Here is a 56405-nt window from a genome sequence, read left to right on the forward strand (position 1 = left end):
GTATCTTTCTGCTCACGGACGGCGGTCATGCAGCCTGATAACCATCATGGGCCTGAAAGCCCGTTAATGAGCATTCGGCGCATGACCGCTACCGTTCTTCGATAAGCCCGAACAGTTGCTTGAATTCAAATTCGCATTCACAAGAATGGGATCCGGGGAACCATGTCTGAAAAAATCGCTGTCGGAATTGATGTGGCAAAAGCCACCCTTGATGTCGCCTTCGGAGTTGCAGGAAGCGTCACGACCTATCCCAACACGCCAGCAGGCCACGAAGAGCTGCTCACCGCCCTTGCTGAATGCCAGGTTGATCTTGTGGTACTGGAAGCCACAGCCACAGGAAGCTACGAGGTGGCGGCTGGTTGTGCGTTGCAAAGCGCCGGCTACGCAGTTGCTATCGTGAATCCCCGGCAAGCCCGCGACTTCGCAAAGGCAATGGGAAATCTCGCGAAAACCGACCGGATTGACGCGCGTGCTCTGGCTCAGCTTGCCCAGGTGCTTGCGCAGCGAAGCGACAGGGACAAGATAGTCAAAATCCTGCCTTCGCCGCTGCAGCAGGAGCTTCAAGCCCTCGTTGCCCGTCGTCGTCAGATCGTCACATTGTTGACGTCAGAGCGACAACGACTTGGAATCAGCCACGAAGCCGTGCGCGGGAGTCTAACCGCCGTCATTGAGGTTCTTCAAAGTCAGCTCAAGGCTGTTGAAGCTGCCCTGGCGAAGCACGTCAAGGCGCATCACACCGGCCTGGTCGAACTGCTATCCAGTGTTCGCGGAGTAGGACCCGCTACCGTCGCCACGCTGATCGCCGACGTGCCAGAACTCGGCAAGCTGACGCGGCGTGAGGTCAGTGCGCTGATCGGGGTAGCGCCCTTCAACCGCGACTCGGGAGCGTTTCGCGGCAAACGAATGATCTTCGGCGGACGTGCCGCTGTCAGGCGCATGTTGTACATGGCGACTTTAGCGGCCGTACGCTTCAACCCGGTAATTGGGGCCTTCTATCATCGGCTCGTCGCCACCGGCAAGCCGAACAAGGTTGTTCTGGTTGCCTGCATGAGAAAGCTGCTGACTATCCTCAACGCCATCGCAAAAACAGGAAAGCCGTGGGATGAATCCATCCACACGGCTTGACTGGTAAGACAGTTGCTCATTAACGCCGCCCAGGCAATTCGGGCCGGCGGCGTTTTTTCTTTTTGTGCCTGCTTGCGCGTCTAAGCGCCGAAGCGCTGGCGCACGACTTCCGCGACGGCCTTGCCGAGCCGATGGTGTTGTGAGGCTTCGTAGTGAATGCCGTCGGTGGGGCTGACCGTCGCGAACTCGCCGGCATCGAGAAACGCCGAGCCGTACTTCACAGCCACGCGCTCGTAGAGCGGGGCGAGCAGGCGCGATTTCACTGTGCCGCCCGTGAAGATCTCGCCGAGGAAACCGATCTCTTCGATCGGCACCGGCGACATCAGCAGGACGTGCGGCGTCGCGCCGCCCGGACCCGCACGGCACGCGACGAGCGTTTCGAGCAGCACGTCGACCGAGTTCGCGATGTCGGCCGGCGTGACGGAAAAGCGCATCTTGAGGTCGTTGGTGCCGAGCATCAGCGCGACCACGTCCACCGGCAACTGGCTTTCGAGGCAAGGACGCAGGTAGGCGTGCCCGTTCTTGTGCCGGCCTTCGATGGGATCGTCGTGAACCGTGGTGCGCGCGGGCAGGCCTTCCTCGATGATCGTCCAGCCCGGCCCGAGTGCCTCGCGCAGCACGCCTGGCCAGCGGTCGGCAGGGCCGAATCGCTCGGACACGCCGGGCACGGTGACCGGCTTCGTGCCGTGCGTATTGGAATCCCCGTAACAGAGCAGGGTGCGTGACGTCATGGGTTGCCTCTCGCAGATGGTTGCCGTGATTGGGGGCGGACTGCAATGCCACTACTCAGCATCGGAGATTACTAGACGACTGGTCTAATTCCTCTGTAACATGCCGTCTCATGAATGCAGCGGCAGCCGTCGAAGTGCGGCAACACATCCTCGATACCGCCATGCCCATCTTGCTGGGCAAGGGCTTTTCCGCAGTCGGTCTCAATGAGATCCTGGCGGCCGCCGGTGTGCCCAAGGGTTCGTTCTATCACTATTTCGGCTCGAAAGAGGCGTTCGGCGAAGCGTTGCTGACGTCGTATTTCGCCGAATATGCGGAGCGCCTCGACGATCTGCTCGTGCGGCAGCCCGGCACGGCGGCCGAGAAGCTGATGCGCTACTGGGACGACTGGCGCATGATCCAGTGCGCCGACGATCCCGTAGGCAAGTGTCTCGCGGTGAAGCTGGGCGCCGAGGTGAGCGACCTTTCCGAGGCGATGCGCGAGGCGCTGCGACTCGGCACGGACGCGACGATCTCGCGCATTGCCGCGTGCATCGAAGCAGGGCGCGCGGACGGCTCGCTCGTCACCGTGAACGACGCCGCGACGATGGCGGTGACGCTCTACGAACTGTGGCTGGGCGCGACGCTGCTCGAAAAAATTCACCGCGACCGCAAGCCGCTCGATGCGGCCATGGCGACCACGCGAATCCTGTTGAACCTGCCTCCAGGCAACTAATCGAACGCAAAGCAGCGGCGGGCGCGGCGCGTGAACCGCGCGCGATTGTCGCGCATTGTGCCGATGATCTAGACGACCGGTCTAATAGCGCATACAGATCATGCCAATGAGGCTGGTTCCCAAGGGACGCGCAAGCGTCCAAACCTTACCGATAAAGGAATGCCGATGAAGGTACTGATCGTTTTGACCTCGCACGAGGACCTCGGCAATACGGGCAAGAAGACGGGCTTCTGGCTCGAGGAGTTCGCCGCGCCGTACTACGCGCTGCGCGACGCCGGTGTGGCGCTGACGCTCGCTTCGCCCAAAGGCGGCCAGCCGCCGCTCGACCCGAAGAGCAGCGATCCTTCCGCGCAGACCGATGCGACGCGGCGTTTCGCCTCCGACACCGAGGCGCAAGCGGCGCTTGCCAATACGAAACGGCTCGCCGATGTCGATGCGAGCGCGTTCGACGCCGTGTTCTATCCGGGCGGCCATGGCCCGCTCTGGGATCTCGCCGAAGATCCCGTGTCGATCGCATTGATCGAAAAGACGATCGCCGCAGGCAAGCCCGTCGCCGCGGTCTGTCACGCGCCCGGCGTGCTGCGTCATGTGAAGGGCGCGGACGGCAAGCCGCTCGTGGCCGGCAAGTCGGTCACCGGTTTTTCGAACGACGAAGAGGCGGCCGTGCAGTTGACCGACGTCGTGCCGTTCCTCGTCGAGGACATGCTGAAAGCCAACGGCGGCCAGTACTCGAAGGCCGCCGACTGGCAGCCGCACGTTGCGACCGCAGGCCTGCTCATCACGGGGCAGAACCCGGCGTCGTCCGAGCCGGTTGCCGAGGCCTTGCTCGCGGCGCTTCGTCGTGCCTGAGCGCGCCTGATCGTTCGCGTTCGCGCGCTTCGCTGCCGGGCGCGCCGCGAACGTCTCTCCCTGTTTCCTTTTCCTTCAGGCAACGCTGCGAGCGCCGCTCGCAGCGGCTGCCCGGCTGCGTGTTGCCGCAAGGAAATCCCGTTTTTGCCAACCGGCGCAGGCGCCGCGCGAGGCGCGACCTGTGCCCAGAAAGGAGTCGTAGATGTCCGCACTGCTCGAACCGTTCAAGCTCAAGGGCGTGTCCCTGCGCAACCGCATCGCCGTGCCGCCGATGTGCCAGTACATGGCCGTCGACGGCGTGATCAACGACTGGCACCACGTCCACTACGCGCAGATCGCGCGCGGCGGCGCGGGTCTCGTGATCGTCGAGGCGACGGCGGTTTCGCCCGAAGGGCGCATCACGCCGGCTTGCGCGGGCCTGTGGAACGACACGCAGACCGAGGCGTTCAAGCCCACCGTCGCGGCGATCAAGGCGGCGGGCGCGGTGCCCGGCATCCAGATTGCGCACGCGGGTCGCAAGGCTAGCGCGAACCGTCCGTGGGAAGGGGACGACCACATTGCCGATAGTGACGCGCGCGGCTGGCAGACCATCGCGCCATCGGCGATTGCGTTCGGCGCGCATCTGCCGAAGGTGCCCAGGGCGATGACGCTCGACGACATCGCGCGCGTACGCGAGGACTTCGTGGCCGCGGCGAAGCGCGCGCTCGAAGCGGGCTTCGAATGGCTCGAGCTGCATTTCGCGCACGGCTATCTCGGCCAGAGCTTTTTCTCGACGCATTCGAACCAGCGCGACGACGTCTATGGCGGCAGCCTCGAGAACCGCAGCCGTTTCCTGCTGGAAACGCTGGCCGCGGTGCGCAAGGTCTGGCCGGAGCACTTGCCGCTGACCGCGCGCTTTGGTGTGATCGAGTACGACGGCCGCGACGAGGAGACGCTCGCCGAGTCGATCGAACTCGCCAAGGGCTTCAAGCGCGAAGGGCTGAACATGCTGGGCGTCAGCGTCGGTTTCTCGACGCCCGCCGCGCAGATTCCGTGGGCGCCCGCGTTCCTCGCGCCGATCGCGCAGAAGGTGCGCCGCGCGGCCGGGCTGCCGGTTTCGTCGGCGTGGGGTATCGGCACGCCCGAACTGGCTGAACGCTCGGTGGCGAAGGAGCAGCTCGACGTCGTGATGGTCGGGCGCGCGCATCTCGCGAATCCGCACTGGCCGTACTTCGCGGCGCAGGATCTCGGCGTCGAGCGCGCCGCGTGGACCTTGCCCGCGCCATACGCGCACTGGCTCGAGCGCTACAAGGTCGGCTGACCCTGGCTGAAGTTTGCCGACCCCCCAAACCGTTGACGACGAGGAAATTCTAATGACCGTTTATCTGTTCGCGAGCATCACGCCCAAGCCCGAGCATGTCGCCGACGTCGAAGCGCTCATGCTCGACATGGTCGTACAGACGCGCAAGGAGCCGGGCAATGTGCGCTACGACCTGCTGCGCCGCGCCGACGGCGCACCGGGCTTCTACCTCTACGAGATCTATCTCGACGAGGCCGCAGTGCAGGCGCACCGCGAAAGCGCGCACTTCATCGCGTACCGCGCGAAGATCGGCGCCTGGGTCACGGAGCCGCCCGAGGTCAAGATCCTGACGGGCGTGGACGTCGCGGGCTGAAGCGCGCCGTTGCCGTGCTTGTCGCGTTGGCAAGCTCGCGCCGGACGTCGCCAGGCAGCGGCGTCCGGCGCCTGTTGCTCAAGCGCCACGCACCGCTCAACCAGCCATATCCAGCACGACGCGGCCTTCGATCGCGCCGCGCTCCATGCGCGAGAACACGTCGTTGATGTTTTCCAGCTTGTCGGTGGAGACGGTCGCCTTGACCTTGCCTTCCTCGGCGAACATCAGCGACTCTTCGAGATCCAGCCGCGTGCCGACGATCGAGCCGCGCACCGTCACGCCGCCCAGCACCATGTCGAAGATCGGCAGGGGGAAGTCGCCGGGCGGCAGGCCGTTGAGCGACACCGTGCCGCCCCGGCGCACCATGCCGAGCGCCTGCGAAAACGCGATTGGCGAAACCGCGGTGACCAGCACGCCGTGCGCGCCGCCGATTTCCTTCTTCAGATACGCAGCGGGGTCGGTCGTTTTCGCGTTGACGGTCACGGTCGCGCCGAGACGTTTCGCGAGTTCGAGTTTCGTATCGTCGACATCGACGGCCGCGACGTTGAGCCCCATCGCGCGCGCGTATTGCACGGCCATGTGACCGAGGCCGCCCACGCCGGAAATCACGACCCAGTTGCCGGGGCGCGTGTCGGTGACCTTCAGGCCCTTGTAGACCGTCACGCCTGCGCAAAGCACCGGTGCGATCTCGATGAAGTCGATCGACTTCGGCAGGCGGCCCACGTAGTTCGCGTCGGCTTTTGCGTATTGCGCGAAGCCCCCGTTCACTGAATAGCCGGTGTTCTTCTGCTGCTCGCAAAGCGTTTCCCAGCCCCCCAGGCAATGCTCGCAATGGCCGCAGGCGGAATAGAGCCACGGAATGCCCACACGGTCGCCTTCCTTCACATGCGTGACGCCCGCGCCCACGCCCACGACGTAGCCCACGCCCTCATGGCCAGGAATGAACGGCGGCTGGGGCTTGACGGGCCAGTCCCCATGCGCCGCATGCAGGTCCGTGTGGCAGACGCCGCATGCTTCGATCTTCACCAGCAGCTCGCCCGGACCCGGGGTTGGAACGTCCACTTCCTCGAGGACGAGGGGTTTGCCAAACGCGCGGACTACCGCAGCTTGCATCGTCTTGCTCATCGTCGTGCTCCTGAATGGCGGCGCGCGGCCGGATGCGAAGGGCATCGCGGTGTCGCCGGGCGTCCGCGTTCAACTTGAAAGTTTGAGCGAAAGGGCGTGCACGTGCGATGAGCGTGCGCAAGTGTTGGGTGACTGGGGAAATAAGAGGGAAAAGTTTTCGAACGAATCTGCCGTTAATATCGGACGAGGGGCGGCAACCGTGCCGCTGCCCCAATTCAGTCAACCCGATGCAGAACGATTCCCTCTTCGATCGCGCAAGCGAAAGTCATTTCGCCGGCGACCTCGCGCGCGCGCGTCAGTTGTACGCCGAACTGCTTGCTGTCGATGCCGCGCACGCGGGCGCGATGTTTCGTCTCGGCGTGATCGGGTTGCAGGAGGGCGCGCCCGCCGACGCGACCGGCTGGCTGGAGCGTGCGCTAGCCGTCGACCCAGGGCAGCGGCGCTACCGCGAAGCGCTGGCTCAGGCCTATGCGATGGCGGGACGCCATGCCGAAGCGGCAGCGGTCTACCGCGGTCTGCTCGCGGAAGAGGCGACGTCCGTCGATTTCCGGTGCGGCCTTGCTGCGGCATTGCAGGCGCACGGTGCGCTGGCGCAAGCCGCCGACGCGTGGCGAGCGGCGCTGCAGTCCGATGCGAACCGCGCCGATGTCTGGAACAACCTCGGCAATTGTCTTCGCCTGCTGGGCGAATCCGGCGAGGGCGAGGCGGCATATCGCCGCGCGCTCGCCATCCGACCCGGCGACGCCAACGCGTTGACGAACCTCGGCACGTTGCTTCAGGAGCAAGGGCACGACGAAGAGGCGCTCGCGCATTTGCGCGCCGCGTTGGCGGCGGCGCCGGACACGGCGGTCGCGATGATCAACGTGGGCGTGCTGCTGACGCGCCTGGGTCACCTCGATGAGGCGCTGTCCTTGCTCGAACGCGCAGTCGCGCTCGAACCGCACGTCGCGCATGCTGCTTATAACTACGGTGTCGCGCTTCAGGCGCGCGGCCAGCTGCCCGAAGCGCAAGCGCAATATCGCCGTGCGCTCGCGCTCGATCCTGCGCTTGCGGAAGCGGCAAACAATCTGGGCAACGTCTGCCGCGATCTCGGCGAGCATCGGGCCGCACACGAAGCGTACGAAACGGCCATTCGCGTTCGTCCGGGTTTCGTCGATCCGTACAACAACGCAGCGAACCTGATGCGCGCGCGAGGCCGGCTCGACGAAGCGCAGGCGCTGCTGCGCCAGGCGCTCGATCTCGATCCGTCACGTTCGGCCACGCTCAATAACCTCGGCAACGTGCTCAAGGACTGCGGGGATCTGGACGAGGGCATCGAGTGTTTCCGCCGGGCCGTGATGATCGAGCCAGGCAATCTGACCGCGCACAGCAACCTCCTGTACGCCCTGTCGTTCCAGGCTGCCGATCCGAAGGCGATTCTCGACGAGGCGCGACGTTGGTCGGCGCAACATGAAGCGCCCTTGGGCCCGGCGCGCACGCACGACGATGCCGAACCCGCGGAAGGAAGGCGACTGCGCATCGGCTATGTATCGGCCGATTTTCGTGAGCATTGCCAGGCATTGTTCATGACGCCGCTGCTCGCGCATCATGACCGCACTCGCTTCGAGATTCATGCGTATTCGAGCGTCGTGAGGCCCGACGCGACGACCGCGCGTCTGGCTTCAGACGTCGAAAACTGGCACGAAGTCCGCGGCCTGAGCGACGCGGCGCTGGCGGACACGATCCGCGCGGACGGTATCGACATCCTCGTCGATCTCACGATGCACATGTCCGATGGCCGGCCGTTGCTGTTCGCTCGCAAGCCGGCGCCGGTGCAGGTCGCCTGGCTCGCGTATCCAGGCACGACCGGGATCGGGGCGATCGACTGGCGGCTCACCGACCCCTGGCTCGACCCGCCCGGCCACGACGGTCACTACACGGAGCGCTCGTGGCGCCTGCCGCACACGTTCTGGTGCTATGATCCGCTTGCTTCGGAGCCCGAAATGAACGCGCTGCCGGCATCGAGCGCAGGGTACGTCACGCTTGGCAGTCTCAACAACCCCTGCAAGCTCACGGATACGACGTTGCGGCTATGGGCACGCGTATTCGCCCGTCTGCCTACGGCGCGCCTCGTGTTCATGGCAGCCGAAGGCGGCGCGCAGCGCCGTCTCGCGCAGCGCCTCGCGCATGCCGGAATCGATCCGTCGCGCGTGCGTTTCCTGCCATTCAGGCCGCGCGACGCTTATTTGCGCAGCTATCACGAGTTCGATCTGAGTCTCGATACGTTGCCCTACAACGGCCATACCACGTCGCTCGACGCGTTCTGGATGGGGGTGCCCGTCGTCACGCGCATCGGGCCGACGGTGGCGGGGCGTGCGGGATTGAGCCAGCTCGCGAACCTGGGCCTCACCGATCTGGCAGCCGATTCCGACGAGGCATTCGTGGAGGCGGCCGTGAGTCTCGCGACCGACCTGCCGCGCCTCGCCATGCTGCGCGCGACGCTGCGCGAGCGCATGGCGCAGTCGCCGCTCATGGACGGCGAGCGTTTTGCACGCGGTGTCGAGTCGGCGTACGAAGGCATGTGGCGGGTGGCCTCGCAATCGCGACCTGGCGCGTAAATTCGCCCAAATATTTCGATAGCAGGCGGCGACGCGGTGCCCGGCACGCCTTCAGCGTGCTGTATAAATATACAGTAGAATCTCTGCCTGACAGCCAGGGCTGCGCGCCGGTGTTTCCGCGCGCGCCCCGCTGCAAGCTGCCGGGCCGCGCCGCCACTCGCGCGCCGTCCGGCCCCATGCGTGTGATCCAGCCGGAATGCCAGCGCAAGTGAGCGAAAACCGATCCATCCGTATCCGTGGTGCCCGCCAGCACAACCTCAAGAACCTCGACCTCGACCTCCACACCGGCGAAATGACGGTCGTCACCGGGCCTTCCGGCTCGGGCAAGTCGAGCCTCGTATTCGACACGCTTTACGCCGAAGGCCAGCGCCGCTACGTCGAAACCTTCAGCGCCTACGCGCGCCAGTTCCTCGACCGCATGGACCGGCCGCAGGTCGATCGCGTCGACGGCGTGCCCCCGGCCATCGCCATCGACCAGACCAATCCGGTGCGCAGCTCGCGCTCCACGGTTGGCACGATGACCGAGCTCAATGACCACCTGAAGCTGCTTTACGCGCGCGCCGCGAACCTGTTCGACCGTGTCACGGCGCAGCCCGTGCGGCACGACACGCCCGAGACGATTTACGCGGAGCTGACGGCGCGCACGGCGGTTGGCGATCCGCGCCTCGTGGTCACGTTCCCGGTCGAGCTGCCCGATACGACTACCGAGGAAGAAGTCGCGCAATGGCTTTCCGCGAGCGGATACACACGCGTGCAGGCCCAGCGCGAGGTGAAGACCGCCGAGGGCACGCGCAAGCTGCTCGACGTGGTCGCCGACCGTTTCCGCATGCAGAACGTGGAGAAAAGCCGCGCGATCGAGGCGATCGAGGCTTCGCTCAAGCGCGGTAGCGGGCGAGTGAACGTCTATGTGCTGCCGGCGAGCGATGCGGATGACCAAGCCGAGCCGCAGATCTGGCGATTCTCGACCGGCCTCCATTGCCCCGATAGCGACTTGCGCTACGCCGACCCGCAGCCCGCGATGTTCTCGTTCAATTCAGCGTACGGCGCCTGCGATGCGTGCCGCGGTTTTGGCCGCGTGATCGGCGTCGACTGGGGACTTGTGATCCCGGACGAGCGCAAGACGCTGCGCGGCGGCGCGATCAAGCCGCTGCAAACGCCCGCGTGGAAAGAATGCCAGGACGACCTGATGCGTTATGCCGCGAAGGCGGGCATTCCGCGCGATACCGCGTGGTCGGAGCTGACCCAGGCGCAACGCGACTGGGTCATCAATGGCGCGCCCGACTGGAAGGGCAGTTGGCAAACCCAGTGGTACGGCGTGAAGCGCTTTTTCCAGTATCTGGAGTCGAAGGCTTACAAGATGCACATTCGCGTGCTGCTGTCGAAATACCGCAGCTACACGCCGTGCGATACGTGCGGCGGCGCGCGCCTTAAGACCGAGTCCCTGCAATGGCGTCTCGGCACACGGGAGAACGCCGACGACGTGCTCGCGCCATCCGCGCGTTTCCAGCCGCACGGCGTGGACTGGACGCGCGCGCAGCTCGAAGCGCTGCCGGGCCTCACCGTGCACGACATCATGCTTTTACCGATCGAGCGCATCCGCCGTTTCTTCGACCATCTTTCGCTATCCTCAGCATTGCTCGACGACGCGCTCAAGCTGCTGCTCGAGGAGGTCCGCACACGCCTGAAGTATCTCTGCGACGTGGGCCTCGGCTACCTCACGCTCGACCGCCAGAGCCGCACGCTCTCGGGCGGCGAAGTGCAGCGCATCAACCTGACCACGGCGCTCGGTACCTCGCTCACCAAGACGCTGTTCGTGCTCGACGAGCCGAGCATCGGCCTGCATCCGCGCGACCTCAACCGTATCGTCGAGGCGATGCAGCGGCTGCGCGACGCGGGCAACACGCTCGTCGTGGTCGAGCACGATCCTTCGGTGATGCTGGCGGCCGATCGTCTCATCGACATGGGCCCCGGTCCCGGCGAGCGCGGCGGCACGATCGTCTACGACGGCACGCCCGACGACATCCGTTCCTCGGGCACCTTGACGGGCGAATACCTGGGCGGCCATCGCGCCGTCGCCGACGCCTCGCACTGGGCGCGCCGCGCCGTGGATGCAGCCACGCCGAGCCTGCTGCTCGAAGGCGCGAGCGAGCACAACCTGCGCGACGTGACCGTGCAGATTCCATTGCAGCGCCTCGTTTGCGTGACGGGTGTATCGGGTTCGGGCAAGTCGACGCTCGTGCAGGACGTGCTTTATCCGGCGCTCGCGCGTCATCTCGGCAAGGCCACGGAAGCGCCGGGGGTGTTCCGCAAGCTGAGCGGCGCCGAGCTGATCAGCGACGCCGTGTTCGTCGACCAGTCGCCGATCGGCAAGACGGCGCGCTCGAATCCCGCGAGCTATGTCGGCGCGTTCGACGAGATCCGCAAGCTGTTCGCGAAGGCGACGCTCGCGAAGCAGCGCGGCTATGCCGCGGGCATGTTCAGCTTCAACTCGGGCGAAGGGCGTTGCCCGACGTGCGGCGGCTCGGGCTTCGAGCACATCGAAATGCAGTTTTTGAGCGACGTGTATCTGCGCTGCCCCGATTGCGACGGCAGCCGTTATCGCGCGGAAGTGCTCGAAGTGAAGATCGAGCGCGGCGGCCGCGCGCTTTCGGTGGCGGACGTGCTCGATCTCACGGTGAGCGAGGCGGTGCAGTGCTTCGCTGAGGATGCCGAAGTATTGCGCGTGCTGCAGCCTATCGTGGACGTGGGTCTCGAATACGTGAAGCTCGGCCAGCCGGTGCCGACGCTCTCGGGCGGCGAGGCGCAGCGTCTCAAGCTCGCGGGCTATCTCGCGGAAACCACGCAGTCGCGCGGCAAGGAGGCGGGCGGCCGTCTCTTCATGTTCGACGAGCCGACCACGGGTCTGCATTTCGACGACATCGCCAAGCTGATGCGCGCGTTCGGCAAGCTGCTCGCGGGCGGTCATTCGCTGCTCGTGATCGAGCACAACCTCGACGTGATCCGCGCGGCCGACTGGCTGATCGACCTCGGCCCCGAAGGCGGCGACGCGGGCGGCGAAGTGGTGTGCGTCGGCACGCCCGAAGACGTGATCGCGTGCCCACGCTCGCACACGGGTGCGGCGCTCGAGCGCTACGAAGCGGCGCTGGGCAGCGGCGTCGAGCTGCTGGCCGAAGAAGAGGGCGTGGCACTGCAAACCGCGTTGCGCGCCGCGCAGTCGCGCCGCGAAGTCCAGGGCGAGGATGTCGTGCGCATCGTGAATGCGCGCGAGCACAACCTCAAGTCGCTCGACGTCGATATTCCGCACGGGCGCTTCAACGTCATCACCGGCGTGTCGGGCTCGGGCAAGTCCACGCTGGCCTTCGACATCCTCTTTCACGAAGGGCAGCGGCGCTACCTCGAGTCGCTCAACGCGTACGCGCGCTCGATCGTGCAGCCCGCGGGCCGCCCCGAAGTCGATGCCGTGTACGGCATTCCGCCGACCGTCGCGATCGAGCAGCGCCTTTCGCGCGGCGGACGCAAGAGCACGGTCGCCACGACCTCCGAGGTGTGGCACTTCCTGCGCCTGCTCTATGTGAAGCTCGGGGTGCAGCACTGCGTGCACGATGGCACGCCGGTCACCTCGCAGAGCGTCGATGTGATCGTTGCCCAGCTTCTGCGCGAGCATCGGGGGCAGCATGTCGGCCTGCTCGCGCCGCTCGTCGTCAATCGCAAGGGCGTGTACACCGATCTTGCCAAGTGGGCGAAGGCACGTGGCAATACGCATCTGCGCGTGGACGGGGAATTCGTGAGCGTTGCGCCGTGGCCCAAGCTCGACCGCTTCCGCGAGCACACGATCGAGCTGCCCGTGGGCGATCTCGTGATCGAGCCGGAAAACGAGGCGCAATTGCGCGCGATGCTCGACGCGACGCTCGAAGCGGGCAAGGGCATCGTGCATTTGCTCGCGCCGCTCGATGGCCTCGATCATGCGCTCGGCAATGGCGGATCGACTTCGCGCATCGGCACCGTGAAGGTGCTGTCCACGCGGCGCGCGTGCCCGGTTTGCGGCACGAGCTACCCCGAACTGGATCCGCGCCTCTTCTCGTACAACAGCAAGCATGGCTGGTGCACGACCTGCGTGGGAACGGGCCTTGCGCTCACGCGCGAACAGCGCGCCGCCTACGACGACACGATCGTCGCCGAGGACGGCCGCGGCCGCGAGCAAACCTTGCCTTCGGAAGAGCAGGAGCCCGAAGGCCTTGCCGACGAGCCATGCCATGATTGCGGCGGCACGCGCCTGAATCCGGTCGCGCGCGCCGTGACGTTCGACGCGCATCCGATTGTCGACGTCGCCCAGTGGACCGTGGCGGATACGCGCCGCTGGATCGACGCGCTGAAGCTCAACGGCCGCGATGCGCAGATCGCGCGCGACGTGGTGAGCGAGATCCGCAGCCGTCTGCAGTTCCTCGAGGAAGTCGGGCTCGGCTATCTGAGCCTCGATCGCGCCGCGCCGAGTCTTTCGGGCGGCGAGGCGCAGCGCATTCGCCTCGCCGCACAACTGGGCAGCAATCTGCAGGGCGTGTGCTACGTGCTCGACGAGCCGACCATCGGCCTGCATCCGCGCGACAACCAGATCCTGCTCGACGCGCTGCGCAGCCTGGGCGACAAGGGCAACACGCTCGTCGTGGTCGAGCACGACGAGGACACGATCCGGCGCGCCGATCACATCATCGATATCGGTCCGAGCGCGGGCAAGCGGGGCGGCCGCGTGGTCGCGCAGGGCAGCGTGGCCGATCTCGCGGCGCAGGCCGATTCGCTCACGGGCCGCTATCTCGCGCATCCGATCCAGCACCCGCTGCAGCCGCGCCGCGAAGTGCGGCCCGCGCGCGCGGGCCGCGAGGCGGTGCCGGGCCAATGGCTCACCGTGCATGGCGGCAAGCTGCACAACCTGCGCAACGTGACCGCCCAGATTCCCCTCGGACGCCTCGTGGCGATCACGGGCGTGAGCGGCTCGGGCAAGTCCACGCTCGCGCGCGACGTGCTGCTGTCCAATCTGCTCGACGCGGTGGGGCGCTCGGTGCTTTCGTCGCCGGCCGAGCGCCGGGCGCGCAAGGCCGTCAAGGAGCGCGCGCCGAGCGCGGCCGAGCGCCGTTCGAGCGTGCTTGCGCGCACGAGTGCGAAGCCGAAGCTCCAGGTCTCGCATGTGTGGCAGGGCTGCGATTCGATCAGCGGATGGGAAAGCATCGACCGCGTGCTCGAAGTCGACCAGACGCCGATCGGAAAAACGCCGCGTTCCTGTCCCGCGACCTATATCGGCGTGTGGGATGCGATACGCCGGCTCTTTGCGGACACGCTCGAGGCGCGCGCCCGCGGCTACAGCGCCTCGCGCTTCTCGTTCAACACCGGCGACGGCCGCTGCCCCGCGTGCGAAGGGCAGGGCGTGCGCACCATCGGCATGAGCTTCCTGCCTGACGTGAAGGTGCCGTGCGACGTGTGTCACGGTCAACGCTTCAATCCGGAAACGCTGGCCGTGACGTGGCGTGGCCGCAATATCGGCGAAGTGCTGACGATGGAGATCGACGAGGCGGTGGAGTTCTTCGGGTCGATCACGAGCATTTCCCATCCTCTGCAACTCATGAAGGACGTGGGCCTCGGCTATCTCACGCTGGGCCAGCCTTCGCCCACGCTATCGGGCGGCGAAGCGCAGCGCATCAAACTCGTGACCGAGCTTTCCAAGGTGCGCGACGACGTCACGCGGCGGGGCCAGAAGGCGCCGCACACGCTCTACGTGCTCGACGAGCCCACCGTCGGCTTGCACATGGCCGACGTGGCGCGCCTCATCAGCGTGCTGCACCGGCTGGCCGATGCGGGGCACAGCGTCGTCGTGATCGAGCACGACCTCGACGTGATCGCCGAAGCCGACTGGATCATCGATCTCGGCCCCGAAGGCGGCGTCGGCGGCGGCACGATCGTCGACGCCGCCGATCCCGAAGCGCTCGCAAAGGTGGCGGCGAGTCATACCGGCGCAGCGCTCGCGCCGGTGCTCGCACGCGGCCAGGGCGGCGCGCACGTGGCTGACCGGAAACCGGCGACGGATCGGCTGGCTGCGAATTCGACGGGTTCGCGCTGATTGCGCCGATTGCGCCGATTGTGCTGATTGCGCGGAGCGGGCCGCAAACGCCCGCTCCGCCTTGAAACCGCTTGATCTGTGCCGCGCGCGCAAGGTATCATCGGTTCCGCTTGCAGCAAACGTTCGCTCACCTGTAGCGGCGCATTCTGGCGAGCGGAGCCGCGGACCACAGATCCCCTCCGAACCGGCCACGGGTTCCACATCCGGGTCACCTCATCAGTGCAGCAAGGCTTCGCAACAAGTCCGCGAAGCCTTTGTCTTTTCAGGGAAGACGATTCGATGCCGATCGTCGTATCGGCGCCTGCCCTTGACGAAGCGAGAGGAATTAATCGATGTTCGACCTCGATGGAGAGGCGCGCGAACGGCTCATCGTGTGGATTCGACGCCGCATGGAAGAGTACGGTATTACGCTCGAAGAGCTTGAAGCGTCCATTGCCGAAAGCGAAAAAATACCGAAGTACCGCGACGCATACGGGAACACGTGGAATGGCGAGGGTGACATGCCGTCCTGGCTGTTGCGCTATAAGCACGCGGGACAGGATATCGAGCATTTTCGCGTCTAGCCGTGATGGGCCGCGTGGGCGCGTAAAAGCGCGCTGGCGTTGCCGTTCGGCTGCCTTACTGTTCCCGGCGCGTTCCCCGGCGCAAGCCGCGAAGCCCGCGCATCGGCGCGGCGTCCAGTATTATTCAGCATAGTTTTAAAATCGCTTTCGGCGCGGGCCGGGTATTAACCGCGCGTCGTAATCACCGTGCCGTTTTTGCAGTGCAATGATTTACGCATTGCCTTTTTTGACGTTTTCGTTGGCAATTGGCGGCTTATGTGCGTCGCGAATTGATCAGCTTTTTTGAAAACGCCGGTTGGCCGCGCGATCAAGCTGCGCGACAATCTCGCCCATTGCGTTCTTGCTGCGGCAAGGAGGTTGTCATGGCGATACTCGTGCTGGGCCTCGCGATTTTCATCGGCGTTCATTCGATTCGCATCGTGGCGGGCCCGTGGCGCGCCGCGCAGATCGAACGCTTCGGCCCCCGTGCCTGGCGGGGCGCATTCGCGGCGCTCTCGATCGCGGGCTTCGTGCTCATCGTCTATGGCTACGGCCATTCCCGCCGCTACCCGGTGCCGATCTGGCTGCCGCCTTTCTGGACCGCACACGTCACCGCGCTCCTCACCGCTATCGCCTTCATCATGATCGTGGCGGCCTATGTGCCGGGCAACCACATCAAGCGCGCGCTCGGGCAGCCCTTCGTGAGCGGCGTCGCGCTGTGGGCGTTCGCGCATCTGCTCGCCAACGGCACGCTCAACGACATCATTCTGTTTGGGGTCTTTCTCGTCTGGGCGCTCATCGAATTGCGAAAGGAGAACCAGCGCGATCGCGAAGCCGGCGTCGTCTATCCGCCGGGGCAGGCATCGCGCGACGGGCTCGTCGTCGTGATCGGCCTCGTGGTCTGGGCCGTGTTCGCGTTCTGGCTCCATGGCATCCTGATTGGCGTGCGGCCGGTCGGCTGAACGCGCGGCCAGCTTCGAACGAGCGGCAAAAAAAGAAGCCTGCGCTGGGCAGGCTTCATAAGGCGCAAACAGGCGTTTCGCGGCCATTCGCAGCGTGGCGATGCCACGGTCCGGTCACGAAAGGCGCGTGAAAGTCGAGACCAACTTCCCGGCGCCAGCCGCGATGCACTACAGATCGAAGAACACCGTTTCCTGTTCGCCCTGCATGCGGATGTCGAACTGATAGACGATGCTGCCGGCCTGCTTGCAGCGTCGCGCGATGAGCGTGTCGCGGCGTGCCGCGGGCACGGCTGCGAGAACCGGGTCTTCGGCGTTCGCCGCGGCCTCGTCTTCGAAGTAGATGCGCGTGAAGGCGTGCGTCAGCAGACCGCGCATCATCACGATCACGTTCACGTGCGGCGCTTCCCCGGCGTTTTCGCTGCCCGGCTTCACGGTGCGGACGACGAAGCGGTGCTGCGAGTCCGTGCCCGTGCCAACCCGTGCGAAACCGCGGAAGCCGTTCTGGGCGATCGCTTCGCGCGACGCCGGATAGCGGCCGTTCGCGTCGACTTGCGAAAACTCGAGCATCGCGTCGAACACGGGGTTGCCGTCGCCGTCGATCACGCGGCCGATCAACGTGATGTGCTCGCCCGGCGTTTCGGGCCCGGCCATGTCGGGCGTGAAGAGGCTCTTCAGATCGAAATCGTATTGTTGCGGACACAGGCCGTAGGCGAAGTACGGGCCGACGGTTTGCGAAGGCGTTTCCTTGAGTGCCATGGTTCAACGCTCCGTGGGGGTTTGGTTCGGGCCGCGCAGCACGATGTCGAATTCGTAGCCGAGTGCGAAGCCTTCTTCGGTGGTATCGAGGGAGAAGCGCGAAATCAGTCGTTCGCGGGCGTTCTCGGGCGTACCCTGGTAGATCGGATCGAACGCGAGCAGCGGGTCGCCGGGGAAATACATCTGCGTGACGAGACGCGAGCCGAAGTAGTCGCCGAACAACGAGAAGTGGATGTGATTCGGACGCCACGCGTTCGGGTGATTGCCCCAGGGATAGGCGCCCGGCTTGATCGTCAGAAAGCGATAGCGGCCGTCGTTGTCGGTGATCGCGCGGCCCGCGCCGAGGAAGTTGGGGTCGAGCGGCGCTTCGTGCTGGTCCTGCTTGTGGACGTAGCGGCCCGCTGCGTTGGCCTGCCAGATCTCGACGAGCGTATTGCGCACCGGCTTGCCGCCTTCGTCGAGCACGCGGCCCGTCACGATGATGCGCTCGCCGAGCGGCGCGCCGTTTTTGGCCGCGTTGCGCGTGAGATCGTGATCGAGCGCGCCCAGGTCGTCGGTGCCGTACACGGGGGCGTGCTGGTTGCGCAGTTTCTCCTTCAGCGGAATCAGCGGCAGCGTGGGTCCGCGCTTGACCGACGAGCGGTACGGCGGATAGACGTACGCGGGATGCGAGTCGAAATCGCGCGGCGACAGGATGGACTCGTCCATGGGTGTCTCCTGGGTGGATTATTGGGGAAATGGGCTCGGCGCCAGTGGCGGTTTGCCGCGGTCAACCGATGTAGCCACTTTATCCAATGCGAAAAGTTATGCAAAATGATGTTTTTTCGCGCTTCGTATAACCAATCGTTATGCAAAACCGGCTCGCGGACGGACGCGTCAAATTCCGCCATCTGCAGTGTTTCCTCGCCGTGGCCCAGATGGGCAGCGTCCAGCAGGCCGCCGAAAGTCTTTCGGTCACGCAGCCTGCCGTGTCCAAGACGATCGCCGAACTGGAGCTGGTGCTGGGCGTGAAGCTCTTCGAGCGCGGCCGCCACGGCGCGGTGCCCACGCGCGAAGGCCAGCTCTTCATGCCGCACGCGAGCGCGTGCGTGAGCGCGCTGCGCCAGGGTGTGGCCCTGCTCGCGCGCGACGAAGGCGCGGTGGCGGCCACGCTCGATATCGGCGTGCTGCCCACGGTGGCAACGGCCTTGCTGCCCGCTGCGCTGCGCCACTTCGGCAAGGAATGGCCGCGCGTGAGCGTGCGGCTGGTGACGGGCGCCAACACCGAGCTGCTCGACCGCCTCAAGACTGGGGCAATCAGCTTTGCGGTGGGTCGCCTTGCCGACCCAGAGCGCATGGTGGGCTTGAGCTTCGAACAGCTGTACAACGAGCCGCTCGCCGTGGTGGTGCGCGCAGGGCATCCACTCGCTCACGGCGCAGGTTTGCCCGCGCAGCTCGCGACGTATCCGCTCGTGCTGCCGCCATTCGGCACGCTGATCCGCCAGGCGGCCGACAGCCTGCTCGCCGCATGGGGTGCGGCGCCGCTATCGGCGTTCGTCGAGTTGCTCTCGGTTTCGGTGGGGCGCGCGCTTGCGCTCGAGAACGATGCCGTGTGGTTCGTGCCCGCAGGCGCCGTCGAATATGATCTGCGCCGTGGCACGCTGGTGCGGCTGCCGCTGCCTTCCGCGGGCGGCGAGGAACCCGTCGGGGTGATTCAGCGCACCGATACGCAGCCCACGCTGGCAGGGCGCGCGTTGATCGAGGCCGTGCGGCGCGCGGCGCGCGAGCGCGAAGTCCCGCCGGAAGGCACCGCTGCGGCGCGGCCGCGCCGCGCCCGAGCCGCACTTGCCGGCACTCCTGCTGGCAAGCGTTCGCCCGGCGAGAAGGACTGAACCCTCACAGGCGGGAACCGACGTTGCGGGCTCAACTCGCCGGGAGCTTCCCCTTCGCGCGCGATTTCGACGTCGCCGGCGCATCGGACGCCACGCCCGGCAAGCGGGCGTTCGTGGCCATCCAAAGCACTTCGGCGTCTTGCTCGCTGGTCGAGATCGCCGCGTGGCCGGTGCGGCTGTCGAAGTAGAGGCTATCGCCGGCTTCGAGACAGGTGGGAGCATAAAGCTCCGAATACAGGCACACGCTGCCGCTGAGCACGTAAAGAAACTCTTCGCCCTCGTGGCGCCCCCAGTCGTCGAAGGCGTCGAGCGAATGGGCGGTGATCCGGATCCGGAACGGCAGCATCGCCTTGTGCGCGAGATCGGTGGCGAGCAGTTCCATCTGGTAGCCGCGGCAGGCGTGGCGCTGGCCGGAGCCGTTGCGCGTGAGTGCGCGGCGGCCGCCCGCATTGAGCCTGGGCGGTGTCCCGAACAGCTCGGCCAGATCGATCCTGAGCCCGCCGACGATTTTTTGCAGCACGTCGAAAGTCGGTGACATCAAGCCGTTTTCGACTTTCGACAAGGTCGAACGTGAAACGCCGCACAAACGGCTGGCCGTATCGAGCGTCAAATCCTGCGCGACGCGCGCGGCGCGGACGCGGCGGCCCAGGTCGGTCGTTGTCGTGCTGGCGGAGGGGGAAAGCGTGGCATCCATGGGCGGAGTGGAAAGCTGGCGAGATGCGCCGGTCGTGCTGATCCGGCCGCGCGATTTGCCTGGTTTCCGATCATAACAAACGGCAGCCCATGCGGAACCCGGTCGGAATGGCCGGTCATCGATGGTGGCGTGGGGGGTGTGATATCGCCATCGACAGGATGGACCGACGTTGAATCCCATTCCGGTTATTAAAAATCAGCCGCGAGCAGATTTGACATATTTTAAAGATTTCAATAGCGATTTAGAGCAAAAACTCGAAATGCGTCCATGCGTCGCGCCTTGCGCGGATTTTGATATTTATCATGGCAATTAGATGATGTGTATCAAGTTGGAGAGCGAAATGCATGACGAACGACTCGAATTGTTGTTGGCAATCTCGCGCAGAACCCTCGGTGTCGATAGCTTTGAATTGACCGGCAAGCTGACCACAGACGCACGCCTGGTGAGCGCGGACGACGTTGGCCGCGCGCTGGAATCGGCGTATGACGCCGGGCTTCTCGTCGGCTACCGGATGGGCCGTGCGGAATGCGAGGAAAGCGTCTGAACGGGCATCGGGGATCGGTGAACGGCGCTCTTCAGCGGGCGCCGCGTTTTTACTGTAATCCCGTCGGCAATCAGCATTTGCTCCGAATAAACCGCTCGTGTGCTCCGGGGTGATCAAGCCAGTCCGTGCTGTTAATGAAAAATAGGGTCGCCGCCACGATGCGATTTTCGATTTTATTTTCAGCAATTGGCTTTTTCGCAAAGAGAGTGTCCCTCATGGCGTGTCATGCGAGGAATATTCGCGAACATCGACATCAGGCTCGGCTCTACCGGTAAGATGCCGGCACGGAATGACGAACCCAACGTTGCATTTGGAGCCAGCTTGGGCGTACGGGAAATCGAAATGTTGAGACGGTGTTTGGCGGCGGGCGTACTCGGCGCGCTGGCGGGATGCGTCGTTGGCCCCGGCTACAGCGGCTATTACGATGAGGGATATGCAGTGGCGCCGGGATATGGCTACGGCTACGGCGCTGCGCCGGCATATGGCTACGCTCCGGCCTACGGCTATGGCGAAGTCGATATCGCGGTGAACGGACGCCGCAGCGGGCATGACCATCGCGACGGACCGCCGGGTGCCGATTGGCACGGCGCGCGCGACGATCGTCCCGGGCATCCGGGGCCGGCGCGCGGCTACGGCGGGCCGGTTCCACAACCGGGTCAGCCGAGGGCGAGCGCGAACGACGGGCGCGATGCGAACTGGCGCGGCGCGCAGTTCGCATCGGGCGGCAACGCGCCGCAAGGTCACCAGGGCGGCGGTGGCCGCCAGGACGGCGGCGGTTCAAACGGCAGACAGGACTGGCAACGCAACGGATACAGCTACGGCCGGTAGTCACAGCATAGGTCATCCCGCCAGAATCGAGCGGATCGGCCGGACCGGGCGGCGAGTCGGGCACGCCGCTGGTTGTCGAATCCTTCCTGATCCTCGAATGGACACATCGGCATCGTCCGATCGAGTTCGCATCCGGATCATTACCTGGGAAACCTGACTAAATTAGACGATTCGCCGCAGCGATCCGATCGACCAGTCATGCGGGACGCCATGCACGGCGAAAAACCAGGCGGCGGCCCAGGAGGCGGCGACGACGATCAGGTCGCATCGTCCGCTGCGCCACCAGTTCAGCGAATGCCGCTGAAAGATCCACGGCACGCCCAGTGGATTGGGCCAGTCGGCGAACAAATGAATCATGCCTCCGCAGGCGAAGCCGAACGCGGGCGCCGCGATCGGCGTATGCCCCAGCTTCAGATACGACCACACGAGCAGCGCGGTCCAGCCGATGCCCCAGTGCGTAAGCGTGCGATGCGTAATCCAGAGGCGCCGCTTCTTGCGCCACCACGCCACTTCGAGCCAGTCGGGCGCCGATCCGCCCGCGACACCGGCCGCGAAAGCGAGCGCGGCATAGAGATGCCAGGGACTGTCGGCGCCATGATGCGTGACGATTGCGGCGGCGATGACGCCGGCGGCCCAACCCGTGGCGTGATGTGCGGTGCCTGATGCCATGGAGATGTGCGTGGCGAAGTCGAAGGGGCGCAATCTTCGCAGATGTGTCGCCGTTATGACAGGGGCGGCTGCGCCCGAATGGCGGGCGATATGCGGTTCGTCGTGCGGCGCGTACGGCGCACGACCGGCCACTCGCGCTTCGGGTTACGCGTCAGGCCGCGCGTCAGACCGTACAGCGCGCAATGTCGAACCGCAGTTCTTCTTCGGGCGGATCGTTGGAGGCGGAGGTGCCGCGCGTCACACGAATGACGGAGCCGTTGCCGTTCGGTGTGAGCGTGACGAGGTACGACGCGTCCGAACGCGAGCCCACGCTCAGCTCGGTCGTATTGCCATCGCGCGAAGCGTGCACATGCGGGAGGCGATTTTCGAGGCAGTTCGCGATCGACGACGCCGAGCGCGCCGAGGAAGCGTAGACCATGGGCTCGCCGTTCGAGGCGGAGCCGGAGGGCGGCGTCGATCCGCAAGCGGCGATCAGTGCGAGCGGGGTAGCGGCGAGGAGTCGTTGCGTGAGCGTTTTCATGAGCGGGTGACCGTATCGATACAGCAGAACGTATCGATAAGTATACGCACGCTGATCTGGATCAAGGCACACGCAGACGTAAAAAGATGCAACAGAGCGGGATGCGATCTGCCGACCGTTATTGCCGATAGCGCATTTCTTGTTCGATGAAATCGCTTGTGTGGTTGTCACAGTGCGGCAACGCCACGCGGGACTCGGCCTGGCGAATTTCGCACGCTTTCGAGCGTGATTCCCGGCGTTTGGCGAAAGGTACTGTTCCAGATCGTGTACTGAACAATCGGACGGTGCCGCGCTAGAATTTCTTCAGCCCTCGACCAAGGGCGTCTTTTTTCATCTGTTTTCACGCGGCTTTCGGGCCGCGTTTTTTTTGCCTGCGAAAATCATTTTCGCTTTGGGTAGTCAGGCTTGACTGCCGAATCCGATGCATACCGCGATGCGGGTAAAATCCTGCCCTTGCCCCGCAACGGGCAAGCCCTCCGCAGACCCGATGAAATGCCCGCCATGACCGATTCCTCGCCCGCAGCCGTTTCCGATTTCCCCGCCGATGACTCCGCCGCCCAGGCGCTGGCCGAGGTGATCCAGGAGGCGCGTCTGTGGCGCAAGGACGGCTGGACCGCGCGCGTGATCAAGAACGAAGACGACGACGGCTGGGCCGTCGAAATGATCAAGGACGGCGAGCCCGAACCCGCGCTGGTGGGGCCCTGGACCATGGGCCGCGACAAGAAGAATCCCAAGCCGCTCGATACGTCGGCGTTCAACACGCTGGTGAAGACCGCGTCGGAAGTGCTGCGCCGTCACGAGCAGCAATTGCGCGCGCTCCTGCATAAGCGCGTGAGCGTGCGTACGGCAGAGGGCGATGTGGAGGTGACGCTCGACATCGTGCCCGACGAGTACGAGCCCTATGCGCTCGTCAGCGCGTTCGACGCGTTCGGCGAGCAACTCGCTCAGGCGCGCGTCGCGCCGAACTTCAAGCTTACCAAGGCGAATGCCGAGACCTGGGCCGAAGGCGGCTTCGGGCGCATCGAATAGATTTCAGGCGACCTCAGGCGCCAAGCCCGCGAACTCAATCCTGCTGACAGAAGATGGCGGTCAGCAGCGGTCCGGCATGGTGGACGATGGCGTTGTTGCCAACCGCCGTGAGCTCCGCCTGCACCTTGGCCTGCGTGCCGACCACGACGGCTCCATAAGCAGAAGGCGCGATAGGCGTGCCGTCGCCGGTCTTGAATAGCGGATCGTCTTTCTGGAAGCCGACCACGGCGAACACGCTGAAGCCATAGGCGGTCATGCGCTGGCCGTGCGCGGGCCAGAACGCGTTGATCGAATTGCTTTCGACTCTCATGGGTTTGGGGTCGATCAGATTTTGCGCGATCAGCCCCGAGATGAAGTCGTGTGCGGATTCGTTGCAGCTTAGCGAGCCTTCGATGGCGGCGGCGCGTGCGTCGACTGCAAAAAGCGGCAGCGCAGCGAGAAGCAGGATGGCGAAAAAAAAGCGTTTCATTGCTTGGATGACAAAGGTGCGCGCGCCCGAGCCGGAATCCAGCGGACCTACCACGCCCCGGCTCGCGCGAAGGCTGCACTCTACGCGGATTCGGCAAGTTTCGCTTGCGGCGTCGCAGGATGCATCTGGCACCGTATATTACGGCGCGCAAGATGGAATGGGCTCAAACGAACGTGACTTGATGCCCGGCGACGACGGCCGTTTGATCGCTTGAGCGGTTCCCGCATGATCCGTCCGCAAAGTCCGCGCCCGTGTGCGGGGGCGGGCTTTGCGGCTCGTGCTCTCGTGCGGGCGCCTGGGTCTGCTTGATGCGCGCTGCTTCATCTGTTGCCGGGTTCCTGTTTTCCGCAACACGGTCCATAATGGCAGCTTTACGCCATCAGCCAGGCTGATGGTCGTTCCTGCCCATGCCTTTAGCCCTCGGCGCTTTCATTGTTCCGCTCATCGTCGCGTGCGCGATGTTCATGGAGAACGTGGACGGAACGGTCATCGTCACCTCGTTGCCCGCACTGGCCCGCGATCTCGGCCAGGATCCCATCACCCTCAAGCTGGCCGTCACGAGCTATGTGATCGGCCTCGGCGTGTTCATCCCGATCTGCGGCTGGGTGGCCGACCGCTTCGGCTCACGCAACGTGTTTCGCACCGCCATCGGCATTTTCATGACGGGGTCGCTCTTGTGCGCGGCTTCCACGTCGCTCGGCATGTTCGTCGCCGCGCGCTTCGTGCAAGGCATCGGCGGCGCGATGATGGTGCCCGTGGGCCGCATCATCATCTTTCGCTCGCTGCCGAAGTCGGACTTCATTCGCGCGGTCAACTATCTCACCGTGCCTGCGCTGCTCGGGCCGGTCGTCGGGCCGCCGCTGGGCGGCTTCATCACGACCTATCTTCACTGGCGGATGATTTTCTTCGTCAACATTCCGATTGGCGTGCTCGGGATCTGGCTCGCCAACCGGCATATCGCGAACCTGCATGAGGAGCATCCGGGGCGGCTCGACTGGGTCGGCTTCGTGCTTTCGGCGGGCGGTGCTTCGCTCTTCATGCTCGGCCTGTCGCTCGTGGGCGGCGAACTCGTTGCCAGCGGAACGGCCGTGGCGATGTGCGCGATCGGCGCGTTGCTGCTGCTCGCCTATTGGTTGTATGCGCAACGTGTCGAGCGGCCCGTGCTCGATCTCAAATTCCTGCGCATACCCTCGTTCAACGCGAGCGTGGCAGGCGGCTCGCTGTTTCGCATCGGGCTCGGTGCCGTGCCTTTTTTGTTACCGCTCACGCTGCAGGAAGGCCTCGGGATGACGGCGTTCGCTTCCGGGGCGATCACGTGCGCATCGGCGTTCGGCTCGATCTTCATGAAGACGATCGTCTCGCGTGTGCTCGGCCGCTTTGGATTTCGCCGCACGCTGATGGTCAACGCGGTGCTCGCGGGCTCGGCCATCGCGATATGCGGCACGTTCTCGCCGGGCATGCCGGTGTGGCTCATCTGGCTTGTCGTACTGGCGGGCGGGATCTTTCCTTCGCTGCAATTCAGCGGGCTCAATTCGCTCGCCTATGCCGATATTCCGACGCGCGACATTGGCCGCGCCACCAGCGTGGCGAGCGTGATCCAGCAGGTGTCGCTCGGCCTCGGCGTGACGATCGCGGGCATCGTGCTGCAGATATCGCATCGGGTGCAAGGGCATTCGACCATCGTCTGGTCAGACTTCTGGCCCGCGTTCCTCGTGGTCGGGCTGTTCTCGGTGGCGTCGATCCCGGTGACGATGCGTTTGCCCTCGAATGCGGGAGAGGAAATTGCTCGGGGCAGGCGTGGCACGGCTTGACCTGGCCGGGCCGTTCTAATGGCGCTGTAGCGAAATCGGCGGATGACTGGATAGCAAACGTTTGCGAGGCGTGCTATAAGGCCTGGGCAGTTATCAGGTAGGCCGACAAACCGAATCATGGGGGTGTACTCAATGAAGCTGGTTGAAAAAACGAAAATCTCCGCTGCCGCTCTCGCACTGCTTTCGCTGACCGCCTTGTCTGCGGGCTTCCTCGAAGCCACGCCGGCCTTCGCGAAGGATACGCAGCAACGCCCGGCGGTCCTGACCGCATCCGCGGTGGCCGTTGCCGACAAGTACGCGGCCGACGCCGCCGAGCAGATCTTCAAGGAGGGCGGCAACGCCGTGGACGCGGCCGTCGCCATCGCCTTCTCGCTGGCAGTGACTTACCCGGAGGCGGGCAACATCGGCGGCGGCGGGTTCATGACGCTCTACGTGAACGGCAAGCCGTACTTCCTCGACTATCGCGAGCGTGCGCCGCTCGCCGCCACGCGCACGATGTACCAGGACGACAAGGGGAACGTGATCGCGGGCAAGAGCCTCATCGGCTACGACGCCGTGGGCGTGCCGGGCACCGTCGAAGGCATGTGGGAGGCGCAGAAGCGCTTCGGCAAGCTGCCGTGGAAGCAGGTGCTCGCGCCCGCGATCGCTTATGCGCGCGACGGTTTCGTCGTGGACGAGCAGCTCGCGAAGCGCCGCGAAGCCGCCGACAAGGACTTCGCAGGCAAGACCAACTTCGACGAGTACTTCGGCAACCTGAAGGAGGGCGTGACGTTCAAGCAGCCCGATCTCGCCAACGTGCTCACGCGCATTGCGAACCAGGGCGCGAAGGACTTCTACGACGGCAAGACCGCCGACCTCATCGCCGCCTCGATGAAGGGGCACGGCCTCATTACGAAGCGCGACCTGCACGAGTACAAGGCGGTGTGGCGCCAGCCGGTGGAGGCGAAGTGGAACGGCTACGAAATCATCACCGCGCCGCCCCCGAGCTCGGGTGGCGTGGGCCTCGTGCAGCTGCTCAAGATGAAGGCGATGCTTGCGCCGCAGTTCAAGGACGTGCCGCTCAATTCGCCGCAGTACATCCACCTGACCGCGGAAATCGAGAAGCGCGTATTCGCGGATCGCGCGCAATATCTCGGCGACCCCGACTTCTACAAGGTGCCCGTCGCGCAGCTCACCGACGACGCCTATCTCGCGAAGCGCGTAGCCGAAGTCGATCCCGACAAGCCCTCCGACACGAAGAGCGTGCAGCCGGGCCTCGGCACGTCGATGCCGGAGAAAGCGGAAACGACGCACTTCTCGGTGGTCGACAAGTGGGGCAACGCGGTTTCGAACACGTACACGATCAACGGCTACTTCGGTTCGGGCGTCGTCGTGCCGGGCACCGGCATCGTGCTCAACGACGAGATGGACGACTTCGCCGCGAAGCCGGGTGTGCCGAACATGTTCGGGGTGGTGGGCAGCGATGCGAATGCGATCGCGCCGAAGAAGCGCCCACTTTCGTCGATGACGCCGACCATCCTCACGAAGGACGGCAAGGTCGCGCTCGTGATCGGTACGCCCGGGGGCTCGCGCATCTTCACGTCGGTCTTCCAGGTCATCAACAACAACTACGACTTCAATATGCCGTTGAAGGAATCGGTGGCGGCGATGCGTTTCCATCACCAGTTGCTGCCGCCCAATGTCATTTTCTGGGAGCCGTACCAGCCGATCGACGGAGAACTCGCCAGGCAGGTCGAGGCGAAGGGCTACGTGCTGAAGGGACAGGACTTCAACGGCGACATTCAGGCGATCCGTATCAATGGCGATACGCCCGACGCGGTTTCCGATCCGCGCGGTCGTGGCGTGTCACGCCTGATCCAGTAAGCCGTGGCGCCGATGCGAAACGATGCGTCGCGCATGACGGCAAACCGTTTCGCATCGGTCCAGCTCGCATGGCGCGCGAAAGTTTGAATAAAATGAGCGTTTATCCCCATTACAAGGGATGCATCTCGGGAGTTCATCGCGTAGTATGCAACTTCCGGCGGAAGACAGCCCTTTGCCGGCGTGTGTTTTGTTGGGGCGGCGTTTGCTGCCCCATTTTTCTTTTCGGCCCCGCGCTTTCGTATTGATCTTGGCGGACGAGGTCACTAAGCTCTGTCCGTTGCGTCACCTCCCGCTGTTTCGTGGCATCGGCGAGGCGCGCCCGCCAACTTCTCATCGCCCCAAGCCGCATGGATCTGACGAGTCGCGAACTCGCGTCGATCGCCGACGTTTTCGAACTGCTGGCCGGTCATGCCTTGCCTGAGGACGCTCTGCGTCTCGAAGTGGGGCGGCGCCTGCTCGATCTACTGCGTGCCGACGGCCTGCGCTCGGGCGTGGATGGGTTTGTCTGGTCGGGCGAGGCGCAGCTCGGCGACGTGCGCGTCTGGCGCGGCCAGCAGCGCGAACCTTTCTCGGAGCGCGAACTGGCGCTTTTCGATCTCGTGCGCCCGGCCTTCATGGCCGCGCTGGCGCGCTCACGCGCTCAGGGCGAGTCCCGCCCGACGATTTCCGTGGAGGCAACGACGGCGGAAAACGAGGCGTTCAGCCGGTTGACGCGGCGCGAGCGCGACGTGGTCGCGCTCGTGGTGGAAGGGCTGCTCGACAAGGAGATTGCCGTGCGGCTCGGGATTTCCTATACGACCGTGCGTACCCACGTCGATCGATCGTTTCAGAAACTCGGCGTCACCAACCGCTCGCGCCTCGCGCGGCTCGTGCAGTCTGCGCGGCGCTGAGGCACGTTGCCCGCTCTCCGCGGGCGCACCCTTCTATTGCGGCACCGAGGCCGGGACATGCTCGCCGGCCGCGTCGATCAGGCTGAGGCAGGCTTGCGCGTCGCCGATCCGCTCGATGGCGAGCAGCGCGAAGCGCGCGAGAAAGAGCGGCCCATTGGCTTCGCCGAGGCCGGTCATGGTCTTGCACAGGTGCGTGTAGACAGAGTCGAGTTCGCTGTCGGTCATGGTTTTCTCCGCGTGTTCTGGTTTTGCCTGCGCTCAGGCGCGCAGCGCGTGGTCGAGCGCGGCGAGCGCCTGCTCCGCCGTTGCATCGGCATCGCCGTGCCAGCGGCCGAGCACGTGGCCGTCCGGGCGCACGAGATACAGCGTGCCGGGCTGGGCGGCGTACATCGGAAAGAGGCGCCCCGTGTGATCCCACGCGCTGAGGCGCGGCGTGTCGGCGGGCCGCCGTTGGGCGAGCGGCACCAGTGCGAATGGCAGCGCGCGTTCGGCGAGCGTCGTTTCCAGCGCGGCGATCGGGGCCGGCGTTGCGCCGTCCTCGCTGAAGTAGAAGGCCGTGAATCGCGGGGCGACCAGGTCGGTGACATGACCTTCACGCGCGCCGTCGCGATCGACGATCGTGAGCGGGCATTCGGGCAGTACCGCGCCCGGCGCCGGACCGCTTGCGAACGTGTCGGAGGCGGCGTTGAGCGGCGAGCCCACGTAGGCGATGGCCGAGGTCTGGCGCGGATTGATCAGCGAGCGCACGGCGGCGTGCTCGCGCGCAAGGCTGAGCACGGCAGTGCGCATCAAATCGAAGGCGAACGACGGCGGCGCCATGAACTCCGTGCTCTTCGTGCCGTAGCTCAGGTTTTCGTGCGCGGCGTACACGCGCTCGTCGGAATAGCTGTCGAGGAGCGTCTCGCCCGCGAGACCCTTCACGACCCAGGCAAGTTTCCACGCGAGGTTGTCGGCGTCGTCGATGCCCGAGTTCGCCCCGCGCACGCCGAAGATCGGCACGAGGTGCGCCGCGTCGCCCGCGAACAGCACGCGGCCGTGGCGATAGCGCTCGAGCGTGAGCGCGTTGGCCTTGTAGATCGTGATCCAGACCGGCGACCACGGCGCCTTCTCGCCCATCATGTCGAGCAGGCTCTGCACGCGCGGCATGACGTTCTCTGGCTTGGTCGCTTCGTCGGCGTCCTCGTCGTCGCGCAGCTGATAGTCGATGCGCCACACGTTATCGGGCTGCTTGTGGACGAGCACGGTCGAGCCGGGATTCGACGCCGGATCGAAGTACGCGAGCCGTTCCGTGGGCCGCGCACTGTCGAGCAGGATGTCGACGATCACATAGCGGCCTTCGTAACTCGTGCCCATGAGCTTCAGGCCCAGCGCCTCGCGCACCGTGCTGCGCCCGCCGTCGGCGGCGACGAGCCAGTCGGTATCGAGCGTGTAGTCGCCTTCGGGCGTGGAGAGCGCGAGCGTCGCGCCGTGCGCGTGGTGCTGCACGCTCGTCACTTTCGTGCGCCAGCGGATGTCGATGAGGTCGGCGTGCCGTTCGGCCGCGTCGAGCAGGAACTGCTCGATGTGGTACTGCGCGAGGTTGACCATCGGCGGCAGCTTCTGGTTTTCGTCCTGCGGCATCGTGAAGTGCAGCACTTCGTCATTGCGATAGAAGCTGCGGCCGCCCGTCCACGGCAGGCCTTTCGCGAGAAACCCTTCCAGCGCGCCGAGGCGCTCGATGATCTCGAGGCTGCGGCGCGAGATGCAGATCGCACGGCTGCCGTAGCATACCGATTCATCGGCTTCGATCAGCACCGAGCGCACGCCGTGCTTCGCGAGGCCGAGCGCGACGGCGTAGCCCACGGGGCCGCCGCCCACGATCGTCACGGCGTGGCGTTGGGCTTCGTGGCCGCCCTTGAGTTCGGGCAGGCGGGCGGCGTATTGCTTCGCTTCGAACGGATACGGCTTGAATTCGGCACTCATGGGAAAGGCGTCTCCGATACTGAAAGTCTTGTCGTTGCCGGCGTGTCTCGAATGAAAACCGCTGGCGATGGAGGCAGTATGGAGCGTGCAGGGCGGCCCGCTGTCCTCAATTTGGGTACAGGGGGCTTACAGGGGAAGAGGCGCAGGCCTTCCGGTTCGCGCGCGTGGGGCGGGCGTCAGCCCTGATCCGTCGCGAGGCAAAGCGCAAAAAGCTGTCGCTGGCTCGAAATGCCCAGCCGCTGATATGCGCGCTTCTGATACGTCACGACGCTGCTGGGCTTCACGCCCATGCACTCCGCGATTTCAACGGCGCTGCGCCCTTCGAGCACGCCGCGCAGGGCGTCCAGTTCGCGTTTGGAGAGCGTGGGGCATAAACCGCGCAGCCGCGCGAGCATGAGTTGCGGAATACCGAGCTGGCTCTGGCCGCGAATCGTGTAGTGATGCCGCGCCGATTCCCCGATCAACGGCGCGAGCGATTCGACCAGTTCCACTTCCCCTGGCTGGAAATTGCCGGCGTCGCTTTCGCGGTACAGGTTGACGGAGAGCCAGATATCGGCGGCCGGCTGCAACAGCAGCGAAAGCCGGTCGGATACGTTGGGCGCGGCATAACAGGCAGCGCGGTAGCCGTCGTGCGCGATGTCCGCGCTGCTTTGCCAGTGCAACACGAGTGACGAGTTCGCCTTGTCGCCCGCGCCGCCGGTGACGATCTGCTGGTTGCCGTCGAGCGCGTAGAAGAGGCGGGCGTAGGTGTCGGCGACGTCGCGCAGGAAGCGCCCGCCGCGATGATCGGCCACGGAGACCGTGCGCGGCCGGTTGCCGAATTCGTATGCGAATACCGTGCACTGCGTGACCGAGGTCGCCGGCCCGAGCATGTTCAGCACCTCCGCGGCGAGCGCGTTGGCGTCGTCGCGGCCGATGGCGGAGACGAGGCTGGTGACGCGCGAGAGGTCGAATTGACCCGTCTGCCTCGGTCGGTCGAGATGCCAGTAACGCATGTTTCTGAACGGAAAACGCTGGGAAAAGCCGGTTCTGTGAGAGTAGCACCGTTTGTCCTAGGCGCGAAAGCGCCGACAGCGGGGCCGGATCGCGCAGTGCGCCGTTGCCCTGGAGCTTGCGTCAATGTAAGCAAGGAATGGCCCGTTGGGTTAATCTCCACCCTCGGCCGGCGCGGAGTGCGCGCCATGTTTTCCCACCTGGACCCCGCTGCACGCAGGACACCTCGAAATGCTGACGCTCCCCACCGCGATTCCCCCCGATTTCGGCGCCGGAGCGGTCTTTCTCAGCGTGCTCGTCACGCAACTCGGGGCGCCGGTGCCGGCCGCGCCGGTGCTGATACTCGCGGGCACGATGGCGGCCGGAGGCGAAACGTCCTACGCGGGTTTGCTGGTCGCGGCGGTGATCGCCACGCTGCTCGCGGATTCGCTCTGGTTCGCCGCGGGCCGCATGCGCGGCAGGCGTCTGCTCAATGGTCTCGTGCGGTTTTCGCTGTCGCTGGACACGACGATCCGGATCGCGCGCAACGTGTTCGAGCGCCACGGCGCACCCATTCTCGCCGTGGCGAAGTTCGTGCCGGGGCTTGGGCTCATTTCCGCGCCGTTGCTCGGCACGACCGCGGTGGCCGTGCACGTTTTCCTGCTTTGGGATGCCGTAGGCGCGTCCCTCTGGGCGGGCACGTGGCTGCTTGGCGGCGCGGCGCTCCATGCGGAAATCGTGCGCTTCGCCGCGTTCGTGCGCGCGAACGGCATGACCATCTTCGACGTGCTCGCCATCGCGTGCGTGCTGTTCCTCGCCTGGCGCTGGCTGCGGCGCCTGCAGTTCCGCCGCTGGCTCGCGACGCATCGCATTTCGCCGCAGCAGCTCGACGAAATGATGAAATCGAGTGCACCGCCCGTCGTGCTGGACGCGCGTCCTCAAAGCGTTCGCGAGAAGGAGGCGTACCGGATTCCCGGGGCGCGGCCGTTGAATCTCGAATCGAGCGAAGCGCTTGCGCCCGAGCTGGCCGGGCGTCCGATCGTCGTGTACTGCGTCTGCCCGAACGAAGCGACGGCCAAGCGCATCGTCGAACAATTGCGCAACAAGCACATCTATCACGCGCGCGCGCTCAAGGGCGGCCTCGACGCCTGGGAGCGCCACGGCTATCCGGTCGAGCCGCTCTCCAGCGACTTCCACGCGGCGCACGCCCACGTAGAGGCGCTCGAAGCGGACGAGGACGCGGAATACACGGTGCGCGCGAGTCTCTCCAAATAACGCCTTGCCCGAGGCGTGGCGCGTTTCTTTCGCGTGCACGTCGCGCGATGCGCGAATTACAGGCGCCTACGCGCGCTGCCTGCGAGATCCGCCGCCCATCGCGAACCCGATAGCCAGGCGGAGAGCCCTCAGCGAAAGGCGACAGTTTCCAATACGCAAGTGCATCTGTACAGCCGCGTGGCAGCCGGACACGTTCGACGCGCCGAAGCCCGGTTCAACAGGCGACTTTGGTCTGACGCAGGATCTCTGTCGCGCCAAGATGAAGCGCGAGTGCGAAAAACTCGCGCTCCGCGAGATTGAGCGCCTTCGCGGCGGCCATTGCCCGCTGATGATCTCGCGGATGCAACTGCAGTTTCACTTCGACTTTCGCGTGCGACTTGTTGGCGGACACCATGGATGCTTCTCCTTCGGTAACCGGGCGCTCGGGCCCGTGACGGGTGCGGTGCCCATTACCTGGCGTCCATACGCGCAAGCGCGCGGGCCGTTCGCCGCAACGCGAGGGCGGCTCGAAAACGACGGTGACGCGGAGTGGGCCTTGGGTTCGCCTGCCGTTGCGCGCGAGCGCGGCGACAGGACACGCGCCGAACTAGCGAAGCGCGGGGCGACGCGATGCGTCGGTCGTGCTGGTGATACGGAAATGCGAGGAGCGATGTAACGGAAATGGCATGGCAACGGACTGCATAAGCGACCAATCTCCGGAATTATTCTTCTTGTGCGGCGGGACGCCGCATGGGGAACGGGGCAGAGTGTAGTCCGGTTTTTGACTAGGGTAAACCCCTAATTCGAAAAGAATTATTGCGAGTTTCGAGATAATTGCGCGGCAAAAGCGCGAAATGCGCCTCGGGCGCACTTCAGTTCATGCGGAATGGATGGGGAAGATTTCCGGGCGGCGAGAACCGCCGCGCCGGCAAAAAATGAGAGGTGCCGTCAAGGCATGGGCGCATCGGCGGCCGTCATGACGCCTCGACGCGCTTGCGCAGGCGCGCGCGGGCTTCGCCGAGCGACAGGAATTTGCTGCCCGCTTCATCAAGCACGGTGACCTCGCCGTGTCCGATGTCGTAGACCCAGCCCTGCAGTTCGAGCTGGCCTTGCGCCACGCGCGCCGCCACGGCCGGGTGAGTCCGCAGGTGCGTGAGCTGCAGGCGGACGTTTTCCTCCACGAGCGCCTGGACAATATGATCTTCGTCGAGACCCCGAATCTTCACCACGCTGTGCGCCGCTTCCGCGTTGCGCAGCCAGGCTTGCACGGTGGGCATGTCGGCCGTGGCTTGCGCTCCCGAGGCGAGCCCCTTCATCGCGCCGCAATCGGTATGGCCGCACAGCACGATCTGCTTCACGTTGAGTGCGAGCACCGCGAACTCCACGACGGCCGAAACGCCGCCGAGCATTTCGCCATAAGCCGGCACGATATTGCCGATATTGCGGCAAACGAACAGGTCACCAGGCTTGGCCTGCGTGATCATTTCCGGCGAGACGCGGGAGTCGGCGCAGGTGATGAAGAGGGTATGCGGCGCCTGGGTGTGGGCGAGGCTGTGAAACAGCGCTTTATTGCCCGGAAAAACGTGATGAGTGAATTCGTCCACGCCGTCGAGCAGATGTAGCAGGTCGCAGCCGCACGATTCGGTGTGACCGTCGTGCGAGTGAGTGTTTTCTGGCATGGATGTTTCTCTCTTTATCATGAATCGACACTAACGAATGGCAACAGCGGAAGTTTACGCTGAGCGGACCCTTTGCGGATCGGAAAACTTCGAACGCGCTGCGCGAGTCAGCCGTTTTCCCGCGCGTCTTCCCGAATCAATCGTAGAACCGGCCGGATAAGCCGGCAAACCGTCCGAAAAGACGGCTAAGTCCCGGAAAGTCCGCTGAAGTGCGTGCGGTGGTGCGTCGGGCATTTCCGTTCGAAAACGGATTTTCTCATGCCGTGCGCCATTGGCACATCCGGAGTATCGCAGGCCAGGCCGGGATCGAGATGCGCAGCACGGGCTAGCGCGAGAGGGGTATCCCGCCCGGCGCGCCGCGCGCGGGGCGGCAAAGCCGGTGCCTTATTGCGTTTCGACTGCGCGGCGCGGCGCGGTGGCATGCCGCGACGGCATGAAATACCAGGCAGCGCCGGCCACCTGCATGACGACGAGGACGGCCCACACCGTCTGATGCGCGAGGGCGGGGTAATGCCCGTCGAGTGCCGGCCAGTGGGCGAGCGCGGCGCCGATCGCGATCTGCAGAACGAAGATGCCGATGAAGATCACGAGCGTGAACGTGGTGTTCACGCGGCCAATCAGGCGCGGCGGGAAATATTCGGCGAGCACCGCGTAGGTGAGAATGCCGGTGCCGCCGAGCGCGCCATAAGCGGCCCAGAGCAAGGGCGCGGACAGCGGCACGCGGGCTGCCAGCATGGCTTGCACGAGCACGAAGAGCAGCATCGTGACGCCGGAGAAGCGCTGGACGCTCACGCCGCGCCGCTCGAAGCTGCGCGCGAGCGCGCCGAAGCCGATATTGCCCACGATGAATGCGCCGCCCAGCACGGAAACGAGCGAGGCGGCGCGTGCGCCGATATCGGCGGTGCCCGCCGGCACGACGTCGCGCAGGAAGGCGCCGACCCACAGCGACTGCATGGCATAGAACACGGCCTGGGTGAGCGCGGAGAAAGTCGCGGTCTTCCAGAACGCATGGCTGCGCAGGATGTGCGCGGTGCCCTTGAACTGCTCGAGCACGCTGGCCTGGTGATGGGTGGCCTGGTGATGGGTGTCGCGTGTGCGCGGACCGCCGGTCCAGATGATGGCGGCCACTAGCACCGTGAAGGCCGCGAGCCCGAGGCTCACCGCGCGCCACGGGGCGATCGCGAGCAGCCACGAAAGCGGGGCGCCTACGGCGACGCCGCCAAGCCCACCCACGGCCATCACGAGTCCATTGACGAGGGTGAGTTGCGCGACGGGAAAGTGCTGTGCCGTGGCCTTGAATGCGCCGCCGAGGCAAACCGACACGCCCACGCCGATCAGGAGCCGGCCCACCATCATCGCGGCCATGTTGTGCGAGACGCCGAAGATGAACGCGCCCGCCGCGGCCACGAGCATGACGCAAGCCGTGACGCGGCGCGGCCCGTAGTGGTCGAGCAGCACGCCGCCCGGGATCTGCGCCCCGGCGAAGCCGAGGAAATAGAGGCTCGTCAGCGTGCCCAGATCGGTCGCCGTGAAGCCCATTTCGCGCGCGAGAAACGGCGCAAAACCGAGATTGACGCCGCGAAACAGGTACGAAATGAAATAGCCGAGCGCGAATACCGCGAAAACGCGCAGTCTGAGTGAGGTCATGGTGCGGGTAGAGCCAGAAAGCCGTCTGAATACCTGGCTGTCGATTATTGGCGATTGCCGTGGGCGGGGCCAGCGAGAGATTTCGGACGGCATTGTGAGTAAAATTTGACGTCATGGCCCGACCTCTCCCTCCTCTGCAGGCGCTACGCGCGCTCGAAGCCGCCGCGCGGCGGCGCAGCTTCAGCCGCGCCGCGGAAGAACTGCATTTGACGCACAGCGCCGTGAGCCATCACCTGCGCGCCCTCGAAACGGAGCTGGGCGTCGAGCTCTTTCGCCGCTCGGGCAGCCGCATGATTCCCACCGCCGCGGGCGCGCAGCTGGCCGAGCGCGTGCGCCGCAGCCTCGACGACCTGCGCGATGCGCTCGACGCTACGCGGCCCGGCTTGAGCGGCGTGACGCGGCTCGAACTGAGCGTGATGTCCGATTTCGCTTCCGTCTGGCTGATTCCGCGCCTGGGCGACTTTTACGACCGTCATCCGATGGTCGACCTTTCGCTGCGCATGCATGCCGACGTCACGCCGCCCGACCCCTATCCGTTCGACATCGGCATCTGGCATCGCCGGGTGGACGAGCCTGGTTTCCAGATCCGCAAGCTGCTCGACGACCAGGTGGTGGCGGTTTGCAGCCCGGCGTTGCTCGCGCGCCATCCGGGCTTTCGCATCGAAGATCTTGCAAGCATGCCGCTGCTGCGCTTTTCCCGCCGCTCATGGCGCGACTTTTTCGAAGCCGCGGGCGTGGCCGGAGAGGAACCCGAGCGCGGGCCCGTGTTCGACGACGCAGGCCTGCTGCTGCAGGCAACGGTGGCCGGGCAGGGTGCGGCTACGGCCCGGCTGCAACTGGCGCGCGGCTTCATCGAACGTGGCGAACTGGTGCAGTTGGGGCAGGTCCGCATTCCGGCCTCGCTCGACTATTACTTCACATGGCGCGAGGGACATCCGCGCGAAGCGGCGATCCAGCAGTTCTATCGATGGGTAAAGACGCAATTGGCCAATTGACGCGACCCGCCGCCCTTATTTGTTGCGGATTCGCTATTCGGGTTAACCGCTGCCCGCATATTGTCAACGCTGCTTGCGTGATGTGCGTTGCTGTTCGAATAACGGAGCTCAATAACGAAACGCATGTCATTGCCCGCTGATTCATATCGCATGACCGTGCCGATCATGCTCGAACAAATTGCACAAAGACGTTTAACAGCGGAATGGATGGGGCAATTCGTGAAGCCATCGAATCCATCGGTGCATGAAGGATTCACTATTTGGGCAATCCACCTTTTCGTCTGCAGAATGCCGTGAGAAGTGTGGCGTGGAATCACAGTTTGGGCCCGCTTCGTGTCAAGAATGAAATAGTTGCGGTATTGTTACTTCCCATCGCGGTTTGGCGCGCGAATGTTTTGTAGTCATTGGTGTAGTGAACGGGCCCGTTCGTGGGCCAGAAATAAAACTGTGACAACAGGAGAAACTGCATGAAGGCTATTCAGGTGTTCAAGCTTGCCGCAGCCACCGCTCTGGTGGCGGCTTCGTTCCAGGTCTATGCACAGGACGCTTCGGCCCCGGCTGCTGCCGCCGCAAGCGGTCCGACGGCCACCGCCCAGCACAACGTCAACCAGTCGAAGGCAGCGTTGAAGCAGGCCCGCGCAGCCAACCGCGCGCTGAGCCGCAAGGTCCGTTCGGCCCTCGCCCGTACCAACAACCTCAGCGTTTCGAACATCACCGTGCGCGCGAAGGACGGCGCCGTCACCCTGCAAGGCACCGTGCCCGAGCAGTCGCAGATCGAGCGCGCCGGCAGTGTCGCCAAGGGCGTCGATGGCGTGACGTCGGTGCACAACGCGCTGACGATCCGCCCGGTTGGGACCTGAGCATCGCTAGCCGGCGCACCCCTCGCTTTTCGAGGCGCGGGTGAGGCCGGAGCGGGTGTCTCCGGGTTTTGCTGAAGGCCGCACATGCAGTCCAGTTCGTGGACTGCATGTGCGGTTTTTTATTGCATCCCGTGTGCGGTGCAGCCGGATTTCAGGGCTCGACGTAATGCATTTCCGGAGATTCCCCCATCAGCAACGGCCGATTGGCATCGGCGGCCGCGCGCAGGTAATCCCAGAGCGACGTGATGCGCCGCAGTTTGCGCAGGTCTTCGCGGCTGCATAGCCAGAAGCGCCGCGTCACGGCGATTTCGTCGGGCAGGATCGGCACGAGGCGCGGGTCCGGCTCGGCCATGAAGCACGGCAGGATCGCGAGCGCGCTGCCCTGCAACGCAGCGTGGTACTGCGCGATCACGCTGGTGCTGCACAGATTCGCGGTCACGTTCGGCGCTGTGCGTTCGAGGTAGAGCAACTCGTGGCTGAACGCGAGATCGGCGACGTAGCTGATGAAGGCGTGATCGCGCAAATCGGCGGGCGTGCGGATGCGGGGGTGGCGCGCCAGGTACGCCGGCGTGCCGTACAGGCGCAACCGGTAATCGCATAGTTTCGTGTACACGTACTGCCCGCGCTCGGGGCGCTCCAGCATGATCGCGAGGTCGGCTTCGCGCTTCGAAAGACTCACGAAATGCGGCACGGGCAGCAGGTCGATCGACATGTCGGGATGCTGGCCTGTGAAGCGCGCCAGCTGTGGCGCAAGAAAGAAGCAGCCGAAGCCCTCCGTCGAACCCACGCGCACATGGCCCGAAAGCGACTGCGCGCCGATCGCGAACTGCTCGCTGGCCGACTGCACGGTGGTTTCCACGGCGTCGGCGTAGGCGAGCAGGCGCTGGCCTTCTGCCGTCAGCACGAAGCCGCCCGAGCGCGACTTGTCGAACAGGACCGTGCCTAGCGCCGCCTCCAGCTCTCGTACACGGCGCGCGACCGTGGTGTGGTCCACGCCCAGGCGCTTTGCGGCGCCGCTCGCTCGCTGCGTTCGCGCGACTTCCAGGAAATAGCGCAAATCGTCCCAGTTCAGTGTCTCCATTTTGCCCGTTGTGTGTTTTTGCATGTCGGATGGGCTTTTTCATCTATATGCCGTGGATATTCGAATAACTATACTCGCTTAAAGAGCGCCACATCTGTACATAGCGCCACTACGAACAAGGATGGAGACAACCGATGCAAACGCAGTCGATTCCCCTGCATGCTGCGGCCGCGCCCGTTCCCGGCACGCCTTTCCAGATGTCGCCCGCCTCCATCCCCCGCATGCCCAGCGTGACGGCAGCCGCTCGCATGCCGCGCTCGCGAGGCGATTGAAGACGCCGCGCTTTCCACCCATTTCGCTATATCCGGCCCAGGCCGGCCGATCGAATCCTTCAGGGAGAGTTCAAGATGAACGCAGTGACTCAGGCATCCAACGCGCACGTTTCGACCGTCAAGCTGCTGATCGATGGCGAGTTCGTCGAGTCGAAAACGACGGAGTGGCGCGACATCGTCAATCCCGCTACGCAGGAAGTGCTGGCGCGCGTGCCATTCGCGACCGTCGAGGAAGTGGACCGGGCCGTGAAGGCCGCGCACGCCGCATTCGCCACGTGGAAGAACACGCCGCTCGGCACGCGTATGCGCATCATGCTCAAGCTCCAGGCGTTGATACGCGAGAACATGCCGCGCATCGCGCAGACGCTCACCGCCGAGCAGGGCAAGACGCTGCCCGACGCCGAGGGCGACATCTTCCGCGGCCTCGAAGTGGTCGAGCACGCCTGCTCGATCGGCACATTGCAGCAAGGCGGCTTCGCCGAGAACGTGGCGGGCGGCGTGGACACCTATACGCTGCAGCAGCCGCTAGGCGTGTGCGCCGGCATCACGCCGTTCAACTTCCCTGCGATGATCCCGCTGTGGATGTTCCCGATGGCGATCGTCTGCGGCAATACGTTCGTGCTCAAACCTTCGGAGCAGGACCCGCTCTCGACGATGCAGCTCGTCGAGCTCGCGCTCGAAGCCGGCATTCCGAAGGGCGTGCTCAACGTCGTGCATGGCGGCAAGGAAGTCGTCGACGCGATCTGCACGCACGATCTCGTGAAGGCGATTTCGTTCGTCGGTTCGACGGCCGTCGGCACGCACGTCTATCGTCTCGGCAGCGAGCACGGCAAGCGCGTGCAGTCGATGATGGGCGCGAAGAATCACGCGGTCGTGCTGCCCGACGCGAATCGCGAGCAGGCGCTCAACGCGCTCGTGGGCGCGGCGTTCGGCGCGGCGGGCCAGCGCTGCATGGCGACCTCGGTGGCCGTGTTCGTGGGCGCGGCGCAAGAGTGGGTGGGCGAGCTGGTGGAAAAGGCGAAGACGCTCAAGGTCAACGCGGGCCACGAGCCGAAGACCGATGTCGGTCCGGTCGTCTCGCGCACGGCGAAGGCCCGCATTCTCGGCCTGATCGAGTCGGGCGTGAAGCAGGGCGCGACGCTCTCGCTCGACGGGCGCGACGTGAAGGTGCTGGGCTACGAGAACGGCAACTTCGTCGGTCCCACGGTGTTCACGAACGTGAAAACCGATATGGACATCTACACGAACGAGATCTTCGGGCCGGTGCTCGTGGTGCTCACGGCGAACACGCTCGACGAAGCCATCGCCATCGTCAACGCGAATCCGTTCGGCAACGGCGTGGGCCTCTTCACGCAAAGCGGCGCGGCGGCGCGCAAGTTCCAGAGCGAGATCGACATCGGGCAGGTCGGCATCAACATTCCGATTCCGGTGCCGGTGCCGTATTTCAGCTTCACGGGCTCGCGCGGCTCGAAGCTCGGCGATCTCGGCCCGTACGGCAAGCAGGTCGTGCAGTTCTACACGCAGACGAAGACGGTCACCGCGCGCTGGTTCGACGACGCGACCGTGAGCGACGGCGTGAACACGACGATCAGCCTGCGCTGATGCGCCGTCCGTAAGCGATAAGGGATGCTGAACAATAACGGAGACAGGCTCATGAAAATCGGATTTGTCGGGCTGGGCCACATGGGCGCGCCGATGGCGCTCAACCTGCTCAAGGCGGGCCATACGGTGGCGGTGTTCGACCTGAGCGCGAGCGCGATGCAGACGCTCGCCGACGCGGGCGCGCAGAAGGCGGCATCGGCGAAGGCGGCGGCAGGCGGCGCGGAGTGCGTCATCACGATGCTGCCCGCGGCGGCGCACGTGCGCAGCGTGCTCACCGCGGAGGACGGCGTGCTCGCGGGCATCGCGAAGGGCGTGACGATCATCGATTCGAGCACGATCGATCCGGCGAGCGTGAAGGAGTTCGCGAAGCTCGCCGCGGCGCAGGGCAACGCGTTCGTCGACGCGCCGGTCTCGGGCGGCACGGGCGGCGCGGCGGCGGGCACGCTCACCTTCATGGTGGGCGGCAGCGCGGCGCTCTACGAGAGCGTGAAGCCGGTGCTCTCGGGCATGGGCAAGAACATCGTCCATTGCGGCGAGACGGGCACGGGGCAGGTGGCGAAGATCTGCAACAACCTCGTGCTCGGCGTCACGATGGCCGGCGTGGCCGAGGCGATGGCGCTGGGCGAGGCGCTGGGCATCGACCCGAAAGTGCTGGGCGGGATCATGAACACATCCACGGGCCGCTGCTGGAGCTCGGATACCTACAACCCGTACCCGGGCGTGATCGAGACCGCGCCTTCGTCGCGCGGCTACACGGGCGGCTTCGGCACCGACCTCATGCTCAAGGATCTAGGCCTCGCCACCGACGCCGCGAAAGCCGCGCATCAGCCCGCATATATGGGCGCGCTCGCGCAGCAGCTCTATCAGGCCATGAGCAGCCGCGGCGACGGCAAGCTCGATTTTTCGGCAATCATCAAGCTGTATCGTGCGCAGCAAGGTTGAGCGCGGCCGCGCATCCCGCAAAGGCGCGCTGTGAAGCGCGCTTTTTTTGTGCCTGGCTTCAGTGCTTGATACGGGCCTCGATGCGCGCGAAAAGCCGCTTGAACCACTTGCCGAGCTGCGCATTCGAAGGCGCGAGGAAGAGGGAGCAGGCCAGGATGCGATAGACATCGTGGCGCGTGATTTTGGAGGTCTTCGCGGGATCGAGCCAGTCGTCGTTTTCGACGAGGCGTTCGAGCGTTTCGAGCCCGATGAGGATCGGCCACAGGCATGCGAGCCGCAGGCGCACCGAAAGGCGCGGCAGCGCGAGCGTATAGTCGATGGCCGCGCGGAAGTGATCGAGCGCGATACGCACGAGTTCGAGCATGATCGGGTGCGCGCGCGCCGACGCGCCAGGCTGCAGGAGATCCTGCGCGCTCAGCCCGGCCTGGGCAAGCATCGTCGCGGGCAGATAGCAGCGGCCGATGCGCAGATCCTTGCCGCAGTCGCGCAGCACGTTGACCATCTGCAAGGCCTTGCCGAAGCGGACGCCGCGCGCGCACATGGTCTCTTCGAGCGAGGGCGCGAGCGCGCCCGGCAAATGCATGTACGTCATCTTCGTCCAGAACTCGCCCACGCAGCCCGCGACCAGGTACGTGTAGCGGTCGAGCTCGTCCCACGTATTGAGCGCCGCCACCTGGCCCGAACGCTCGTCGGGGAACGTGCGCAAATCGAATTCCATGCCTTCGGTGAGCGTCGTGACGATCTCGCGCACGGCCTTGCGATCGGGCTCGTCGAGCTGCTCGAGCACTTGCAGCGCGCCGCCCAGCGATTCGAGCAGCAGTTTCTCGTCCGACTGCGTTTGCTGGCCCGCGACCTCGCCCGCCAGACGCGCGAGCAGATTGTCGTCCTTGTCGGCACCGTTCACGCGTTCACGTAACGCGAGCAGCAAGGCGAGCCGCCGTTCGGGCGGAATCAGCGCGGTGTCGGCGATGGTGTCGGCCGCTCGCGCGAGCAGGTAAGCCTCGCCGACAGGATCGCGCATGCCGGTTGGCAGCACGCGCATCGTGAGGTAGAACGAACGGGAAACACCTTTGAGCAACGGGCCTAGCAGGAAGCCCCGGATAGAATTCTGCATGTGGGGTAGAGGCAGCGAGAGACGGATCGGACGCAGCCGCATTGTATCTTGGACGAAGGGTTGGCAAGGGCTAGTCAGGCCGCGCCTTGGGCTGTTCTTGTATTCGCGTCGGCATGCGAGCGTTGCCCCGCACAGGGGCAACGCTAATGTACCGACGTGAAAACAAGAAAAGGCCAAAGCATCAAAAACACCGACAAAAACAATCAGATCAGCAATTCAAGCGTGTGATACAGCCGCCTGCGCTCGGGATTCGCCGAACCCTCACCCGCGTGAATCGCCTCCTTGAGGCATTCCAGAAAGCAGTCGGCCGCGGCGGAGAGCGGCACGCCGCGCCGTGCGACCACACTCACCACCGTACGGTCCACTTCTTCCTGAAGCGCGAGGGCGCGCAGGTTTTCACGCGCGATGCGCGTTTCCACGAGCGGCCAGGGGAAGATGCTCACCATGTCCGTATTCATGATGAGTCCCATCGCCACCACGAACGAATGCGCGAGATGCACGTTCTGCGGCAGCGGCAGGCCGTGGCGGCGGAACACATCGTCGGCGATCATCTCCTTGCTTGCCGGATCCCAGTTGAGCAACCATTCGCAGTCCTGAAGCTCCTTGAGCGTATGCGCCTGGGAGCGCGGATGACCCTTGCGCACGACCACGGCCGACTCCGTAGCGAAGATCGGCGTTTGCGTGAATTCAGCATGCAACGAGGCAGGGCCTGGCTTGCCTAGCGAGAAGTCCAGCGAGCCGTCGCGCAGCCGCGGCATCACGATATTGAGCAGTCCTTCGTAGAACTCCAGCTGCATGCCGGGCATGCGCTCGCGGAACAGCGTGACGGCGTCGGGCAGGAACGACAGCGCGAGCCACGGCGTCACGCCGATCGCGAGTTTGCCGCCGCCGCGCCCGCGCCGCGCGTCGAGTTCGTCCTGGGCGCGCGACATCTGGTGCACGACGAGCCGCGCATGCACGAGCAGCGCCTGACCGGCTTCCGTGAAGGCGATGCCGTTGGCGTTACGCGTGACGAGCGCGATTTGCTGCTCGGCTTCGAGTTCGCGCACCGCTTTCGTCGCGGCCGCCGGCGAGATGCCGAGCTGTCGCGCGGCGGCGCGAATGCTGCCGGTGTCGGCCATGGCGACGAGCGCGCGGAACTGGTGGAACTTCATAAGGGATTACCCGAGTGCGCACTTCCGGTTGGCGGGGCAACCATTTTAGGGCTGTCGGTGCAATTGCGACGTCATTATTCTCGAGCGAATTCACACTGTCCGTTGAGGGAATTCGTATGAACACGATGGCTATCCCGGCTGCGATCGCCGCGATCGAAGAGGAGATGATCGCGCTGCGCCACGAGATCCACGCGCATCCGGAACTGGGCTTCGAAGAGTTCGTCACGAGCGACCTCGTCGCACAGCGCCTCACCGGGTGGGGCTACGAGGTGCACCGCGGTCTCGGCGGCACGGGCGTCGTGGGCACGCTCAAGGTGGGCGACGGCAAGCAGCGCCTCGGCCTGCGCGCCGACATGGACGCGCTGCCTATTCACGAGAACACCGGCCTCGAGTACGCGAGCCGCATTCCCGGCACGATGCACGCGTGCGGCCACGACGGACACACCGCCATGCTGCTCGCGGCGGCCAAGCATCTCGCGCAATCGCGCAATTTCAATGGCACGCTGCACCTCATTTTCCAGCCCGCCGAAGAAGGCCTGGGCGGTGCGAAGCGCATGCTCGACGAGGGCCTGTTCGAGCGATTTCCCTGCGACGCCGTGTTCGCCATGCACAACATGCCCGGTTTCCCCACCGGCAAGCTCGGCTTCCGCGCAGGGCCGTTCATGGCTTCGTCGGACACGGTGATCATCGACATCGACGGGCGCGGCGGTCATGGCGCGATGCCGCATAAGGCGATCGACCCGGTGGTGGTGTGCGCCAACGTCGTGCTCGCGCTGCAGACGATCGTGTCGCGTAACGTGCCGCCGCTCGACATGGCGATCGTGACCGTGGGCGCGATTCACTCGGGCGACGCCCCTAACGTGATTCCGCAAACCGCGCAAATGCGGCTTTCGGTGCGCGCACTGCGCCCTGAAGTGCGCGATTTGCTGCAGGCGCGCATCACCGCGCTCGTCCACGCGCAGGCGAGCGCCTATGGCGCGACGGCGCGCATCGACTACCAGCGCCGCTATCCGGTGCTCGTGAACGACGAGGCGATGACCGCGTTCGCGCAAGATGTCGCGCGCGACTGGCTCGGCGAGGAAGGGCTGATTCACGACATGGAGCCGCTCACGGGCAGCGAGGACTTCTCGTTCCTGCTCGAGCGCCGCCCGGGCAGCTACCTCGTCATCGGGAACGGCGATGGGGAAGGCGGCTGCATGGTGCACAACCCCGGCTACGACTTCAACGACGACTGTCTCGCCACGGGCGCCACATACTGGGTGCGGCTCGCCGAGCGCTTCCTGCGCGGCTGAAGCCGGCCACGGCCGACACCAAAGACACGAGACACAGGGAGGAGACCCACGATGAACGCCACCCCGCTTCAGGCGCCAGCGGCCGCACCGGCGGCCACGCGCGGCTCGCGAGCAAAGGCCATTTTCGCGATCACGCTCGGCAATGGGCTCGAGTTCTTCGACTTCACGGTCTACAGCTTCTTTGCCTCCATCATCGGCTCGCTTTACTTTCCGGTGCATGGCTCGCTGAACCAGTTGATGCTGGCCGTGGGCAGCTTCGGCGTGGGCTTTGTCGCGCGGCCCATCGGCGGCATCGTGATCGGTGCGTTCGCCGACCGCGTGGGCCGCAAGGCCGCCATGACGCTCACGCTGTGGCTCATGGCGCTCGGCTCCGCGCTCATTGCGTTCGCGCCCACCTATCAGCAGATCGGACTCGCGGCGCCTGCGCTGATCCTGTTCGCGCGTCTCGTGCAAGGCTTCGCGCTGGGCGGCGAAGTGGGCGCCTCCACGTCGCTCCTGCTCGAATACGCCGACGACCGCTCGCGCGGTTTCTACGGCAGCTGGCAGTTCGTGAGCCAGGGGCTCAACATGGTGCTCGGCTCGCTCATCGGCGTGGCGCTCTCCACCACGCTCTCGCAGGCCGCGCTCGAAAGCTGGGGCTGGCGTGTGCCGTTCGTGATCGGCATGCTGGTCGTGCCGGTGGGCGTGTACATTCGCCGCCATCTCGACGAAACGCTCGCGCACCCTGTCGACGCGGAAGACACCCGGCCCGTGGCCGATATGGCGCGCCCGCTGCGCGAGATTTTCGGGCGCCATCGCACGGCGCTCGTGGCCGGCGTCGTCACGACGATCGGCGGCACGGCGGCCAACTATATCGTGCTGTTTTATATGTCGACGTATGCGATCAAGATCCTCGGCCTGCCGATGTCGGTCGGCATGAGCGCGGCGCTGGTCGCGGCGCTCGTCACGGCCGTATGCTCGCCGTTTGCCGGCATGCTGTCCGACCGCGTGGGCCGCAAGTGGGTGATGGGTGTCTCGCGCGTGATGCTCATCGCGGTGATCTATCCCGCGTTCATGGTCATTCATGCCGTGCCGACCATCGCGACGGTGCTCGCCGTCGTGGCCGTGCTGGGCGCGCTCGTCGCGTTCACGGCGGTCCCCAATATCGTCATGCTGCCTGAGCTCTTCCCTCAGTCGATTCGCGTGACGGGGATGTCCGTGGTGTATTGCGTGGGCGTGTCGATCTTCGGCGGCTTTGCGCAATTCTTCGCAACGTGGCTCATCAAGCTGCTCGACAACCCTCTCGCGCCCGCCTGGTATCTGATCGGCTGCGGGGCGGTGTCGATGCTCGCGCTGCCGCTGATTCGCGATCCGGCGGGCCGCCCGCTCGATTGAGAACCCGCAGTGCCAGCCGTTCTATGCGGGCCGTCAGCGGGGGCGTCGCAGGGCGAGAGGTCTTGCCTCACACCCGTTTCCAAGGCGTACGCGAAGGTCAGAACGGGATTTTTCGCCCATAGACCTTCGTGTTTTCGGTCCAGCAGCCGACCTTCCGCGGCGGTATGGTCGCGGGCGGCGTGCATCAAGCCGGAGCGGTGCGGCAGTGATGCGGCGGGGAATCCGGCGCGGGCGCGCAAGTTGGCTTCAGGGCGTTTCCGCTTCGAGCCAGCGCAGCGATTGCGGCGCGGGCTTCGTGGCCTTCGCGGTTGGCTGGCTCTTTTGAGCCGGCTTTGCAGCCTTCTGCAACTGGAGGGAGCGTCCGGTGCTGAGGGTCGAACCATGGCCGCCGGTTTGAGCAAGCGCGGCGGAACTCGCTGACACTAACGCGAATAGCGCGGCGGCGAGCACGAGGGTGGGGTAGCGAGTCATCTGCATTCTCCCGCATGGACGAGCGGCCGGCATAGGGGGACGGGCCGGCGCTGAAAGCGGCAGTATGTTCGGATGATCGTGGCCGCGCATCCATCATTTGATGGAGAAACGAACGGCGTGCGCGTGCGCGGTGAACTCGCGGTGAGGCTGCTATCGAACTGGGCCTTATTCGGCCGGGCGGCGGTCGGCGAGCGCTCGTTCGCAGTCCTTGAGCACTTGCAGAACGAGCTTGGCCTGGTAATTCAAATCGTCGGTATCGAGAATTTCTTCGACGGCGTCTCGCGCCCAGACCGCGTCGACGAACCATGCGTGCTGCTGCGCGATGTCCTGCGCCATGGCGGCGAGCCGCGCGATCGCGAGCCAGTCGGCTTCGCGCGCGTGACGGTCGAGCCACTTGTGCGCCGCCTGAACGTGGAAGGCCGCGTTGGGCCAGGACTCGTTGAGATAGTAGGCTCCGAGGCTCCCGCAGGTGAGCCAGCAGAGCAGTTCCACGCGGTCGCGCGGACTCAGATGGTGGCGTACATCACTCATGGCGACGCTCGCGAAAGTAACAGAGTTCGATTGACGGGTGCATGCAGGCATTCGAATCCGATGACAAAACGATATCACGCCTTGTGGAAAATCGCCTGCCCGCCCGGGCGCTGCCGCACGGATGTTACGTGAATAGCGTCGCCTGGCGGCGGGCGGTATGCAAACCAGGAGTGACACCAGGAACTGGCACGCTGCTATGCGTCGTGCAACGACTCCAGCCTGCGGAAGTATGCCTTGAGCGACAAAGGGGCTAAATGTATGGTAGATGTAATGCAAGTGAAACCAGAAAGAAATTTCATGAGCGCGCCGCGGACTACCTAAAATGCAAAAGCGCGAAGCACTTTCGCGCGTACGCACGCAGACTCTCGCGAACTGAAGATCACTGCATTCAGGAGACTGAAGATGACGATTCGTCTTGGAGAAGATGCACCGGATTTCACTGCGGAGACCACTGAAGGCAAGATTCGTTTTCACGAATGGATCGGCGATCACTGGGCCATCCTGTTCTCGCATCCGAAAGATTTCACGCCCGTCTGCACGACCGAACTCGGCTATATGGCCAAGCTCAAGCCGGAATTCGACAAGCGCAATACGAAGATCATCGGCTTGAGCATCGACCCGGTGAGCGACCACGAGAAGTGGGCGAAGGACATCGAGGAAACGCAGGGCAGCGCCGTCAACTATCCGATGATTGGCGACCCGGACCTGCACGTCGCGAAGCTCTACGACATGATCCATCCGAACGCGAGCGGCGCGAGCCCGCGCTCGGCCGCCGACAACGCCACGGTGCGCTCGGTGTTCCTGATCGGGCCGGACAAGAAGGTGAAGGCGATGCTCGTCTACCCGATGAGTTCCGGCCGCAACTTCGACGAGGTGCTGCGCCTGCTCGATTCGCTGCAACTGACCGCGAAGCACACGGTGGCGACGCCGGTGAACTGGAAGCCCGGCGACGACGTAATCATCCCGACTTCGGTTTCCGACGACGCGGCGAAGCAAAAGTACCCACAGGGCTTCAAGACACTCAAGCCGTATCTGCGCACGGTCGCGCAACCGAAGTAGGGTTGGGGCGCGATGCTGGGCGCCAGAAATAAAAAACGCGGCGCGTTGGCAGTGCGCCGCGGCTCACGGGCCGGGAGGCTTGCGCCTCACGCAGCCCGGACAGGGGAACCTGATCCGGTCAGTTCGAAGGCGCGGGCCGCCATTTCAGGAGGCGCTGCTCGACTGCGGTGAGCAGATAGTCGGCGGCGAGCGCGACCACGGCGAGCACGATCATTGCCGCGAACACGCCGCTCGCGTTGAACGCGCCCTGGGCCGTCGAGATCAGCAGACCGATGCCTTGCTTCGAGCCGAGGAATTCGCCGACCACGGCACCGACCAGCGCGAAGCCGAAGCTCACGTGCAGGCTCGCGAGAATCCAGCTGAGCGCCGAGGGAATCACGACCGAGGTCGTCACCTGGCGGCGCGACGCGCCGAGAATCTGCGCGTTGGCGATCATGTAGCGGTCGGCCTCGCGCACACCCTGGAAGGCATTGGCGAACACCACGAAGAACACCATCACGACCGCGAGCGCGACCTTCGACGCCATGCCGAGCCCGAGCGCGATCACGAACACCGAGCCGAGCACCACGCGCGGAATCGAGTTGGCGATCTTGATATAGAGGCTGAACACGTCGGAGAGCAGCTTGTTGCGGCCGAGCACGATGCCGCAGAACACGCCGGCGACCGAGCCGATGATGAAGCCGAGGCCCGTTTCTTCGAGCGTGACCCAGACCTGCGTGAGCAGCGGCCCTTGCGAGGTGCCGTTCACGAACCAGTCGACGATCTGATCGAAGATCGCGGTGGGCATCGAGAAGAAGAACGGATCGATCCATTTGAGGCGCGCGGCGATTTCCCAGCCGCCCAGCACCACGACGAGCACGAGAATGCGCAGCGCGACGACGAGCGCCTGGCGCTGACGAATGCGCTTTTGCGCGGCTCGCTCGACAGCGTCGAGCGAGGCGGAATCGAGGCCTTGCGGCAGCGTTTGTTGCGGGGTGGACATGATTCGACAGCTCCGGAAGTTAGGCGATCTGCACTTCTTCGCGCAGGTCGTGCCAGATCTGGCGCGACAGCTCGACGAAATGCGGCGCGTAGCGGATCTCGGATGTCACGCGCGGGCGCGGCAGATCGATCTCGTAGACCTTCTTGAGCGTGGCCGGCCGTGCGGTGAGCACGAACACGCGGTCAGCGAGCGCAATGGCTTCTTCGAGATCGTGCGTGACGAACACCACCGACCCCGTGCCGCCCCAAAGCTGCAGCAGCTCGTCTTGCATCAGCGTGCGCGTTTGCATGTCGAGCGCCGAGAACGGCTCGTCCATCAGCAGGATTTCGGGCTTGTTGATGAAGGTCTGCGCAAGCGCCACGCGCTTTCTCATGCCGCCGGAAAGCTGATGCGGATAGTGCTTGCCGAAATTGGCGAGTCCCACGCGGCGCAGCCATTCGTTGGCTTCGTCGTAGGCCGCCGACTTCGAGCGCCCGCGATAGAGCGGCCCCGCCGCCACGTTGTCGAGCACCGAGCGCCACGGGAACACGGCGTCGGCCTGGAACACGAAGCCGATGCGCGGATCGATGCCGTTCACGGGCGCGCCCATCACGCGCACTTCGCCCGTGGTCGGCTTGAGCAACCCCGTGATCATGCTGAGCGTGGTGGACTTGCCGCAGCCCGTAGGCCCGACGATGGCGACGAACTCGCCGCGCGCAACCGACATGCTGAAGTCGCGCAGCGCGACGGTCGCCTTGCCGTCGGGCGAGATGAAGCGGCAGGACACATTGCGCAGCTCGATGGCCGGCGTGCCTTGGGAAAGAGAAGAAGTCATGGTTTCGGTGGGCTGAACGTGGGGCCTTCTGCTTGCCTCGGCGCTTACTTCGACGCCGTGGCCGTCGCGGCCGGCAGATAGTCGTTCGAGTACGTCTTCGCGAGGTCGATGTGCTTGCCCTTCACCGAAGGATTGAACGCCGCGAGCACCTTGAGCACCGTATCCGGGCCGTCCGCGGGCATGCGGCCGTCCTTCGTGAACATCGGCAGCGAGTTCTTCAGCGCGGCCACGTAGAGTTCCTTGTTGCTGCCGTAGTAGTCCTTCGGCATTTTCGAGGCGATTTCGTCGGCGCTATGCGTGGCGATGAAGTTGAGCGTGCGCGAGAATGCATGCGCGAGCTTCGTCGCATCGTCCTTGTGCGATTGCGCCCAGGCGCGCTGCACGTAGAAGCTCGAGGCGGGGTACGTGCCGCCGAGCGCCGCGCGCGTGCCTTCGAGCGTGCGCATGTCGACGAGCACCTTGGCGTCGCCGGTTTGCAGCAGGCGCGAGACCGTGGGCTCCGTGGTCATGCCCGCATCGATGCGGTTCTGCTTGATCGCGGCGATGAAGGTGTTGTCCGCGCCCACCGGCAGCAGCGTGTACTGAGTGGCGGGCACGCCCGCGCGCTGTGCGAGGTACTGCGTGAGGAAGCTCGTGGAGGAGCCGAGGCCCGTCACGCCGAGCGTCTTGCCCTTCACGTCGGCCATGCTCTTCAGCGTGCCGGCCGCAGCGTTCGAGACCATTTCGACCTCGCCCGGCACCTGGCCGAACACCACGAGGGTTTGCACTTCCTTGCCCTTGCTCTGCAGGTCGATGGTGTGGTCGTAGAAGCCCACCACGCCTTGCACCGCGCCCGCGAGCAGTTCGTTCTCGGCGTCCACGCCGGCCGGCTGCGACTGGATCTCGACGTCGAGGCCTTCGTCCTTGAAGTAGCCGAGCTGCTCGGTCAGCTTGGCGGGCAGATAGATGATCTTGGTGGCGCCGCCGACCATGATCGTGATCTTTTCCGCGTGGGCAGCCGTGGAGCCGGCGGCAAGGGCGAACGCGACGCTCGATACGGCGGCGATCTGGCGCAGGGTAGGCATCGTGGAGTCTCCTTTTGCTGGGGCGCCGCGCGTCAAGGGCGGCGCTTTCTGATGGATGAAGTCGATTATAAAAACTGTAAGCCTTCTGCCAGCCTTCCAGGCCCACACGAAAACGTCCGTGTTAACCCGCAGGGCGGCGACCCGCCCGCAACGGCACAATCGATTCCCCCGAAACCTTCGCCGCCTTGCCTGCACCGCCCATGAAGTTGCTGCTGATCGAAGACAATCCCACGCTGGCGCACTGGCTCGTCAGGACGCTGGAGGCGCAGGCGTTCGCCTTCGACGCCGTGCAGGACGGCGAGGCCGCCGACCAGCTGCTGCGGTCCAATCACTACGACGTGGTGCTGCTCGACCTCAATCTGCCGAAGCTCTCGGGCAAGAACGTGCTGAGGCGGCTGCGTCAGCGCGGCGACCCGACGCCCGTGATGGTGCTCACGGCAAGCGGCTCGATCGACGAAAAGGTGGAGCTGCTCGGTGCGGGCGCCGATGACTACCTCGTCAAGCCTTTCGAGGTGCGCGAACTCGTGGCGCGCATCAAGGTGCTGATTCGCCGGCAGACGCCCGCGCGCGCGAACGAAATCGGCTGCGGCGATCTCGTTTTCGACATCAACACGCGCCAGTTCGCGTTGAAGGGCGCGCCGCTGAACGTGACGCCACGCGAGCGCACGGTGCTCGAAACGCTGATTCTGCGGCTCGGCCAGACGGTTTCGAAGGCCGCGCTCGTCGATGCGATCTTCACGCTCGCCGACGAGCCCAGCGAGGACGCCATCGAAATCTACGTCTCCCGGCTGCGCAAGAAGCTCGAAGGCAGTTCGGCCGTGATCGTCACGCTGCGCGGCCTCGGCTATCTGCTGCGCAGGAAGGACGAGGCGCTATGACGACGAACGCGTGCCGCCATGACCGGTAGCCTGCGCATCCGGCTCCTGTGGTGGATGCTCGTGCCGCTCGCGCTCTACGTGAGCTTCACGGCGACCTCCGAGTATCGCGCCGCCCGCCAGACCGCCGATCTCGTGCAGGACGGGGGGCTGCTTTCGTCCGCGCGCATGATCGCGGGTTCGGTGCAATGGGCGGACGGCGCGTTGCGCGCCGACGTGCCGCCCGCGGCGCTCGAACTCTTCGCCTCGCCGCAGCAGGACCAGGTGTTCTACAACGTACGCGTGGAGGGCGGCTCGCTGCTCGCGGGCATGCCCGACTTTCCGCATGCGGCTTCGGCGCCCGCCGTCGATGCGCCCGTGTGGTACGACGCGGCGCTGCGCGATCAGGCCGTGCGTGCGGTGAGCGTGGTGCGCTCCATGTACGACAACGGCCACATCTCGCGCGTGCGCGTTTCGGTGGGCAAGACCGAGCGCTCGCGCGACGCGATGGTCGAGGCCTTGTGGCGTCCCCAGCTGCTGCGCCAGATCGGCATGGTCATGCTGGCCGTGGCGCTCGCCTGCATCGGCCTCACGTTCGAGCTGCGCCCGCTCATGAAGCTCAAGAACGACGTGGCCGACCGCGATCCTTCGCATCTCGAACCGGTTCGCGCGGCAGGGCTGCATACCGAGCTGCGGCCCGTTGTCGATGCGATCAATCAATGCATCGCACGCCTCTCCGCGCAGACGGCGGCGCAGCGCCGCTTCATCGCCGATGCGGCGCACCAGTTGCGCACGCCGCTCACGCTGCTCGGCACGCAACTGCAGTACGCGCGCCAGCAAAAGGCCGTGGATCCCGCGCTCGACGAGGTGCTGGCGGCCATGCACCAGAGCAACCGCTCGATGGTCGCGCTCACGAACCAGTTGCTGCTGCTCGCGCAGGCCGAGGCGCTCGACCCCGCCCAGTTGCCGGCCGCACCCGTCGACGTAGCGCAGCTCGCGCGCGAAGTGGTGGAAGCGCTCGCGCTGCTCGCGCAGACGCGCGGCATCGATCTCGGCGCGGAGTTGCCGGACGAGCCCGGGCAGGCGGTGGTGGCGGGGCATCGCGAGCTGTTGCGCGCGATGGTCAGCAATCTCGTCGACAATGCGCTGCGCTATACGCCCGCAGGCGGGCATGTGACGGTGTCGGTGCAGGCGAGCGGCGAGACGGTCGCCCTCGAAGTGCTCGACGACGGCCGCGGCATTCCCGCGGAAGCGCGCGCACGTGTGTTCGAGCCTTTTTTCCGCGCCGCGGCCGAGACGGAAGGCACCGGCCTTGGGCTTGCGATCGTGCGGGAGATCGCGCAGTCGCATCGCGGCGCGGTGAGCCTGAGTCCGGGCGTGGACGGGCGGGGTGTGCGCGCGCGCGTGGTGCTCGTGCGCTGGCAGGCTGCGCTCGCCGCCGAGCCCGTATAACAGCAGACGCGGGGCGCGCGGCGGTGCGATGCCGTGCCGGACTGCCTCGCCGATCGCGCGCGGCCGCGCTTTAAGGGGCGGTACAATGTGGGCCGCCGCAGCTCCGGGCCGAACCGGGCGGCCCTTGTTCCGGCGACCTCCCGTTCATTCGAAGATCGAGACCATGCAAAAGAAGACGGTCCGCAGTGCCCCTCTGCCCGCCTATGAACAGATCAAGCGCCACGTGCTTGCGCAGATCGAAAGCGGCGACCTGCGGCCCGGCGACGTGGTGCCGTCCGAAACGGAACTCGTGAAGGAGTTCGGCGTTGCGCGCATGACGGTGTCGCGCGCGCTGCGCGAGCTGATGGCCGAAGGCGTGCTGAACCGCGTGCGTGGATCGGGCACTTACGTGGCGCCGCGCCAGTACGAATCGACGGTGCTGCAGATCCGCAATATCGCCGACGAAATCGCGGCGCGCGGCCATCGCCATTCGGCGCGCGTGCTGGCGCTCGAGTCGAGCGACGATCCGACTGCGATCGCCGAACTCGAGCTGGACGCCGGGCCGGTGTTCCACTCGCGCATCGTGCACAGCGAAGAAGGCGAGCCGATCCAGTACGAAGACCGCTACGTGAATCCCGAGGTGTTCCCCGATTACCTGGCTCAGGACTTCACGGTCGAAACGCCGAATCACTATATGGTGCGCCTCGCGCCGATCCAGCGTGCCGAGTTCCGCATCTACGCACAGAAGCCCGACGCGCGCGTGCGCCAATATCTGGAAATGGAGATCGGCGAGCCGTGCCTGCTGTTGCTGCGCCGCACGTGGGTGGGACCTCACGTGGCGACGGCCGTGCGCCTGTGGCATCCGGCTTCGCGCTTTCATCTGGCGGGCACGGTTTGACGCGGCACGGGCCGCTCTTTTTCCGACTTCTCGTTCGCCCGCAGTCCCCCCGCCGCTGAAGCGCGTTTGCCATTCGGATGCAAGCGCGCAGTCGTTCCCTACCTCTATCTCTCCAGAGCCCGCCTTTTTGGTAGGGCGGGCGTCGCCCCGTCGCGCCGGACGCGTTGTGGGGCATCGTGCTGTTTGCCGAGGTCTTGTCTAGTCATGGCGCTGCGCGGCGCGCGTGCCGGTTCCTCGTTCCGGATCGTCGAACGCTGGCAAATACGCCAGGGTAACTACCTACCCTGGTTTTATTGAAACGAGTTGTATATACAACTTGGCGGCGTTAGACTTAATCCACGTTGCAGCGCTCATTGCCTTCTACGTTGAAGGCGTCGCACAGGCGGAGCGCCGTCCATCAGCCTGCTATCCAGACCCGAACGAACGCCATGAACCACCCGAACTTCACCGCCCCCCGCCTCGATCCGACCCGCACGATCCGCGCGCCGCGCGGCGCGGAGAAGGTCTGCAAGACCTGGCTTGCGGAAGCCGCCTACCGGATGATCCAGAACAATCTGGACCCCGAGGTCGCCGAGCATCCGCATGCACTCGTGGTGTACGGCGGCATTGGCCGCGCCGCGCGCAACTGGGAGTGTTTCGACCAGATCCTCGCGTCGCTGAAGGACCTGAACGAAGACGAGACGCTGCTGATCCAGTCGGGCAAGCCCGTGGGCGTGTTCCGCACGCACGCCGACGCGCCGCGCGTGCTGCTCGCGAACTCGAACCTCGTGCCGCACTGGGCCACGTGGGAGCATTTCCACGAACTGGACCGCAAGGGCCTCATGATGTACGGCCAGATGACGGCGGGCAGCTGGATCTACATCGGCTCGCAGGGCATCGTGCAGGGCACCTACGAAACCTTCTATTCGGTCGCGAACCAGCACTTCAACGGCGACCCGAAGGGCCGCTGGATCCTCACCGGCGGTCTGGGCGGCATGGGCGGCGCGCAGCCGCTCGCGGCGACCATGGCGGGCTTCTCGATGATCGCCGTGGAATGCGACGAGACGCGCATCGACTTCCGCCTGAAGACGCGCTACGTGGACCGCAAGGCGAAGACCATCGACGAGGCGCTCGCCATCGTCGCGGAAGCGAAGCACACGGGCAAGCCGGTTTCGGTGGGCCTGCTCGGCAACGCGGCGGACGTGTTCGCCGAGTTCGTGAAGCGCGGCATCACGCCCGACTGCGTGACGGATCAGACGAGCGCGCACGATCCCATCAACGGTTATCTGCCGCAGGGCTGGACAGTCGCGCAGTGGCGCGAAGCGCAGAAGGTTGCGCCCGAAACGATCGTGAAGGTCGCGAAGGAATCGATGGCCAACCAGGTGCGCGCGATGCTCACGCTGCAGGCGCGCGGGGCGGCCACGCTCGACTACGGCAACAACATCCGCCAGATGGCGCTGGAAATGGGCGTGGAAAACGCGTTCGATTTCCCGGGCTTCGTGCCCGCGTATATCCGTCCGCTGTTCTGCGAGGGCAAGGGGCCGTTCCGCTGGGTCGCGCTCTCGGGCGATCCCGAGGACATCTACAAGACGGACGCGAAGGTCAAGGAGCTGATTCCCGACGATCCGCACCTGCACAACTGGCTCGACATGGCGCGCGAGCGCATCGCATTCCAGGGGCTGCCGGCGCGTATCTGCTGGGTGGGCGTGAAGGATCGCTATCGTCTCGGCCAGGCGTTCAACGAGATGGTGAAGAACGGTGAGCTGAAGGCGCCGA

50 protein-coding genes are annotated in these 56405 nt (G+C 65.2%); 28 read left to right on the forward strand and 22 right to left on the reverse strand.

Going from position 1 to position 56405, the window contains the following annotated elements:
• Positions 1-162: 162 nt before the first annotated feature.
• A complete protein-coding gene (locus tag BMI01S_RS25675) occupies positions 163-1125 on the forward strand; it encodes an IS110 family transposase (RefSeq protein ID WP_028231956.1) in 963 nt (320 codons plus the stop codon).
• Between the two features lie 80 nt (positions 1126-1205).
• On the opposite strand, the gene BMI01S_RS25680 is transcribed toward BMI01S_RS25675, so the two are convergent.
• Positions 1206-1856, reverse strand: a complete 651-nt coding sequence (locus BMI01S_RS25680; RefSeq protein WP_028231957.1) for an SGNH/GDSL hydrolase family protein — start codon at positions 1854-1856, stop codon at positions 1206-1208.
• Between the two features lie 110 nt (positions 1857-1966).
• Between BMI01S_RS25680 and BMI01S_RS25685 the strand changes: the two genes are divergently transcribed.
• From BMI01S_RS25685 to BMI01S_RS25700, 4 genes are all read left to right on the forward strand, one after another.
• A complete protein-coding gene (locus BMI01S_RS25685) occupies positions 1967-2569 on the forward strand; it encodes a TetR/AcrR family transcriptional regulator (RefSeq protein WP_028231958.1) in 603 nt (200 codons plus the stop codon).
• A gap of 165 nt (positions 2570-2734) precedes the next feature.
• Complete coding sequence (locus BMI01S_RS25690) at positions 2735-3418, forward strand: type 1 glutamine amidotransferase domain-containing protein (protein ID WP_028231959.1); 684 nt, start codon at positions 2735-2737, stop codon at positions 3416-3418.
• 202 nt (positions 3419-3620) lie between these two features.
• Positions 3621-4718, forward strand: a complete 1098-nt coding sequence (locus BMI01S_RS25695) for an NADH:flavin oxidoreductase/NADH oxidase (RefSeq protein WP_028231960.1) — start codon at positions 3621-3623, stop codon at positions 4716-4718.
• Between the two features lie 52 nt (positions 4719-4770).
• On the forward strand, positions 4771-5070 hold the full coding sequence (locus tag BMI01S_RS25700) for a putative quinol monooxygenase (RefSeq protein WP_028210988.1): 300 nt from the start codon (positions 4771-4773) through the stop codon (positions 5068-5070).
• Positions 5071-5166: 96 nt separating this feature from the next.
• Here BMI01S_RS25700 and adhP read toward each other — a convergent pair whose 3' ends face one another.
• On the reverse strand, positions 5167-6195 hold the full coding sequence (gene adhP, locus BMI01S_RS25705; protein WP_028210989.1) for an alcohol dehydrogenase AdhP: 1029 nt from the start codon (positions 6193-6195) through the stop codon (positions 5167-5169).
• A 227-nt stretch (positions 6196-6422) separates the two neighbouring features.
• Here adhP and BMI01S_RS25710 point away from each other — a divergent pair, with 227 nt between their 5' ends.
• From BMI01S_RS25710 to BMI01S_RS25725, 4 genes are all read left to right on the forward strand, one after another.
• Positions 6423-8792 carry a tetratricopeptide repeat protein gene (locus tag BMI01S_RS25710; protein WP_028231961.1) on the forward strand — a complete coding sequence of 790 codons (2370 nt, stop codon included), beginning with the start codon at positions 6423-6425 and terminating at the stop codon, positions 8790-8792.
• Between the two features lie 208 nt (positions 8793-9000).
• Positions 9001-14898: an excinuclease ABC subunit UvrA gene (gene uvrA / locus BMI01S_RS25715; RefSeq protein ID WP_081723510.1), complete on the forward strand. Its 5898-nt coding sequence runs from the start codon at positions 9001-9003 to the stop codon at positions 14896-14898.
• A 332-nt stretch (positions 14899-15230) separates the two neighbouring features.
• Positions 15231-15461 (forward strand): H-NS histone family protein, encoded by a 231-nt coding sequence (locus tag BMI01S_RS25720; RefSeq protein ID WP_028210991.1) that lies wholly within the window; start codon positions 15231-15233, stop codon positions 15459-15461.
• A gap of 362 nt (positions 15462-15823) precedes the next feature.
• The gene (locus BMI01S_RS25725) at positions 15824-16402 is read left to right on the forward strand and encodes an NnrU family protein (protein WP_028210992.1); all 579 of its coding nucleotides are present in this window, start codon (positions 15824-15826) and stop codon (positions 16400-16402) included.
• Positions 16403-16570: 168 nt separating this feature from the next.
• Here BMI01S_RS25725 and pcaG read toward each other — a convergent pair whose 3' ends face one another.
• Both pcaG and pcaH read right to left on the reverse strand, forming a co-directional pair.
• Complete coding sequence (pcaG, locus tag BMI01S_RS25730; protein ID WP_028210993.1) at positions 16571-17158, reverse strand: protocatechuate 3,4-dioxygenase subunit alpha; 588 nt, start codon at positions 17156-17158, stop codon at positions 16571-16573.
• A gap of 3 nt (positions 17159-17161) precedes the next feature.
• Positions 17162-17866, reverse strand: coding sequence for a protocatechuate 3,4-dioxygenase subunit beta (gene pcaH, locus BMI01S_RS25735; RefSeq protein WP_028210994.1), 705 nt, complete (start codon positions 17864-17866; stop codon positions 17162-17164).
• Between the two features lie 140 nt (positions 17867-18006).
• On the opposite strand from pcaH, the gene pcaQ reads away from it, so the two are divergent.
• Positions 18007-19029: a pca operon transcription factor PcaQ gene (pcaQ, locus tag BMI01S_RS25740; RefSeq protein WP_028210995.1), complete on the forward strand. Its 1023-nt coding sequence runs from the start codon at positions 18007-18009 to the stop codon at positions 19027-19029.
• A 31-nt stretch (positions 19030-19060) separates the two neighbouring features.
• Here the strand turns inward: pcaQ and BMI01S_RS25745 are convergent, their stop codons facing one another.
• On the reverse strand, positions 19061-19723 hold the full coding sequence (locus tag BMI01S_RS25745) for a helix-turn-helix domain-containing protein (protein ID WP_028231962.1): 663 nt from the start codon (positions 19721-19723) through the stop codon (positions 19061-19063).
• Between the two features lie 340 nt (positions 19724-20063).
• Here BMI01S_RS25745 and BMI01S_RS25750 point away from each other — a divergent pair, with 340 nt between their 5' ends.
• The gene (locus BMI01S_RS25750) at positions 20064-20267 is read left to right on the forward strand and encodes a DUF6900 domain-containing protein (protein WP_154671350.1); all 204 of its coding nucleotides are present in this window, start codon (positions 20064-20066) and stop codon (positions 20265-20267) included.
• 342 nt (positions 20268-20609) lie between these two features.
• Positions 20610-21095 (forward strand): hypothetical protein, encoded by a 486-nt coding sequence (locus BMI01S_RS41060; RefSeq protein ID WP_036018421.1) that lies wholly within the window; start codon positions 20610-20612, stop codon positions 21093-21095.
• 162 nt (positions 21096-21257) lie between these two features.
• Here the strand turns inward: BMI01S_RS41060 and BMI01S_RS25760 are convergent, their stop codons facing one another.
• Entirely contained in the window at positions 21258-21764 is a 507-nt protein-coding gene (locus tag BMI01S_RS25760; protein ID WP_028210998.1) for a metal-dependent hydrolase, read from the reverse strand.
• A 163-nt stretch (positions 21765-21927) separates the two neighbouring features.
• Positions 21928-22284 carry a hypothetical protein gene (locus tag BMI01S_RS25765; RefSeq protein ID WP_028214664.1) on the reverse strand — a complete coding sequence of 119 codons (357 nt, stop codon included), beginning with the start codon at positions 22282-22284 and terminating at the stop codon, positions 21928-21930.
• A 501-nt stretch (positions 22285-22785) separates the two neighbouring features.
• Here BMI01S_RS25765 and BMI01S_RS25770 point away from each other — a divergent pair.
• Positions 22786-23313: a hypothetical protein gene (locus tag BMI01S_RS25770; RefSeq protein WP_028214665.1), complete on the forward strand. Its 528-nt coding sequence runs from the start codon at positions 22786-22788 to the stop codon at positions 23311-23313.
• 34 nt (positions 23314-23347) lie between these two features.
• Here BMI01S_RS25770 and BMI01S_RS25775 read toward each other — a convergent pair whose 3' ends face one another.
• Entirely contained in the window at positions 23348-23782 is a 435-nt protein-coding gene (locus BMI01S_RS25775; RefSeq protein ID WP_028231963.1) for a hypothetical protein, read from the reverse strand.
• Between the two features lie 407 nt (positions 23783-24189).
• Here BMI01S_RS25775 and BMI01S_RS25780 point away from each other — a divergent pair, with 407 nt between their 5' ends.
• The 3 genes from BMI01S_RS25780 to BMI01S_RS43785 all read left to right on the forward strand — a co-directional run bounded on the left by BMI01S_RS25780 (position 24190) and on the right by BMI01S_RS43785 (position 28346).
• On the forward strand, positions 24190-25593 hold the full coding sequence (locus tag BMI01S_RS25780) for an MFS transporter (protein WP_028231964.1): 1404 nt from the start codon (positions 24190-24192) through the stop codon (positions 25591-25593).
• A gap of 132 nt (positions 25594-25725) precedes the next feature.
• Entirely contained in the window at positions 25726-27456 is a 1731-nt protein-coding gene (gene ggt / locus BMI01S_RS25785; RefSeq protein ID WP_036021022.1) for a gamma-glutamyltransferase, read from the forward strand.
• Between the two features lie 347 nt (positions 27457-27803).
• Positions 27804-28346 (forward strand): LuxR C-terminal-related transcriptional regulator, encoded by a 543-nt coding sequence (locus tag BMI01S_RS43785; RefSeq protein WP_051381493.1) that lies wholly within the window; start codon positions 27804-27806, stop codon positions 28344-28346.
• Between the two features lie 33 nt (positions 28347-28379).
• On the opposite strand, the gene BMI01S_RS25795 is transcribed toward BMI01S_RS43785, so the two are convergent.
• The 3 genes from BMI01S_RS25795 to BMI01S_RS25805 form a co-directional block, all read right to left on the reverse strand.
• On the reverse strand, positions 28380-28571 hold the full coding sequence (locus BMI01S_RS25795; protein WP_028214669.1) for a hypothetical protein: 192 nt from the start codon (positions 28569-28571) through the stop codon (positions 28380-28382).
• Positions 28572-28604: 33 nt separating this feature from the next.
• The gene (locus tag BMI01S_RS25800; protein ID WP_028231965.1) at positions 28605-30308 is read right to left on the reverse strand and encodes an FAD-dependent oxidoreductase; all 1704 of its coding nucleotides are present in this window, start codon (positions 30306-30308) and stop codon (positions 28605-28607) included.
• A gap of 176 nt (positions 30309-30484) precedes the next feature.
• Positions 30485-31303, reverse strand: a complete 819-nt coding sequence (locus BMI01S_RS25805) for a helix-turn-helix transcriptional regulator (protein WP_028231966.1) — start codon at positions 31301-31303, stop codon at positions 30485-30487.
• 229 nt (positions 31304-31532) lie between these two features.
• Here BMI01S_RS25805 and BMI01S_RS25810 point away from each other — a divergent pair, with 229 nt between their 5' ends.
• Complete coding sequence (locus BMI01S_RS25810) at positions 31533-32555, forward strand: VTT domain-containing protein (protein WP_028214672.1); 1023 nt, start codon at positions 31533-31535, stop codon at positions 32553-32555.
• Positions 32556-32769: 214 nt separating this feature from the next.
• Here the strand turns inward: BMI01S_RS25810 and BMI01S_RS25815 are convergent, their stop codons facing one another.
• The 3 genes from BMI01S_RS25815 to BMI01S_RS25825 all read right to left on the reverse strand — a co-directional run bounded on the left by BMI01S_RS25815 (position 32770) and on the right by BMI01S_RS25825 (position 35860).
• Entirely contained in the window at positions 32770-32949 is a 180-nt protein-coding gene (locus tag BMI01S_RS25815; protein ID WP_028214673.1) for a hypothetical protein, read from the reverse strand.
• A gap of 559 nt (positions 32950-33508) precedes the next feature.
• Complete coding sequence (locus tag BMI01S_RS25820; RefSeq protein WP_036021026.1) at positions 33509-34213, reverse strand: carbonic anhydrase; 705 nt, start codon at positions 34211-34213, stop codon at positions 33509-33511.
• 384 nt (positions 34214-34597) lie between these two features.
• Positions 34598-35860, reverse strand: coding sequence for an MFS transporter (locus tag BMI01S_RS25825; RefSeq protein WP_028231967.1), 1263 nt, complete (start codon positions 35858-35860; stop codon positions 34598-34600).
• A gap of 113 nt (positions 35861-35973) precedes the next feature.
• Between BMI01S_RS25825 and BMI01S_RS25830 the strand changes: the two genes are divergently transcribed.
• Together BMI01S_RS25830 and BMI01S_RS25835 are read left to right on the forward strand one after the other, a co-directional pair.
• A complete protein-coding gene (locus BMI01S_RS25830) occupies positions 35974-36855 on the forward strand; it encodes a LysR substrate-binding domain-containing protein (protein WP_028231968.1) in 882 nt (293 codons plus the stop codon).
• A gap of 467 nt (positions 36856-37322) precedes the next feature.
• The gene (locus BMI01S_RS25835) at positions 37323-37715 is read left to right on the forward strand and encodes a BON domain-containing protein (protein WP_028214676.1); all 393 of its coding nucleotides are present in this window, start codon (positions 37323-37325) and stop codon (positions 37713-37715) included.
• A 151-nt stretch (positions 37716-37866) separates the two neighbouring features.
• On the opposite strand, the gene BMI01S_RS25840 is transcribed toward BMI01S_RS25835, so the two are convergent.
• On the reverse strand, positions 37867-38820 hold the full coding sequence (locus BMI01S_RS25840) for a LysR family transcriptional regulator (protein WP_028231969.1): 954 nt from the start codon (positions 38818-38820) through the stop codon (positions 37867-37869).
• 323 nt (positions 38821-39143) lie between these two features.
• Between BMI01S_RS25840 and BMI01S_RS25845 the strand changes: the two genes are divergently transcribed.
• Positions 39144-40670, forward strand: coding sequence for a CoA-acylating methylmalonate-semialdehyde dehydrogenase (locus tag BMI01S_RS25845; protein WP_028214678.1), 1527 nt, complete (start codon positions 39144-39146; stop codon positions 40668-40670).
• A 51-nt stretch (positions 40671-40721) separates the two neighbouring features.
• Positions 40722-41612, forward strand: a complete 891-nt coding sequence (gene mmsB, locus BMI01S_RS25850) for a 3-hydroxyisobutyrate dehydrogenase (protein WP_028214679.1) — start codon at positions 40722-40724, stop codon at positions 41610-41612.
• A 58-nt stretch (positions 41613-41670) separates the two neighbouring features.
• On the opposite strand, the gene BMI01S_RS25855 is transcribed toward mmsB, so the two are convergent.
• On the reverse strand, positions 41671-42726 hold the full coding sequence (locus BMI01S_RS25855; RefSeq protein WP_028231970.1) for a phytoene/squalene synthase family protein: 1056 nt from the start codon (positions 42724-42726) through the stop codon (positions 41671-41673).
• Between the two features lie 203 nt (positions 42727-42929).
• Entirely contained in the window at positions 42930-43880 is a 951-nt protein-coding gene (locus tag BMI01S_RS25860; protein ID WP_028231971.1) for a LysR substrate-binding domain-containing protein, read from the reverse strand.
• Between the two features lie 116 nt (positions 43881-43996).
• On the opposite strand from BMI01S_RS25860, the gene BMI01S_RS25865 reads away from it, so the two are divergent.
• A complete protein-coding gene (locus BMI01S_RS25865; RefSeq protein ID WP_028231972.1) occupies positions 43997-45172 on the forward strand; it encodes a M20 aminoacylase family protein in 1176 nt (391 codons plus the stop codon).
• A 51-nt stretch (positions 45173-45223) separates the two neighbouring features.
• Complete coding sequence (locus BMI01S_RS25870; protein WP_028231973.1) at positions 45224-46546, forward strand: MFS transporter; 1323 nt, start codon at positions 45224-45226, stop codon at positions 46544-46546.
• A gap of 246 nt (positions 46547-46792) precedes the next feature.
• Here the strand turns inward: BMI01S_RS25870 and BMI01S_RS25875 are convergent, their stop codons facing one another.
• A complete protein-coding gene (locus BMI01S_RS25875; protein ID WP_028231974.1) occupies positions 46793-47017 on the reverse strand; it encodes a hypothetical protein in 225 nt (74 codons plus the stop codon).
• 165 nt (positions 47018-47182) lie between these two features.
• The gene (locus BMI01S_RS25880) at positions 47183-47548 is read right to left on the reverse strand and encodes a hypothetical protein (protein ID WP_028214685.1); all 366 of its coding nucleotides are present in this window, start codon (positions 47546-47548) and stop codon (positions 47183-47185) included.
• Positions 47549-47950: 402 nt separating this feature from the next.
• Between BMI01S_RS25880 and BMI01S_RS25885 the strand changes: the two genes are divergently transcribed.
• Positions 47951-48607, forward strand: a complete 657-nt coding sequence (locus BMI01S_RS25885; RefSeq protein ID WP_028214686.1) for a peroxiredoxin — start codon at positions 47951-47953, stop codon at positions 48605-48607.
• 118 nt (positions 48608-48725) lie between these two features.
• Here the strand turns inward: BMI01S_RS25885 and BMI01S_RS25890 are convergent, their stop codons facing one another.
• Genes BMI01S_RS25890 through BMI01S_RS25900 form a run of 3 tightly spaced genes read right to left on the reverse strand, consistent with a single transcriptional unit; the run spans position 48726 to position 51467 of the window.
• Positions 48726-49589: an ABC transporter permease gene (locus tag BMI01S_RS25890; RefSeq protein ID WP_036021030.1), complete on the reverse strand. Its 864-nt coding sequence runs from the start codon at positions 49587-49589 to the stop codon at positions 48726-48728.
• Positions 49590-49608: 19 nt separating this feature from the next.
• On the reverse strand, positions 49609-50403 hold the full coding sequence (locus tag BMI01S_RS25895) for an ABC transporter ATP-binding protein (protein WP_028214688.1): 795 nt from the start codon (positions 50401-50403) through the stop codon (positions 49609-49611).
• A gap of 44 nt (positions 50404-50447) precedes the next feature.
• Positions 50448-51467 carry an ABC transporter substrate-binding protein gene (locus BMI01S_RS25900; protein ID WP_028214689.1) on the reverse strand — a complete coding sequence of 340 codons (1020 nt, stop codon included), beginning with the start codon at positions 51465-51467 and terminating at the stop codon, positions 50448-50450.
• A gap of 200 nt (positions 51468-51667) precedes the next feature.
• On the opposite strand from BMI01S_RS25900, the gene BMI01S_RS25905 reads away from it, so the two are divergent.
• The 4 genes from BMI01S_RS25905 to hutU all read left to right on the forward strand — a co-directional run.
• Entirely contained in the window at positions 51668-52345 is a 678-nt protein-coding gene (locus tag BMI01S_RS25905; RefSeq protein WP_028214690.1) for a response regulator, read from the forward strand.
• An 18-nt stretch (positions 52346-52363) separates the two neighbouring features.
• On the forward strand, positions 52364-53773 hold the full coding sequence (locus BMI01S_RS25910; protein ID WP_028231975.1) for a sensor histidine kinase: 1410 nt from the start codon (positions 52364-52366) through the stop codon (positions 53771-53773).
• Between the two features lie 163 nt (positions 53774-53936).
• A complete protein-coding gene (gene hutC / locus BMI01S_RS25915) occupies positions 53937-54650 on the forward strand; it encodes a histidine utilization repressor (RefSeq protein WP_028214692.1) in 714 nt (237 codons plus the stop codon).
• Positions 54651-55078: 428 nt separating this feature from the next.
• On the forward strand, positions 55079-56405 hold a 1327-nt coding region (hutU, locus tag BMI01S_RS25920; RefSeq protein WP_042290969.1), incomplete at its 3' end, for a urocanate hydratase.

The sequence above is a fragment of the Paraburkholderia mimosarum LMG 23256 = NBRC 106338 genome, assembly GCF_000739815.1.
GTDB lineage: Bacteria > Pseudomonadota > Gammaproteobacteria > Burkholderiales > Burkholderiaceae > Paraburkholderia > Paraburkholderia mimosarum.

Excerpts from the sequence above, each read along its gene's own strand:
- BMI01S_RS25675 (WP_028231956.1), top strand. The coding sequence starts at position 163 with ATGTCTGAAAAAATCGCTGTCGGAATTGATGTGGCAAAAGCCACCCTT.
- BMI01S_RS25680 (WP_028231957.1), bottom strand. The coding sequence starts at position 1,856 with ATGACGTCACGCACCCTGCTCTGTTACGGGGATTCCAATACGCACGGC.
- BMI01S_RS25685 (WP_028231958.1), top strand. The coding sequence starts at position 1,967 with ATGAATGCAGCGGCAGCCGTCGAAGTGCGGCAACACATCCTCGATACC.
- BMI01S_RS25690 (WP_028231959.1), top strand. The coding sequence starts at position 2,735 with ATGAAGGTACTGATCGTTTTGACCTCGCACGAGGACCTCGGCAATACG.
- BMI01S_RS25695 (WP_028231960.1), top strand. The coding sequence starts at position 3,621 with ATGTCCGCACTGCTCGAACCGTTCAAGCTCAAGGGCGTGTCCCTGCGC.
- BMI01S_RS25700 (WP_028210988.1), top strand. The coding sequence starts at position 4,771 with ATGACCGTTTATCTGTTCGCGAGCATCACGCCCAAGCCCGAGCATGTC.
- adhP (WP_028210989.1), bottom strand. The coding sequence starts at position 6,195 with ATGAGCAAGACGATGCAAGCTGCGGTAGTCCGCGCGTTTGGCAAACCC.
- BMI01S_RS25710 (WP_028231961.1), top strand. The coding sequence starts at position 6,423 with ATGCAGAACGATTCCCTCTTCGATCGCGCAAGCGAAAGTCATTTCGCC.
- BMI01S_RS25720 (WP_028210991.1), top strand. The coding sequence starts at position 15,231 with ATGTTCGACCTCGATGGAGAGGCGCGCGAACGGCTCATCGTGTGGATT.
- BMI01S_RS25725 (WP_028210992.1), top strand. The coding sequence starts at position 15,824 with ATGGCGATACTCGTGCTGGGCCTCGCGATTTTCATCGGCGTTCATTCG.
- pcaG (WP_028210993.1), bottom strand. The coding sequence starts at position 17,158 with ATGGCACTCAAGGAAACGCCTTCGCAAACCGTCGGCCCGTACTTCGCC.
- pcaH (WP_028210994.1), bottom strand. The coding sequence starts at position 17,866 with ATGGACGAGTCCATCCTGTCGCCGCGCGATTTCGACTCGCATCCCGCG.
- pcaQ (WP_028210995.1), top strand. The coding sequence starts at position 18,007 with ATGCAAAACCGGCTCGCGGACGGACGCGTCAAATTCCGCCATCTGCAG.
- BMI01S_RS25745 (WP_028231962.1), bottom strand. The coding sequence starts at position 19,723 with ATGGATGCCACGCTTTCCCCCTCCGCCAGCACGACAACGACCGACCTG.
- BMI01S_RS25750 (WP_154671350.1), top strand. The coding sequence starts at position 20,064 with ATGCATGACGAACGACTCGAATTGTTGTTGGCAATCTCGCGCAGAACC.
- BMI01S_RS41060 (WP_036018421.1), top strand. The coding sequence starts at position 20,610 with ATGTTGAGACGGTGTTTGGCGGCGGGCGTACTCGGCGCGCTGGCGGGA.
- BMI01S_RS25760 (WP_028210998.1), bottom strand. The coding sequence starts at position 21,764 with ATGGCATCAGGCACCGCACATCACGCCACGGGTTGGGCCGCCGGCGTC.
- BMI01S_RS25765 (WP_028214664.1), bottom strand. The coding sequence starts at position 22,284 with ATGAAAACGCTCACGCAACGACTCCTCGCCGCTACCCCGCTCGCACTG.
- BMI01S_RS25770 (WP_028214665.1), top strand. The coding sequence starts at position 22,786 with ATGACCGATTCCTCGCCCGCAGCCGTTTCCGATTTCCCCGCCGATGAC.
- BMI01S_RS25775 (WP_028231963.1), bottom strand. The coding sequence starts at position 23,782 with ATGAAACGCTTTTTTTTCGCCATCCTGCTTCTCGCTGCGCTGCCGCTT.
- BMI01S_RS25780 (WP_028231964.1), top strand. The coding sequence starts at position 24,190 with ATGCCTTTAGCCCTCGGCGCTTTCATTGTTCCGCTCATCGTCGCGTGC.
- ggt (WP_036021022.1), top strand. The coding sequence starts at position 25,726 with ATGAAGCTGGTTGAAAAAACGAAAATCTCCGCTGCCGCTCTCGCACTG.
- BMI01S_RS43785 (WP_051381493.1), top strand. The coding sequence starts at position 27,804 with ATGGATCTGACGAGTCGCGAACTCGCGTCGATCGCCGACGTTTTCGAA.
- BMI01S_RS25795 (WP_028214669.1), bottom strand. The coding sequence starts at position 28,571 with ATGACCGACAGCGAACTCGACTCTGTCTACACGCACCTGTGCAAGACC.
- BMI01S_RS25800 (WP_028231965.1), bottom strand. The coding sequence starts at position 30,308 with ATGAGTGCCGAATTCAAGCCGTATCCGTTCGAAGCGAAGCAATACGCC.
- BMI01S_RS25805 (WP_028231966.1), bottom strand. The coding sequence starts at position 31,303 with ATGCGTTACTGGCATCTCGACCGACCGAGGCAGACGGGTCAATTCGAC.
- BMI01S_RS25810 (WP_028214672.1), top strand. The coding sequence starts at position 31,533 with ATGCTGACGCTCCCCACCGCGATTCCCCCCGATTTCGGCGCCGGAGCG.
- BMI01S_RS25815 (WP_028214673.1), bottom strand. The coding sequence starts at position 32,949 with ATGGTGTCCGCCAACAAGTCGCACGCGAAAGTCGAAGTGAAACTGCAG.
- BMI01S_RS25820 (WP_036021026.1), bottom strand. The coding sequence starts at position 34,213 with ATGCCAGAAAACACTCACTCGCACGACGGTCACACCGAATCGTGCGGC.
- BMI01S_RS25825 (WP_028231967.1), bottom strand. The coding sequence starts at position 35,860 with ATGACCTCACTCAGACTGCGCGTTTTCGCGGTATTCGCGCTCGGCTAT.
- BMI01S_RS25830 (WP_028231968.1), top strand. The coding sequence starts at position 35,974 with ATGGCCCGACCTCTCCCTCCTCTGCAGGCGCTACGCGCGCTCGAAGCC.
- BMI01S_RS25835 (WP_028214676.1), top strand. The coding sequence starts at position 37,323 with ATGAAGGCTATTCAGGTGTTCAAGCTTGCCGCAGCCACCGCTCTGGTG.
- BMI01S_RS25840 (WP_028231969.1), bottom strand. The coding sequence starts at position 38,820 with ATGCAAAAACACACAACGGGCAAAATGGAGACACTGAACTGGGACGAT.
- BMI01S_RS25845 (WP_028214678.1), top strand. The coding sequence starts at position 39,144 with ATGAACGCAGTGACTCAGGCATCCAACGCGCACGTTTCGACCGTCAAG.
- mmsB (WP_028214679.1), top strand. The coding sequence starts at position 40,722 with ATGAAAATCGGATTTGTCGGGCTGGGCCACATGGGCGCGCCGATGGCG.
- BMI01S_RS25855 (WP_028231970.1), bottom strand. The coding sequence starts at position 42,726 with ATGCAGAATTCTATCCGGGGCTTCCTGCTAGGCCCGTTGCTCAAAGGT.
- BMI01S_RS25860 (WP_028231971.1), bottom strand. The coding sequence starts at position 43,880 with ATGAAGTTCCACCAGTTCCGCGCGCTCGTCGCCATGGCCGACACCGGC.
- BMI01S_RS25865 (WP_028231972.1), top strand. The coding sequence starts at position 43,997 with ATGAACACGATGGCTATCCCGGCTGCGATCGCCGCGATCGAAGAGGAG.
- BMI01S_RS25870 (WP_028231973.1), top strand. The coding sequence starts at position 45,224 with ATGAACGCCACCCCGCTTCAGGCGCCAGCGGCCGCACCGGCGGCCACG.
- BMI01S_RS25875 (WP_028231974.1), bottom strand. The coding sequence starts at position 47,017 with ATGACTCGCTACCCCACCCTCGTGCTCGCCGCCGCGCTATTCGCGTTA.
- BMI01S_RS25880 (WP_028214685.1), bottom strand. The coding sequence starts at position 47,548 with ATGAGTGATGTACGCCACCATCTGAGTCCGCGCGACCGCGTGGAACTG.
- BMI01S_RS25885 (WP_028214686.1), top strand. The coding sequence starts at position 47,951 with ATGACGATTCGTCTTGGAGAAGATGCACCGGATTTCACTGCGGAGACC.
- BMI01S_RS25890 (WP_036021030.1), bottom strand. The coding sequence starts at position 49,589 with ATGTCCACCCCGCAACAAACGCTGCCGCAAGGCCTCGATTCCGCCTCG.
- BMI01S_RS25895 (WP_028214688.1), bottom strand. The coding sequence starts at position 50,403 with ATGACTTCTTCTCTTTCCCAAGGCACGCCGGCCATCGAGCTGCGCAAT.
- BMI01S_RS25900 (WP_028214689.1), bottom strand. The coding sequence starts at position 51,467 with ATGCCTACCCTGCGCCAGATCGCCGCCGTATCGAGCGTCGCGTTCGCC.
- BMI01S_RS25905 (WP_028214690.1), top strand. The coding sequence starts at position 51,668 with ATGAAGTTGCTGCTGATCGAAGACAATCCCACGCTGGCGCACTGGCTC.
- BMI01S_RS25910 (WP_028231975.1), top strand. The coding sequence starts at position 52,364 with ATGACCGGTAGCCTGCGCATCCGGCTCCTGTGGTGGATGCTCGTGCCG.
- hutC (WP_028214692.1), top strand. The coding sequence starts at position 53,937 with ATGCAAAAGAAGACGGTCCGCAGTGCCCCTCTGCCCGCCTATGAACAG.